Genomic DNA, 57,102 nt, shown 5'->3' on the forward strand with positions numbered 1-57,102 from the left:
CGCTCCCCGCCGTATTTCGCCCAGGAAGAATGTGCGTTTTCGTCAGGATGCACCTGCTCGCGGAAATATGCTTCGGGGACAGCGACTCCGCCTGCGGCCGCTCACTGGCCCAGAGGCGGTTTGCCCAGATGTTTCCGCAGGCGGGACGGCGTGGACTTCTTCTTGTCCTTGTAGGGATTGCGCTCGGAGCGTGACCGGAACGTCAGGCGGATCGGCGTGCCGGGCATGTCAAAGTCGTCCCGCAACGCATTGATCAGGTAACGTTTATAGCTCTCCGGCAGCTTGTCCGGGAAGGACGCCATGATCACGAACCCCGGCGGCCGGGTCTTGGCCTGCGTCGCGTAGCGCAGCTTGATGCGGCGCCCGCCGGGAGCGGGCGGCGGGTGCGCGGACACGACCTCGGCCAGCCATCGGTTCAGTGCGGCAGTCGGCACGCGGCGGTTCCAGACATCGTTGGCACGGATCACAGCCTCGCGCAGCCGGTCGAGGCCGCGGCCGGTCTTGGCCGAAACCGTCACCAGGGGGGCACCGCGGAGCTGTGGCAGGAGGCGTTCGAAGGACTGGCGCAGTTCCTTCAGTTTCTCCTGCTTGTGCTCCTCGACATCCCACTTGTTCACCGCGACCACCACCGCGCGGCCCTCGCGTTCGGCCAGGTCGGCGATCCGCAGATCCTGCTGCTCGAAGGGGATCGCGGCGTCGAGTAGAACGATCACGACCTCGGCGAACTTGACCGCCCGGAGACCGTCCGCAACCGAGAGCTTTTCCAGCTTTTCCTGCACGCGGGCCTTCTTGCGCATGCCCGCCGTGTCGAAGATGCGGACCGGAAGGCCCTCCCAATCCAGCGGGAGAGAGATCGAATCGCGCGTGATGCCCGCCTCCGGGCCGGTCAGCAGGCGCTCTTCACCCAGAAGCCGGTTGATCAGGGTCGACTTGCCTGCGTTGGGGCGGCCAACCACCGCGACCTGCAGGGGTTTTGCCCGCGTGGGCACCCGGGCGGCCGGCCCTTCGCTCTCGTCCTCGGGCAGATCGACATCGACCTCGGGCGCTTCCTCGGCCTCGCGCTCGACGGCTTCGTCGGCGGCGTCGACCAGCGGCGCCAGCACCTCGGCCAGCTCGCCCATGCCTTCACCGTGCTCGGCCGACAGGCGAATGGGCTCGCCCAGGCCCAGGGAATAGGCTTCCAGCAACCCGGCCTCGCCCGCCCTGCCCTCGGCCTTGTTGGCCGCGAGTATCACGTGGGCGGACTTCTTGCGCAGGATTTCGGCGAAAACCTCGTCAGTCGGAAGAACGCCTGCCCGGGCATCGATGATGAAGAGACAGGCATCCGCCATTTCGACGGCGCGCTCCGTCAGCTTGCGCATCCGGCCCTGCAGACTCTCGTCGGTCGCCTCTTCGAGGCCCGCGGTGTCGATGACGGTGAATTTCAGAGGCCCTAGCCGTGCCTCGCCTTCGCGCAGGTCGCGCGTCACGCCCGGCTGGTCATCGACCAGCGCAAGGCGCTTGCCGACCAGTCGGTTGAACAGCGTGGACTTCCCCACGTTGGGGCGGCCCACAAGGGCGAGTGTGAAGCTCATGTCGGGCCTCGGTTTGAGATCAGGCGGTGTCCATACACCAGCCTTCCGTCAGCGGAAAGCGTGAAGCGTACCGTCCTCGGTGACAATGTACAGCGTCCCGCCCGCCACCACCGGGTTGCGCGCGGCGCCGCGCGGCAGGGCGACCGACGTGATCAGGCTGCCGGTAACGGGATCGAATTCTCGCAACTGGCCGTCATCCGAAGGGACAAGCAACCGTCCGCCCGCAAGGACCGGGCCGTAATGCGCATAGACGGACTTCCGGCGGGTGAGCCTGTCGCGGGTGAAGAACGGCAGGTCCTCGGCCCAGATCGTTTCGCCCGTCGCCGAATCGAGCCGGATCAGCCGGTTCTCGTCGGAAATCAGGAAAACGCTGCCTCCGGCGACCCAAACCGGGCTCATCGCGCCTTCATTAGCGCGCCAGACCGGCTGGCCTGTGGCCGCATCGAAGGCAGCGGCGCGGCCGGAATGATTGCCCGCATAGATAATGTTGCCGACCGCGACCGGATCGCCGGACAGGTCCGAAATCCGCGAAAAGGCTCTTTCGCGGCGCTCGCCGGCGACGGACGCGGCCCAGGCCTGGGTTCCGGGACCGGAAACGGCGGCGATCATCTGTCCGCTCGAAAGCGGGAAAACGACCAGTTGTCCCGCGATGGCCGGGGATGGGCCGCCTGCAAGCCCGCTTTCGCTGGGCGCGCCGACCACCTGCCAGAGGATACGGCCGGTGCCCGCGTCGATGGCCCAGCCAAGCGCGTTCCGCGTCACGACGTGGACGACGCCGTTCGAGACCGTGGGCGCGCCCGTGGCGGCGGATTGAAGATCCTGAACCCATCGCACATCGCCGGTGGCGGCATCGAGCGCGGTGAGTTCTCCGAAGCCCGTCGTCACGTAGAGCGTATCGCCAGCGGCTGCGATGCCCCCCCCGGACGCGTCGTCGGGGCGATCCGCGGCGGGTGTGAGGTCGCGGGTCCAGAGCGTCGCGCCGGCGGTTGTCACCGCCGTGACGCGCGCGCGGCTGTCGAGCGTGAAGACGCGGCCGTTCGAAACCACTGGGTCGGCTGTCAGCCGATGTTTGCGGCCGTTGCCCTCACCGATGCGCACCGACCAGACCGGCTGGAGAACGCGGTCCAGCGCCGGATGGGTCAGCGCGTGCGACGGGTTTCCGTTGCGGTGGGTCCAGTCGGCGTTTACCGCGGCGGCTGGAAGGGAGAGCGGCGCGGCGCGATTGACCGCATCCTCTAACGTGGCCGGGGCCTCGCCGGAGAGTTCAAGCCGTTCACCGGGAAGAAGAAGCTCCTGCTCGCCGCAAGCGGCCAGCAGAACAGCCGCCACCGCAGCTGCGACTACAGGTTTCACCATGGGTATCAACCGCTTCGCCCCCTCGTCTCAGAACCGCCGCGACACCGTCAGGTAGCCGCGAGCTCGCCTCCAAGTGCCACAATCAACTGAGAGACGCGACGGCGCAAGTCCTGTGTGACCTCTGCATCTTCAGCGATGCGTTTGAGTGTCTCCAGCGCCTTGGCGGTGTCTCCGGCCTCGATTTCGGCCAGAGCGATCTGCTCAAGCGCCATCAAGCGATACGGGCTGCCGGGAACGGCGATCGGCGACAGGCGCGACATGCGGTCTTCCGGCGCGACCTCGCCGGCGGACAGGATAACGGACTTCAGAGCCGCAAGATCGCGAATCCGGGCCGGAAGGGTGGCGTCGCCAGCCACCGCATCGAGAATGTCGCGGGCCTTGACGATGTTGCCCGCCTCGACCTCGGTGCTGGCCTGCAACAGTTGCGTGACGGCGCGGCGTCCGGGATCTTCGGGCAAGTCCAGCGCGGCCAGCGCCGCAGCCCTGCCCTCCGGCGTTTCGTCGGCCAGCGCGGCCAGAAGCGCGTCGCCGGCGGCTTCCGCCTCGGCCTGAGCGGTGGCCTTGCGCCACTCGTTGAAGCCGGCCCCACCCACGAGCACGACCACAGCCAACGCCGCCATCCAGCCATACTTCTTGTAAAGCGCGTAGAGCTTGTCCCTGCGGACCTCTTCGGTGACTTCGTCGATGAACGAATCCTGATTGGACACGGGCTTGCCTTTGCCTTGATTTCCTACTTTGCCGACCTCTTATCGCGTGCATCGCAGGAATGCAAAGAGCGCAACTCTGCCGTGACTCTTGTAATCTTGCGGTCTGCTGCCGAAATGATTAATCTGAACTGAACGGTTCAGCGTAGAAAAGAAGTAATTTTGGTGTCAGACAGTCAATTCGAGCAAAATGCCCGGGGGCGATCTGGCCAGGAGCCGCATATAAGATGAGACCCGAATGAGACCGCTTTCCGTAATCAGCGCCCTGCTTGTCGTCGCCGTTCTGTTCGTTCTGGTGTTCCAGAGGGACGCGCTTCTGAGTTTCGCCGGCGCCGAGCCGCAGGGCGAGACCGCGACCGCAGCCGCTGGAACCGATGCGGCGGCCAGCCAGGGCGACGGGCTGCGCCACGTGTCTGTGGTTGCGATCAAGTCGCGCGCCTCGACCGTCGACGGGGCAGTCATCCTGCGGGGCCGGACCGAAGCGGACCGCCAGGTGGATGTGCGGGCCGAAACATCGGGCCAGGTGGTCAATCACCCGCTCCGCAAAGGCGCTTTCGTCGAGGAAGGCGACCTTTTGTGCGAGCTCGACCCGGGAACGCGCGAGATCGCGCTTTCCGAAGCGCAGGCACGGTTGAGCGAAGCCAAGGCGGGTCTGCCGACGGCAGAGGCGCGGCTGGCGGAATCCAAGGCCCGTCTTGCCGAAGCCGAGATCAACGACAATGCGGCGTCCCGCCTGTCGCAGGAGGGTTTCGCCTCGGAAACGCGCGTCGCTGCTGCGACCGCTGCGGTCGAAGCGGGGCGCGCGCTGGTGCAAAGCTCGGTCTCGGGCGTCGAAAGCGCCAAGGCAGCGATCCAGTCCGCCGAAGCGGCCGTGGCGCGCGCCGAGGAAGAACTGACCAATCTCAGCATCCGCGCCCCGTTCGCGGGCCTCCTCGAAACGGACGCCGCCGAACTCGGCTCGCTGCTGCAGCCGGGCTCGCTTTGCGCCACCATCATCCAGCTTGACCCTATTCGCCTGGTCGGTTTCGTGCCCGAAACCATGGTCGACCGTGTTGAGGTCGGCGCGATTGCCGGTGCCCGGCTGGCTTCGGGCCGGCAGGTTGTCGGGGAGGTCACCTTCCTCAGCAGGTCGGCGGATCCCAATACCCGCACGTTCCGCGTCGACATCACCGTACCGAATGCGGATCTGTCGATCCGCGATGGCCAGACCGCGGAAATCGCCATCCAGTCGGACGGAGAAACGGCGCATCTGCTGCCTCAATCCGCGCTGACGCTGGACGACTCGGGCCGGCTTGGCGTGCGCCTTGTCGCCGACAAGGTCGCCAGTTTTGCCCCTGTCGACGTGGTTCGCGACGCGACCAACGGCATCTGGGTCACCGGCCTCGATCTGGTCGCCGATGTGATTGTGGTCGGACAGGAATTCGTGACCGACGGCGTGCCGGTTGACGTCACCTACCGGGAGTCCAGCAAATGACCGGTATCGTCGACTGGGCCGCAAGCCGTGCCCGGATGGTCATCGCTTTCATCATCCTGTCGATCATGGCGGGTGCCTTTGCCTATGGCGGCCTGCCGAAAGAGGGCGAGCCGGATATCGAGATCCCGGCGCTTTTCGTCAGCGTGCCCTTCCCCGGTATTTCGGCGGAAGACAGCGAAAAGCTGCTGGTGCGCCCGATGGAGACCGAGCTTTCCGATCTGGACGGGCTGAAGACGATGACCGGCACGGCCGCCGAAGGCTATGCGATCGTCATCCTCGAATTCGAGTTCGGCTGGGACAAGACCAAGATCATCGCCGACGTGCGCGCCGCCATGACCAAGGCCGAGGCCCAGTTCCCCGATGGCGCGGACCAGTACACGATTGACGAGTTCAATTTCAGCGAATTTCCGATCATCATCGTGAACCTCACCGGCGCGCTCCCGGAGCGGACACTGCTGCGCGTCGCAAAGGACCTGCAGGACCGGCTGGAAGGGCTGGAGCCTGTTCTGGAGGCCGCGCTGACCGGGCACCGTGACGAGATGGTCGAGGTGGTGATCGATCCTCTGCGCCTTGAAGCCTATAACGTCACGGCGGGCGAACTGATCGGTGTCGTGGTCAACAACAACCAGCTGATCGCGGCCGGTGAGATCGAATCCGATACCGGCGCCTTCGCCGTGAAGATCCCGTCCTCGTTCAACGATCAGCAAGACATCTACAACCTGCCCGTCAAGACCGACGGCGACAGGATCGTGACCCTTGGGGATATCGCCGATATCCGTCTGACCTTCGAGGACCGCACCGGAACCGCCCGGTTCAACGGCGAGACCACGGTTGCGCTGCAGGTGGTCAAGCGCAAGGGCTACAACATCATCGACACCGCCAAGCTGGTGACCGCCGAGGTCGAGGCCGAACGCGCCACATGGCCTCCCGAGCTTCGGGAAGCGATCCGCGTCGGCACCTCGAACGACCAGTCGCGGAACGTGGAAAGCATGGTCAGCCAGCTTGAGGGCTCGGTGCTGACCGCCGTGGCGCTGGTGATGATCGTGGTTCTGGCGTCTCTGGGCACGCGCTCGGCGCTGCTGGTGGGCTTTGCGATCCCGACCTCGTTCCTTTTGTGCTTCGCGCTTCTGGCCGTCATGGGCGTGACGATCTCGAACATCGTCATGTTCGGCCTGATCCTCGCCGTCGGCATGCTCGTCGACGGGGCGATCGTGGTCGTCGAATACGCGGACAAGCGCATCCGGGAAGGCATGGGTCCCATGCACTCCTACGTCGAAGCCGCAAAGCGGATGTTCTGGCCGGTGGTTTCGTCCACCGCCACGACGCTCTGCGCCTTCCTGCCCATGCTGTTCTGGCCGGGCGTGCCGGGCCAGTTCATGGGAATGCTGCCGGTCACGCTGATCTTCGTGCTGTCGGCCTCGCTGGTCGTGGCGCTGATCTACCTGCCGGTCATGGGTGGGGTCGCGGGACGCATGACACGTCTCTTCGAGCGCGCCTCGGCCGGGTTGAAGCGTTCCACCCCCTGGTGGCTGCGCGCTCTTCTGGTGCCGGTGACGATGTACTCCATGTTCCTTGGCGCGTTGCAGGTGCTGAACCCGGCGTACCTCTTGCCCGAAGGCACCGGATTCGGGGGCTCCGTCTTTGGCGCCATCCTCTTCGCCGCGGCCGCTATGGCCTCTTCGGTCACGCTGGGCGCCGCCAAGATCGAACGCCGCCGCGACCGGCTTGAAACCGGCTATCGCCGCACGCCGTTCGGCTATTTCATCGCCTTTATCGCCGGAAACCCCGTGATGCCCGTGGTCACCATCGGCGCCGTGGTCTTCTTCGTCATCTCGGTCTTCGGTTACTTCGGCCAGAACAACAACGGTGTCGAATTCTTCGTCGAGAGCGAGCCGGAACAAGCCATCGTCTATGTCCGCGCACGCGGCAACCTTTCGCTGGCCGAGAAGGACCGCCTGGTGGCCGAGGTCGAAAAGGTCACCCTGAACACCAATGGCGTGGACAGTGCTTTTGCCTTCGCCGGCGCTGGCGGGCTGAATGCCAACACCGGCGGCGCCGCCGGTCCGAACGATACGATCGGCCAGGTCCAGATCGAGTTGATCCCGTGGGAAGATCGCGCAGCCTTCGCAGAGGCGAACGACTATCCGGTCGAACAGCTGGATGGCGATGTCGTACTGGAAAAACTCCAGGCGCGGCTGGAGCAGATCCCCGGCATCAGGATCGAGATCTTGAACCTGTCGCGTGGCCCGGCAAGTGCCAAGCCTGTCCACCTGCGGCTCAAATCCGACAACTGGGAAGAGCTGCTGGCCTCGACGGCTACAGCACGTGCGAAGTTTGAGGAGACCGCGGGCCTGATCGATATCGAAGATACACTGCCCCTGCCCGGCATCGACTGGCAGATCAATGTCGATGTCGAGAAAGCCGGCCGCTACGGCGCGGACGTGGCGACCGTCGGCGGCATGGTTCAGCTTGTGACCCGCGGCCTGCTGCTGGACACGATGCGCGTGGAAAGTTCCGACGAGGAAATCGAGATCCGCGTGCGCCTGCCGGAGGATGACCGCGTACTCTCGACACTGGACACACTGAAGGTGCGCACGGCGGACGGGCTTGTGCCGCTCTCGAACTTCATCACGCGCGAGCCGGTAGCGCAGCTGGCGCAGATCAACCGCGTCGATCAGAAGCGGTTCTTCGATGTGAAGGCAAACGTCGCGCCGGAACTCGTCAAGCTCCGGACCGACAGCCTTGTTCCGGTTGGCGTTGCCCGGCAAATCACGGCCGACGATGGATCGACCAGCTACGAGCTGATCGAGACGCTGAACGACGCATCGCGGGACGAGGTGGAGGCGATGCTGGCCGACGGGCGCCTGACGCCGCTTCCGATCACCCCGAACGAACGGATCGAAGCGCTGACCGAGTGGCTGCAAAGCGAAGGCGCGCTGCCCGCCGGAACAGATTGGGAATGGACCGGTGACCAGGAGGATCAGGCGGAAAGCCAGGCCTTCCTGCAGGTCGGCTTCTCTGCCGCGCTGGGGCTGATGTTCATCATCCTGCTCGCGCAGTTTAACTCGTTCTACAACGCGATCCTGGTGCTTCTGGCGGTCGTTCTCTCGACGACAGGCGTTCTGATCGGCATGCTGGTCATGGATCAGCCCTTCTCGATCATCATGACCGGAACGGGGATCGTCGCGCTGGCGGGGATCGTGGTGAACAACAACATCGTGCTGATCGATACCTACCAGGAGTATTCCCAGTACATGACCCGGATCGAGGCGATCGTGCGCACCGCCGAGGCGCGGATTCGCCCCGTTCTGCTGACCACGATCACCACGATGGCGGGACTTGCACCCATGATGTTCGGCCTTTCGCTGGATTTCATCGGCGGCGGATACTCGATCGACAGCCCGACGGCGCTCTGGTGGAAGCAATTGGCGACCGCCGTGGTCTTCGGTCTTGGCATCGCGACCGTCCTGACGCTGGTCATGACACCTTCGATGCTGGCGTTGCGCATCTGGTTCTGGACCATCGCCGGCGCCATCCTGACCCGGATCAGCGCCTGGACCCGCGGCTCGGGCTCGCGCACCGCGCGCGACTATGCCCTGCGCCGCGCGACAAAGAAGATCACCAATACCGATCTGGTCTGGGACGTGGCCGAGAACCCCAGCGCACCGCGGCGGCCGGACGCTCCGGAGTTGCGCGCGGCCGAATAGGTCGCGCCTTCCACGGGAGACTTGGCACGTCTTTCTTGGCGCCGTCAGAAGGACATTGAAGAACCGTTCAGTTGCGAAGTTCTCCGCGAGGGCTCGTCGGCTGCCCTAAGACTTGCCACCTGTCGCAGCTTCGGGCGCGCCGCCACCCTCCAGCACGTCAAGAGCCCGCACCCGAGGTCCGTTATCTTCTTCGCCGGATGCCTGGCGCTGCCAGAGGCTTGCATAGCGCCCCCCTTTCGCAAGCAGGGAATCGTGATTGCCTTCTTCGACGATTTCGCCCTTCTCCAGCACCACGATCCGGTCCGCATCCGCGATGGTCGAGAGGCGATGCGCGATGGTGATCACCGTTCGGCCCTCGCCCATGGCCTTCAGTTCGCCCTGGATCTCGACCTCGGTCTCGGTATCCAGCGCGCTGGTCGCTTCATCGAGCAGCAGGATGGGCGGGTTCTTCAACAGGGTTCGGGCGATGCCCACACGTTGCTTTTCGCCACCCGAGAGCTTCAGCCCGCGTTCGCCGACGGCGGTATCATAGCCCTCGGGCAGGCTCTCGATGAAGTCATTGATCTTGGCAGCCCTGGCGGCTTCCACGATCTCCTCACGGCTGGCTTCGGGGCGACCATAGGCGATGTTGTAGTAGATCGTGTCGTTGAACAGCACCGTGTCCTGCGGCACGACGCCGATCGCCTCGTGCAGGCTTTCCTGGGTCACGTCGCGCACATCCTGCCCGTCGATTCTGAGCGCCCCTCCGGTCACGTCGTAGAAGCGGAACAGAAGCCGCCCGATGGTCGACTTCCCCGATCCCGAAGGCCCCACGATCGCCACGGTCTGTCCCGCCGGCACATGCAGCGAGACACCCTTCAGAACCGGCCGCGCGGCATCATATCCGAAGTGGATGTCGTCAAAGACCACTTCGCCGCCGTTCACCTTCAAAGCCGGCGCGCCGGGCTTGTCCTTCACTTCGGCCGGCTGCTCCAGAAGATCGAACATCTCGCCCATATCGACCAGCGACTGCCGGATCTCGCGATAGACCGTGCCCAGGAAGTTGAGCGGCATGGTGATCTGGATCATATAGGCGTTCACCATGACGAAGTCGCCCACCGTCAGTGTCCCGTTCGCCACGCCGACCGCGGCCATGACCATCACGATCACCAGCCCGGCGGTGATCAGGAGCGATTGGCCGAAGTTCAGGAAGGCCAGCGAATAGGAGGTCTTCAGCGCGGCGGCCACATAGCGTTCCATCGCGCGGTCATAGCGCGCCGCCTCGCGCCGCTCGGCGCCGAAATACTTGACGGTCTCGAAGTTCAGCAGGCTGTCGATGGCCTTCTGGTTGGCGTCCGTGTCCTGCTCGTTCATCTCGCGGCGAATCTTCACCCGCCACTCGGTCACCTTGAATGTGAACCAGGTGTAGAGCCAGATCGTCACCACGACCACGACCAGGTACCAGATGTCGAAAACGACGGCGAGAACGACGCCGATCATCAGAAGCTCCAGTACCAGCGGGCCGATCGAGAACAGCAGGAACCGCAGCAGGAACTCCACGCCCTTCACGCCGCGCTCTATGATGCGGGAAAGCCCGCCCGTCTTGCGGGTGATGTGATAGCGCATGGAGAGCGCATGGATATGCTCGAAGGTCTCCAGAGCCAGCATCCGAAGCGCGCGCTGGCCAACGGCCGCGAAGAACACGTCGCGCAGCTGCTGAAGACCCACGTTCATCAGCCGTGCCACGCCATAGGCCACTGTCAGCCCGATCGCCCCCAGTCCCAGCGCCCAGGCCGCATCGACGTTCTCGCCGCCCAGCGCGTCGACGGCGGCCTTGTAGAAGAACGGGTTCGCTACGGCGACGATCTTGGACACCAGAAGCGCGATCATGGCCAGCACAACCTGGCGTTTCACCCAGGGAAGTTCGTCGGGCCAGAGATAGGGCGCGACCTTGCGGATGGTGCGCCAGCCGCTTCCGCGCTCGGTTCGGGGGGTATGGGTATCGGTCATCGGAGGCTAGTTAAGACCAACATGCGGAAATGACCAGAAGCCACGTCTTCTTCCTGGCGCAAATACGGCGGGGAGGTCCGGAGGGGCAGCGCCCCTCCGGCGCGTCGGCGCGGGCGCAGCCCGCGGCGAAACTCAATCCGGAACGCTGAAAATCTGGCCCGGATAGATCAGGTCGGGGTTCCGTATACGGTCGGTATTGGCCTCGAAAACCCGCACATAAAGGACCCCTTCACCGTATTTCTCGCGTGCGATCCCCCAAAGCGTATTGCCCGGCTGAACAGTGATCAGCGAGACCGGGGCAAGCGATGTCGCCGGCGCGGCGTCCAGCGCCTTGATCGCCTCGACGGATTCGCGCCGGAACGGCGTCTCTGCGCGACTGACGACGCGGCCTTCGTCGTTCAGTTCGTCCACGCGCAGCGTGTAGGTTCCTGTATCGACGTCCGGCAGGTCGGTGCGCCACTGGCCATCTGCGCCGATCTCGACATCGACCAGCGGCTGATTGTCGAGATAAACGCGCACGCTCGACGTTCCGGTGGCGCGGCCGGCCAGAGCCACCTCCCCCGCCGCATCGTAACTGATCGAGTCGATCGAGACGTTGCTCATCGCCCGGGGCTGGTCGCCCGCGTTCTGCAGGACCCGCACGCCGGTCTCGTCGGCCAGAAGCACCGTCGGGGCCGCCGGCGGCACTGGCGCGGACTGCGGGGCAGTCGCCGGGTCGGAGGCGGCGGGTGTCATCACCACTTCGGGTTGGGCCGCATCGCCGGAGACGCCTTCCGCAGGGGGCTCGTCGCCGGTCCCCGCCACGTCTTCCGCGGCCTGCCCTTCGGGTTCCGGCCCGGCTCCTTCCGCCGCTGGCGTGGCCGCCTCTTCAGTGGCCGAGCTTTCCGTGCTCTGCCCTTCGGGCTCCGCCTCCGCCACCACCAGTGGAGCAAGCGGGGGAACCGGCGCCAGGATCACATTGGCGTCGGCCTCCAAGATCGACCCGTCCGACCGTTCCTCGGTCATGGTGAGAACCCGCGGGGTATCGGACGCCCCGACGTCGGCGAACATCACGAAATTCCCGCTGGCATCGGCATCGGCGCTTGCCACAAGCGCACCGTCGAGGAACAGGCGCACCACGGCACCCGGCGCGGCGCGTCCGGCGATCAGTGTCGAGCCGCCCGGCTCCACCCTTACGATATCGAACTCGGCACGGGAAACGGGCGCTGCGCCTTCCGGAGCCGCTTCGGCCCCGGCGGCGGCGTCATCCGCCGGCACTGCGTCTGTCCCGTCCGACGGAACGGTTTCCGGCGCGATCGCGGTGACGTCTTCTGTGGGGGCTTCGCCGGCTTCGGGAGCGGTCTCGACCGCCGCTTCGGCCGTTTCCGATGCGCTCTCGGCCTGCGCGGGCGCCTCTGCGGGCGCAACGGTTTGGCCGGGCACTTCCGCCGGCGCCGCGGGAACGGCAACCTCCCCGGTTTCGGGAGCACCGAAAGGGCGAAGGAAAACCAATACGGCCCCTATGACCAACACGATGGCCAAGGCAGCCCAAAGTCTAGCACGCGACGTCACGATCCGGTCTTCTCCAAAAGGCAGCTTCCCCGAAAAACCCCAGGCCAAGACCCGGCCAGAGCTTGGCGGACCTTATCAACACCCAGAAGCAGGGTCAAAACGCTTTCATGCAAGGCAATTCTGCCTTTTCCTCATGCAAAGTCGCACGCTTCACCCGGCTGGCACGATCCTTCCGGCGCCGAAAACGACGATTGCTTGAGCCTCCCGCCCGCGCGATCTACACCCGTGGGCAAGGCATCACGAGCAAAGGTTCCTCCCATGTCCCAAGCCAGTTTCTCGCTTTGCGTCTATTGCGGCTCGCGGCCGGGAGCAGACCCGGCCTACATGGAGGCGGCCTCCGAACTTGGCCGTATCATTGCCACCGAGGGCTGGCGGCTGGTCTATGGCGCGGGCGATGTCGGAATGATGGGAGCGGTGGCCGAGGCCGCCGTGAATGCGGGTGCCGCAACGCTGGGCGTCATACCGACCCATCTTCTCGATGCCGAAGCTCCGCGCGGGATTTTCGGCGACCGGATCATCACCGAGACAATGCACGAGCGGAAGAAGGTGATGTTCATGAATGCCGACGCCGTCGCGGTTCTGCCCGGCGGTGCAGGCTCGCTGGACGAGTTCTTCGAGGTGCTGACCTGGGCGCAGATCGGACTTCACGGCAAGCCGCTCTACCTTGTCGACGTGAACGGCTACTGGCAGCCCCTGATCGCCCTCGTGGACCATGTGATCGCAGAGGGCTTTGCCGGCCCTGGTCTGAGGTCTCTGTTTCAGCCGGTTCCCGGCGTGGCGGCGCTGGCCGCCGCGCTTCGCGCCGCACGGTCCTGAGACAAGGCGCTCCAGGAGTAGATCGCAAGCCCTGCCCAGATCAGGGGAAACGCGACGGCGTGAGAAAGCCCCATGGGTTCGGAAAGGACAACCGCTGCGAGCAGGAACTGGATGGACGGGTTCATGTACTGCAGCAGACCGACCGTGGCGAGCCGCACGCGCTTTGCCGCAAAGGAAAAGAGGATGAGCGGCACAGCGGTCATCGGCCCGCTCAGCACGAGAAGGACCCAGGTTTTCGCGTCCGTCGGCAGCGCTTCCGCGAAGAACATCAGCCAGATGAACGCCAAGGGCGACAGCACGAGCACCTCGGCCGTCACCGAGACGACCGGGCCCGTCGAGACACGCTTCTTGAGAACGCCGTAAACCCCGAAAGTCGAGGCAAGCACGAGACTGATCCACGGCGCTGTCCCGAGCCCGCCGGTCAGCACCAGCACCGCCACGAGGGCCATCCCCACCGCCAGCCATTGCACGCCCGACAACCGCTCGCCGAAGACGATCATGCCCAGAAGCACCGAGACCAGCGGATAGATGTAGTACCCAAGGCTCGTCTCGGTCACGCGGTCGATCTGGATCGCGTAGATGAACAGGAACCAGTTAACCGAGATCAGAAGCGCGGCCAGAACGATCCAGAGGGTCTGGCGCCTGTCGGCCAGGGCGGCGCCCAGCGCCGGAAGGCGCCTCTGCAGACCAAGGACGACCACGAAGAACACCACCGACCAGATTGTACGCTGTGCAAGGATGTCGGCGGGCGAGACATGGCCGAGCAGCCGGTAGAACAGCGGCGAAAGCCCCCAGATCAGACAGGCGCCGATCATGGCCAGTACGCCCGCCCGGGCGTTCTTTCGGGCTTTATCGCTCATGGAGCCTCTTCAGGAGTGCAAAAGCGGTGCCGACATGCACAGGCGCTTTCCTGTGTTTCTCTGCCTCTGGCGGTGTGAGGTCAAGTGAATGGCCTCGGATTCAGCCTTTCAATCCGGCCAGAATCTCGTCGAGGATGTCCATGCCCATGCCCCAGCCCTGTCCCAGCCCCTCGAGCGCTCCGGCAAAGAACGCCCGTTCCTCTTCGCTGGCCTCGTGAGGTGTCCAGACGAGGCGCATGTCGGTTCCGCCGTCCGGCGCCGGGGTGAAGGTGATCTCGGTATGCATGACGCGGGGCCAGTCCGGCATCTTCGGATTGACGATGGTTTTCCAGTCCGCATCGGTCATCGATTGCAGGAAGACGAGTCGCGAGGGCGCAACGGTTTCGATGTAATCAGCCCTCTGGAAAGCCGACCAGCCGTCGCCCTTCATCTCGACCAGCCAGCTGCCGCCGGGCGCAAGCTCGTTGGCATGAACGACAGTTTCGACCCCCGGTCCGTACCAGCGGGACTGGTGTTTCTCGTCGGTCCAGGCTTCCCAGACCAGGTCCGGCGAGGCATCGAAGCGGCGCTCCAGAATGAATTGGGTCTTGTCGCTCATGAATGACCTCCACTCGGGCACGCGTTGACTGGGCGACCGGCGATCGCTCCGGCCTGCGCCAGTTGAGGCCCTCTGGCACGGATGGTCAAGGTCGCGCTACTCGGCGACATGCATCTTCGGAAGAGCGCTGCCGTGGGCAAGGCTTTCGCCGTGAATCCAGTCGGCGAAGCTGCGGATCATGGGATCGTCGGCCCGGTGGAGCGGATAGGCCACCGAATAGATCACGATCGGCATCGTCACATGGTCGAAGAGCCGAACCAGCCGTCCCGACGCCACAGTGTCGCGAACGACCGCGTCGTAGGCCAAAGACACACCCTGCCCCTGCTCCGCCGCCGTTGTCGCGAACTCGCAATTCGGGAATGTCGGTCCAAGCGGCATCCGGGGCGGCACGACGCCCGCGATACGGAACCATTCCGCCCAGGCGTCCATCACCTCGTCATGCATCAGCGTGGCCCGCAACAGATCGCTCGGGCGCTCGATGGCTTCGCGAGCGGCATAATCGGGGTGAGCGACCGGGTAGCGGGCGGATTGCATCAGAGGGTCGACCCGGACGCCGTCCACGGGTTCGTCACCCCAGTGGATGACCACGTCCGCATCGTTCGTGGCGAAATCGGTGGACGGAGCGCCTTCGGACACGCGCAGCCGGATTTGCCTGCCGAACGGCAGGCGGTCGAGACGGGGCACCATCCAGCGCGCCGCGAAACCGGGCGTGGTGAGAACGCGGAGCTGCCGGTCATCGGATGGCGAGACGCGGGCCGTGCTGGCCTCGAATGCATCGAGCAGATGTGTAAGCCGGGGCGCATAGGTCTGTCCCGTCAGCGTCAGCCGCAACCTGTTTCCGTCGCGCTCGAACAGCTTTGTGTCGAGGTACTCTTCCAGCGACCGGACCTGATGGCTGACCGCCGAGGGGCTGAGGCACAGCTCGTCAGCAGCGATCTTGAAACTTCCGTGCCGGGCCGCGGCCTCGAAGGCGCGGACGGCAGCAAAGGGTGGCAGCTTCCGGGCCATTGCGGATGAATTCCTTTCATCTGCAGTTGAAAACAAGCCTTTTGCGGCAACGCTGACCCCATCCTAGCATCACTCCAGACAATCTCAAAACCGAAGGGTCTTCCTCATGCGCCGCATGTTCCGCGTCAGCCTCGCGCTGGCCGTCCTCTCCCTTGTTGCCTTCTCCCAGCCCGGACAGGCCGGTTCTGCCTCCCTGCCCGAACTGATCGAGGAACTGGAAAGCTGGCTGGACACGAACAGCCCGTGGCCACGCCGCGAGACACCGCCCGCCATTCGCATGCTACCGCCGTCACTTGCCGCGGGTCAGTACGGCTCGGCAGGTTACGCAGGCGGCAGACTGCGCGCCTTCTACGACGGTGGAACGGACACGATCACGCTGGTCAGCCCCTGGGACATTCGCGATCCCGCTGACCAGAGCGTCCTCCTGCACGAACTGGCCCACCACCGCCAGGCGCCACACCACTGGTATTGCGCCGGGGCGCAGGAGCTTCCAGCCTACCGCCTGCAGGCCGCATGGGCCGAGGAAAACGGGGCCATGGTCTCGATCAACTGGATGGCCGCCGTCATGGAGTCCGGTTGCACCCGCCGGGACATTCACCCTGACTGAACCGGCATCGCCGGCGGACATGGAAAAGGCCTGCCGGCTACACCGCCGGCAGGCCTTTCATTCTCAATCCGACTGTGGCCGCTTACATCCGCGAGGCCACGTTCTCCCAGTTGACGAGGTTGTCGAGGAAGTTCGTCAGGTAGGCGGGACGCTTGTTGCGGAAGTCGATGTAGTAGGAGTGCTCCCATACGTCACAACCCAGAAGCGCAGTCTGGCCGAAGCAGAGCGGGTTCACGCCGTTCTCGGTCTTGGTGACCGCCAGCGAACCGTCGGCGTTCTTGACCAGCCAGGCCCAGCCCGAACCGAACTGGCCGGCGCCAGCCGCGGAAAACTGCGACTTGAACTCGTCGACCGAACCGAAGCTTTCGGTCAGCGCCTTCTCCAGGTCGCCCGGCATCTTGCTGTCGCCCGGCCCCATCATCTCCCAGAACTGGTTGTGGTTCCAAAGCTGGCTGATGTTGTTGAAGATGCCGTTCTGCGCGACGGCGGTCTTGTTGTAAGTGCCGACAATGATCTCTTCGAGAGACTTGTTCGCCCACTCGGTGCCTTCGATCAGCTTGTTGCCGTTGTCGACGTAAGCCTTGTGATGCAGGTCGTGGTGATATTCCAGCGTCTCTTTCGACATGCCTTTGGAGGCCAGCGCGTCGTGAGCGTAGGGAAGATCGGGAAGTTCGAATGCCATGGGTGGGGTCCCCCTCTGTCTGGTGATCGTTGGTGCATTACCTGAGGCGGGATGGCCTCCGGGTCAAGGCCGTTCCCGCCAATCAGGCGGTTTGCAGGCCCCGAATCCGCGCCGTTTCTCCACGGAAATCTCTTTCTGACGCGTTTTTTACGCACTTCTTGCGCTTGGATGATCCGGGTTTGGCGTTCGCCTGACGCCGCCGGGCGAAGCTGGCTTCATCGAAAACGCAGACACCGGACCAGGAGACATGCAATGACCACCATCGCCACACGCGCTTTCCGCACCTTCCGCTTCCGCTTCAACCCTTTTGCCTACATCCTGCGCCTCGACGCCGCCTATCGCGAGATGCGCAAGTTCAAGGAACTGGACGAGGAGAGGCTGGCCGACATGGGCCTCACAAAGAAGGACAAGGACCGCGCCTTTCTGCAGCAGTTCGCCGCGCGCGACCGCTGAAATCAGCCCCCGGACCAGCCACCCCGCCTGAGAGCCTGGAGAAACGTCTCCAGGCTTTCATCCGTCGAGAAGGGGTAGGTTTCGCGGACATAATTCTCGGAAAAATCAGGCTGCGCCTTCAGGAGCAACTCAAGCACCGGTTCCGCCAGATCGCTGCGGCCGGCCGCGCCGAAAGTTGCGAGACAGCGCTGCAACCCGCGGGAATACCCAGGCGCAATCGCCACGATCTGCCTGGCCTCTTCGACGGCGCGGTCCAGTTCTCCGAGGTACATGTGGCACGTCGTCAGATCGCCCAGCACCGCCGCCCGTGCTCCGTGGCGCGGGTTCAGGCGAAAGATCGCCTCGAAATGCTCGACCGCCTCTTCATAGCGACATACCCATTCCAGCGCACAGCCATAGGCGTGCCGGGCCAGCGTAGCTGATGGGTTCAGACGGACCGATTCTTCCGCGTGGAATAATCCGGCGCCATAGTCCCTCGCTCCGAAAATCAGCGCCAGGCCGTGATAGGCATGTGCCTCCCAGTCCTGACCGTCCACGGCGATCGCCCTGCCCGACGCCTCCAGCGAGGCTTTCATCGCACCGAGGTGATCATCCGACCAGGCCATGATGAAAAGCCGCCAGTTGAGCTTCGCAATGCGAGACCAGGCGCGCGCATAATCCGGCTCCAGCCGCGTTGCCTCTTCAAGCAGTGGCTTCTGTTCGAGGTTCGATTCCAGCGTACCGTAGCCTTCGCCGCCCCGTCGCTCGATCTCGTCAGCGCGTGCGACAAGCTGCCAGGCCCGAAGATCGCCCGGGCGGCCACGCGAAATGCGCTCGGCCTCGGCCTGCCCCAGCCGGGGTTCCAGGCGCGCGACGATGGCGCGGCTGACCTCGTCCTGAAACGCAAAGATGTCGTCCATCGTGCCGTCGAAGGCCTCCGACCAGAGCGCTCGGCCGCTCGCGGCTTCGGTCAGCGAGGCCGTGATCCGGATCCGGTCTCCCATCCGCCGGACGCTGCCCGACACGACATATCCCGCGCCCACTTCGGCCGCCGAAACACGCAGGTCGATCTCGCGCGCCGTCTTCCAGCCTATGGCCTCTGGTCCGATCACCGGGAACCAGCGCCAGTAACTGAGCGTCACGCGCAAATCGTCCGCGATGCCTTCGGCGATCATCTGGCCGTCGTCGTCGTTGCCCAGGTGTTCGAAGCAAAGAAGAAGAACCGCAGGACGTGCGAAAATGGTTCGCCCGACGCCGGATCGCTCGATGGCACCGGCATCCGCAGGCCGTCCTTCGGCCTCCTGGACGATCCGGGCAAGGGCTGCGCCAGGCGACGCGTCCAGTTCACGCGCCAGCCGTGCTTCGTGTTCACGGTAAAGGGCAAGCGCCTCGGGCCTGCGTCCCCGCGCAAGGGCCACGCGCATTTTCCCCGCAACCGCCGCCTCGTTCAGCGGATCATGCTGCAACAGCCGATCGGCCAGCCGCACCGCATCTTCCCAGTCCTGCCTCGCCTCGGCACCGGCAAGCGCGGCTTCGGTGCGCGCTGCCTGCCGTGCAAGAATCGCCGCGTTCTGGTGACGCCGCCAATCCTCGAAACTGTCGGACCTGAGGTCAACGTCTTCCATGAGCGCGCCACGGAGCGCGCCCTCGGCCAGATCTTCGGCCCAGACATCGAAGGTCACAGGCGCATCGTCGACCAGCTCGATCCGGTCGGCGTCGGCCTCGAAAACATCAACGCCCAGCGGTTCCAGCGCCTTTTTCAGGACCGAGAGTTCCTGCCGCAGCGATGCCCGCGCCTGGGCCTCCCCCCGGTCGGGCCAGAGCATCTCCGCCGCGCCATCCCGCGTGACGCAGCGGCTGGGCGAGAGAGCGAGGAGACCAAGAAGCGCCCGGGCCCTCCGGGACCGCAACGGCAATGCCTCGCCGTCAAGGCGGGCATCGAACGGTCCCATAAGCCTGATTTCAAGTGCCATGCGCTCCGTCCCTTCTGCCGGGAAGGGAAGCCGAACTGGAGCCCCCGGTCAAGCGGAGCCGCTCAAGGGCGTCTTGGAGGGCCGGCGCTCATGCTATACCAAATCCGAAACGCGGGAATGAGGGCGCGCATGCCGACAGCAGTCATCACGGGTGGTACCGGCGGGATCGGTGCCGGTGTGGCCGAAACCCTGGCTTCGAGGGGCTGGCGGGTCGTCGCGACCGGCGCGACCGAGGCCGAGGTCGCCAGGTACGACGCGCCGGAAGGCGTGAGCGCCCGCGTTCTCGACGTCACCAGCGACGCGGACGTGGCCGCATTCTTCGCGGACCTCGACGCGCTGGAGGGGCTGGTGAACTGCGCCGGCATCCTGAGAAAGGCCGAGGAATACGACATCGCCACCTTCCAGAAGGTGATCGATGTCAACCTGACCGGCACCATGCGCTGCTGCCTCGCAGCCCACCCGCTTCTGGCACGGGGCGGAGGCGCGATCGTCAACACCGGTTCGATGTACTCGATTTTCGGCGGCCCTCACGCGCCCGCCTATACCGCGTCCAAGGGCGCGGTCGCGCAACTGTCGAAGGCACTGGCGGGCAAATGGGCGCCGGATGGTATCCGCGTGAACGCCATTGCACCCGGCTGGATCGAGACACCCATGACCGAGGCAATCCGGGGCGACGCGACGCGCGAGCCGGCGATCCTGAATCGAACGCCCCTTGGCCGCTGGGGACAACCGGCAGAGGTCGGATCACTCGTCGCGTGGCTTTTGTCGGACGAGGCCTCCTTTGTGACGGGTGCCGTCTATCCGGTGGATGGTGGCTACTCAGCAATGTGACGCGTTGCGCTTTGGGCGCCTCGCGCGAATTCAGGCTCAATTTTTTACCCGGAACCGAAGCCGAATTTGATCCGGTGACAGATGAGTTCAGATGTACCGGAACTAGAGATTTGCCTTAGATTTCTTGCAGGTCCCTCGGCCATTGTATTGATTTGCATAACCCATTGCCTGCACCGACACCAAGACTTGCGAATTCCCCTTGAAGTACGCCAGCCGATAACTCAGCCGAGCTGTCTTGCCTGAACTGTCAGGCAACAGAACGGACCACATCAGAACGAGTTTCTTCGTGGAATCGGATTTCACCTCCGCAGATATCGGACCTCCCTCCACGAAGTGAATGACACCATCTTCGACAAGATATTCGTTGAGCTGCGCGTCGTGAATGAAGATCATCTCTTCGGAAATGAGATTTTCGGTTTTCGTAAGTTTGCAGCGATAAACATCCACTTGCTTTGCGTACGATTGCGAACCGCAAAAAAGCAGCATGATGGCGAGAATTGAAATGGACTTCATCTGGTGCCTCCTAAGTTCCTGCATCATGGCGGGTAGTGCATCTGGATAGCCTTTGCGTCCTGACCTTTAAGCTTTCTCACGTTCGAGCCTGTTTCGGAGAAGATCGATCGGTTGTGGTAGTATCTGTTGTGAATATCCGTAAGCAGTCCGAGAGACTGGACGATTTCCTCAAGAAACACAGATGTCAGTGCCTTGTCGTCGACATCGGTCGCAACCGTCACGCGCGCCATCTGGATTATCGACCCGCCCCGCGGCGCAAAGACTTCCGCCAATCCGGTGGCGCCGCCCAACAAGAAGATCTCGTCAACGGAACGTGGCGCACCATCGAATGCCGCGACGCGGTCGTGTGCCAGAACTATCGAGATTTTCGGCGTTCCACTTGTTATCTGCCTGAGCCTCACCCCGGAATTCACACCAGTAATTTGCGCAATCGCATTCTGGATAGCCCGCTGCGCGGCTTCAGACCGCTTCCTCGTGACCCCATCTTCGACCCTGACAACGCGCACCGTGAGGTCCATCGCGTCAGTCTTTCCCCAGCGGACAAGCGGCTTTTGACACTTGCCACCAGGCGGGGCGGCACAGGCAACTGCACGATAGAAGTCGGGATCGCTTAGTCGCCCTTTGGATTTCACGCTCTCCTGGGCAATTGCTCCCGAAATCACGATGGGGAAGACAAACAGAACTCCAAAGAAAAAACGCTTCATAAGCCCGCAGCAATTTGAGCCAAGGTCGCTGTCAGAAATTGCTTTGGTCCGGCTGGCCATAGACCTCCCAGCGGCCGAGAAATTGACGCCCTACCCAAGGCAATCACCCCTCAACCTCGATCTCATATTTTTCAATCACATAACACAGTCAGATGTCGGCCGCCCTTGATACATATCAATAGCGAAAATCATGTATCGGTCAGTCGAGGCTTTCTGAGTCAACTGTATGGGCAGAGCGAAAATCTCCTAGATTGGTGAACACTGAATTGGAATCGCGCGCGAACGCCGGCCAAGGAAGATCGTGGGGCGTTTTTCGGACGTGGCGCGCCCTTCCACGGGCGCTGTCTATCTGGTGGACGGCGGGTATTCTCAGCTCAAGAGGTGTCGCGAGACGTGATAGAAGACCGGAGCGGCGAAGATGACGCTGTCGAGTTGGTCGAGGAACCCGCCGTGTCCCGGTATGAGATGCGACCAGTCCTTGATACCCTTGTCGCGTTTTATCGCGGCGAAAACGAGGCTCCCAAGTTTCCCGCTGACGGACGCCAGGGTCGCCATCGCAATCGCCCCGGGAAATCCGAAGGGCGTGATCCAGCTCAGCAGCGCACCGATCATGGCGGCGCACAGGATTCCCGTGACCATTCCCTCGATTGTCTTCGAGGAAAAGTTCGGAGCAACGCGATGCCGGCCGAAACTGCGATCCGCGAGATGCTCGAACAAATCCCCGAGCTGGACAACCATCACGAAGAAGACAATCAGCAGAATGGCTCTGTCTGATCCGTCGGGCATGTCGAGAGCCAGCAAAGCCGGAATATGGCTGATGCAGTAGACGCAAATCATCTGCCCCCACTGGGTCTCTGCCACCCGGATGAGGAAGATCTTCGGATCTCCCCTGAGGGCGCTGACAACCGGAAGAAGCAGGAAGACATAGACCGGTATGAACACGGTGAAGAGGTCGCTCCAATCAAAGGCGACGAAGAGATACTGCAGCGGGAGAATGACGAAGAACGCCAGGACCAGCGAGAGGTGGTCCGCGCGTCGCTTCTCGGCCAGCGTCAGGAATTCGCGCAGGGCGGCGAAGCTGACAAAGCCAAAAAGCAGGATCATGCCCGTTCGCCCCCCGAGCAGGGCGAGAGACAGCGCGATCACCATCGCCCACCAGGAATGCACCTTCGTCATGAAGGATTCGACGATGGGATTTGTCTGTCCGGCGGGGAATCTTGCCCGGAGGAGTTCGCCAAGGATGGTCAGAACGCTGAGAATGCAGAATACGGCGACGCCCAGCAGCAGAATGTCGAGCGTGGTTCCACTGGTCATGGCGCGGCATCCTCGGAGGAACGGGACAGCTCGAGGAGAGCGCCTGCCGCCCGCTTGAGGAAATCATCCTTGCTTTCGCCCTCCGCGATGTGAACCGGAGCGCCGAAGGTGACCGTGCAGATGAGCGGCAGCGGGATCACCTCGCCCTTCGGCATGATTTCGTTCAGATTGGCAATCCAAGTCGGGACCAGATCGACATGCGGTCTCGCGCGCCCGATGTTGTAAAGGCCGGCCCGGAAAGGCAGCAGAGGCTCCTCGGTCATGTTGCGCCGTCCCTCGGGGAAGATGATCAGGGACGACCCCTCATCGATCGCCTTGAGGATTTTCTCCAGGGGGTCTTCCTGTCTGGCTTCCGGGCGGCGATCGATCAGGACACAGTTGAAAACTTCCGGTCCGACAAAGGCGCGGAGGCGATTTTTCAGCCAATAGTCCGCCGCCGCCACCGGGCGTGTCTGGCGCCGCATGTGATTGGGAAGAACAGTCCAGATCATTGGCATGTCCGCGTTGCTGACATGATTGGCATAGTAGACACGTTGCCGGGCGACAGGTTCGATGCCGCGCCAGTCCGCCCGCACGGCAGTAATGAACCGTGCGGCGAAGGCCAGCATGTGGCCAACCACCCGCGCGGCGAGTTTTCGAAGATGCGGCAGAACGGAAGCCATGCGCGGACTTTGCGCGAGCCGCGAAAAAAACGGAAGCCGCTTCGCGGCGACGCAAAGGGGAAGACCAACCTCCCAAAAGCCTGTCGGAAACGCATGGATTGCCGCCTTGCCGGCACCGCAGGCGCCCAGTGGCCCGGGACTGCGCGGCAACCAACGATTGCGGCCGGACGTGAAGACCCCCCTCTATCGCTCGATGGGAACGCCCACCATGCTGCCCCACTCCGTCCACGACCCGTCATAAACCCGGACACTTCTGAAACCCAGGAATTCGGTCATCGCGAAACTTGCGAGTGTCGCCCGATGCGAAAGGCGGCAGTACGAAATGATCGGCGTGTCGATGTCATGCACATGAGCACCGATGATCTGCCGGATTTCATCAGCGGACCTGAAGGTCGTGTCCGGATTGAGCAACGCGTCGAAAGGCACGTGTATGGCCCCGGGAATCCGGCCATACCGCTCGGCCCCCACGTCGGGCTTTCCCGGCAATCCCACACGCTGTCCGGAGTATTCCTCGTACGAGCGATGATCGAAGATGAGACTGTCGGGATTGCCGATATTCTCATGCACGTCCCTTCGGGTCGCACGAATGGCCGGATTTCGCTGTCCCATGGTGTAGGTCGCGGGGGCGACGTTCGGTTCCTCCAGCACGATCGGACGGCCTTCACGCCGCCATTTGTCCTTGCCGCCATTGAGAATGCGGACATCGGCATGGCCAAACAACTTGAAGACCCACCAAGCGTAGGTTCCGAATTGAACGGGAGCTCCGTAGAACACGACGGTTGTGTTGTGCCGGATTCCGGCTTCTCCAAGACGAACGCAGAATTCCTCGTCCGCAGGAAACTGACGTTCGAACGGGTCCCATAGCTTCGCCTTCCAGTTCCAGCCCAGGGCACCGGGGATGTGACCTTCCAAGTAATCCTCGCGACCGTCCCAATCAATTTCGATCAGGCGGACGTCGGGGTCATCGATATGGTCCGCCAACCAATCCGTTTCCACCAATGAAGCCATGGTGATCCTCTCCCTTGCGCGGCAACGAAACCATTGCAAACCAAGTCGACATTGTCACGGCGTCCTGCAATGCCTGTGCATTCGACATCCGCGTTGTCCGGGTACGGGGGCCTTCCGTTCCACGCCTTTCTTCAGGGCCATCCCTAACCGGGTGCCTTGATGTGAAAACTGACGACGGCAGCCTTCAAATAAGTCTATCTTCCAGGAAACCACCGTAAGTGGAGCGTGGAATGCCCCTTGAAGCCGACGACGCAAATGCCGTGACACCCTACCAGTTGCCTTTCCCGAAGGACGCGCAGGACGAGATCGTCATCCCGGACGCCATCTCAGGCGACGAGCGGCTCTGGGTGCCGCAGGCCGAGAACGTCTCGTTCCGTCCCCTCTGCCTCAATCGCAGCCAGGGCTACTGGATGAACCTTCTCCGCGTACGCAAATCCGGCGTCCTCTCGCGCCACCGCCACCCCCAGCCCGTGCACGGTTTCGTGCTGAAGGGCCGCTGGCATTACCTCGAACACGACTGGGAGGCGCGCGAAGGCTCCTACGTCTTCGAACCGCCCGGCGAGACGCATACGCTGGTCGTGCCCGACGACGTTGACGAGATGATCACCTATTTCCAGGTGAACGGCGTGATGATCTATGTCGATCCATGGGGCAAGGTCATGGGCTACGAGGACGTATTCACCAAGATCGACATGTGCCGAAACCACTATACCGAAGTCGGTCTGGGCGAGGATTACGTCGACCGGTTCATCCGATAGAGCGTGCGGACAGCTTCAACTGGCCAGCACGTTCTTGAACTGCCAGGGATCTGCCTCGTCGATATCTTCCTCGAACTGGGTCCATCGCTCCGAGATCGGCGTCCAGTCGGTGTAATGCGCCTCGACCGGGCCAAGATAGGGGCGCTGGATTTCAAGGCAGCGCACGTGGTCCATCTCGTCGGTTTCGACGATCCCGGCATTCGGGTTTTCCAGCGCCCAGACCATGCCGGCCAGAACCGCAGATGACACCTGGAGTCCGGTCGCGTTCTGGAACGGAGCCAGATCGCGCGTCTCTTCGATCGACAGGCGCGAGCCGAACCAGAGCGCGTTCTTCTCGTGCCCGTAAAGCAGCACGCCCAGCTCGTCGATTCCCCCGGTGATTTCGTTCTCGTCGAGAATGTGCTGCACTTGCTGGATCTTGCCCGATCCGAAAGTCTCGTGCAGTGACAGTACGGCGTCGTCGCAAGGATGATAGGCATAATGGCAGGTGGGCCGATACTCGGGATTGGCCCCCTCGCCCACGGTGAAATAATCCGAGATCGAGATCGCCTCGTTATGCGTCACGAGGAACCCGAACTGCGGACCGGGTGTCGGACACCACGTGTGAACCCGCGTCATCGCACCGGGGCGCGAAATCCAGATTGCGGCCTGGCAACCGGCTTCATGACCCTGCGCATCTTCGGGCATCCAGGTCTCGTGCGTGCCCCAACCCAGTTCGGCGGGCTGAAAGCCCTCGGAGATGAAGCCCTCGACCGACCACGTATTCACGAAGGTTCCGATCTTCTTCTGGCGCGTCGACTTCTGCGTGTCCCGTTCGGCGATATGGATTCCCTTGACGCCCAGCGATTGCATCATCCGCGCCCAACCATGCCGATCCTTCGGCATCGGATCGGTCCGTCCGGTATCGGCGGCCAGCGTCATCAGCGCTTCCTTGACGAACCAGCTTACCATCCCCGGGTTCGCGCCACAGCAGGAGACCGCGGTGGGGCCGCCCGGATTGCGCGCCTTCTCGTCCCGGACCGCCTGCCGCAGCGCGTAGTTCGTGCGTTTGGAATTGTCCTCCGTGTCGAAATAGAACCCGGCCCACGGCTCGACCACGGTGTCGATGTAGAGCACGCCCAGTTCCCGGCAGCACTTCATGATATCGAGCGACGAGGTGTCCACGCTCAGGTTGACGCAGAATCCCTTGCCTTCGGCGAAGAGCCGCCCCAGCACATCGCGGTAATTCTCTCGCGTCAGCGCCATCTCGACATGATGGATGCCGCGCTGCGACAGGAAGGTATGGTCGTCGAGATTGGGCTCGATCACGAAGACCTTTTTCGCGTCATACTCAAAATGACGTTCGATCAGGGGCAGCGTGCCGCGCCCGATGGATCCGAAACCGATCATGACGATCGGGCCGTCGATCCGGCCGTGGCAGGGGAAACTGGTCATGTCATCACTCCGTGGTCGATCGCAGCGGGCCTAACATGCCCATCCCGGATGTCGAGCCCGCAATTGCAGCCTCAGCGGAAATACCCGACCTCGCTGCCGGGCTCGGCCGCATTGACCAGAAGACCCCAGACGTATTCCGCCACCGAGCGGAAGCAGATCACTTCGGCCCGGCCCTCCTCGTGGAACCACAGCGCCGCCGGCACCTGCGCAAGGCGCGTCCGTCTCATCTCTCCCACGGGCAGCGCGCCGGGCCGCAGATCGGCGGGCGTCAGCTTGGCCAGCACGTTCCGGATCGCCGCGCCCTCGCCTTCCAGAGTGAATGACGCCCGGGCATCGGACACGTCCACCGCAAGGTGATGCTCATTCTTCAGCGCCTTTCCGATCGCGCCCAGCGCCTTGGCAACGCCGTCATGGGGCAAGAGGATCAGAAGCTCGTCCGGCGACATCCAGCAAAGCCCGCTCTCACCAGAGGAACTTGCACCGCGCTGTCCGGGAAACTCCACGCCTGCGGCTTTGGACGCAGCCGCTCTCACCGCCTCGGAGGAAAAATCGCCCCGAAGCGTGATCATGCCGCGAAGCCCGTTCTCACGGATCGCCACCTGCCCCTTGAAGGATGCGCCCTGAAGGGCGCTGACTGCATCAGACATTCTGCTTCTCCCCGTCCGGGTCATAGAAGACCGGGCTGACGATCTTCGCTCTCACCACCGTGCCGTCGAGTTTCGGGAACTCCAGCGTTTCACCCATTCGGTCCGGCCCGCGTTCGACCAGCCCCATGGCGATGCCACGCCCCAGGGTCGGCGAGTGATAGGTCGAGGTCACACGACCTTCTGTCTTCCTCTGTCCGTTGTCGTTCACGCCCGGCTCGGCGGCATAGGCGCCGTCAGGCAGAACGGAGCCATCCTCGGTCTCCAGCCCGACGAGCTTCCAGCGCAAGGGGTCGGTCATGTGCTCGCGCTCCTGCGCGCGCTTGCCCAGATAGTCTTCCTTTTTCTTCGAGATCGCCCAGTTCAGCCCGAGATCCTGCGGGATCACCGTACCGTCCGTCTCGTCTCCGATCATGATGAAGCCCTTCTCGGCCCGCATGATGTGCAGGCACTCGGTGCCGTAGGGCGTGATGCCAAAGGGTTTGCCGGCGGCCAGCAACGCGTCCCAGAATGCGCGGCCCTGCGAGGCGGGCACGGCGATTTCATAGGAGAGCTCGCCCGAGAACGAGATCCGGAAGACCCGTGCGTCGAACCCGCCGATCTTGCCTTCGGCCCATTGCATGAAAGGCAGCGCCTCTTTCGAGAGATCCATATCGCTGCCCAGCGCCTGCAAAACGTCGCGGGCTTTTGGGCCGACAACGGCCACCTGCGCGTATTGCTCGGTCACGTTGGCGACATAGACCTTCCAGTCCCACCACTCGGTCTGGAGCCATTCCTCCATATGGGCATGGATTCGGTCCGCTCCGCCCGTGGTCGTGTGGCAGAGCCAGGTATCCTCGTTGATCCGGGCAACCACACCGTCATCGGTCAGGAACCCGTTCTCGGTGCACATCAGCCCATAGCGGCATTTGCCCACCGGAAGCGTGCTCATCATGTTGGTGTAAAGCATGTCGAGGAAGCGCCCCGCGTCCGGCCCCTTGACGATCAGCTTGCCAAGGGTGGACGCATCCAGAAGACCTACGCCGTTCCGCGTGGCCGTGACCTCGCGCATCACCGCGTCATGCACGCTCTCGCCGTCCCTAGGGAAGGCATAGGGGCGCCGCCAGTGGCCGACCGGCTCCCAGTGCGCGGCGTTCTCCTCGTGCCAGCCGTGGATCGGCGTGCGCCGCAAGGGCTGGAACAACGCGCGCCGCGCCTCGCCCGCGATCGCGCCCATCGAGATCGGCGTATAGGGCGGGCGGAACGTCGTGGTGCCGACCTTGGGAATGTCCTCGCCCAGCTGCCCGGCCAGGATCGCCAGACCGTTGATGTTGGAAAGCTTTCCCTGATCGGTCGCCATGCCGAGCGTGGTGTAGCGCTTGGCGTGCTCGACGCTCTCAAAGCCTTCACGCGCGGCCAGTTCCACGTCCGTCACCTTCACGTCGTTCTGATAATCCAGCCAGGATTTGGCCTTCAGTTCGTAAGGCGCGTTTTCGGGCATGTTCCAGACCGGCGCCAGCGACTGACGCTCCTCGGCCTTGGCATCAGGTGCGTGCCCGGCCTTTGCCGTCCAACCCGCGCGTTCCGCCGCCACACGGCCCGCCTCGAAGGCATCGCCAAGGGCTTCGGCCGTCGTGACCGCACCGCTGGCGATCCCCGCCGTCCCGACGAAGGGCAGCCCGTCCGCGCCCGTCGGCGCCCGGTCGGGGTCGGGGCGGAAGAAGGCCTCGGTCTCATCCCAGACCAGCTTTCCACCGCAATGGGACCAAAGGTGCACGACCGGCGACCAGCCGCCCGACATCGCGACGCAATCGGCCTCGACCTGTTCGATCACCTCGCCGGTGCCCGACTGTTCGCAGATATAGACGTTTTCAACGCGCCCCTTGCCGGTCACTTTCGCGATTCCGCGCCCGGGCGTCACGCGGATGCCCGCATCGCGCGCGGCCTGAACAAGCGGTCCCGTGACCTCCGGCCGCGCATCGACGATCACCGGGGCCGTCAGCCCGGCCGCCTTCAGCGCCAGCGCGGTGCGGTAGGCGTCGTCGTTGTTGGTCACCAATACAAACCGGCGGCCCGGAGCGGCGGCATAATCCACGACATAGTCGCGAACGGCGGATGCCAGCATCACGCCGGGCAGGTCGTTGCCCGCAAATGCCAGCGGCCGTTCGATCGCGCCGGTGGCCGTGACGATCTGGCGGGTCCGCACCTTCCAGAGACGGTGACGCGGAAGGGTGTGGTCGGGCGCGTGATCGGTCAGCCGTTCGTAGACCAGCGCATAACCGTGATCGTAGACACCCGCGCCCATCGCTCGCGTCCGCACCCGCACGTTCGGCATGGCCTCCAGCGCGGCGACAGTCCCGGCGATCCAGTCGACGGCAGGCTTGCCGTCGATCTCGGCGCCATCCACCGGCGCGCGGCCTCCCCAATGCGCCGTCTGCTCGACCAGCAGAACCTCGGCCCCGGCTTCGGCGGCTGCTTTCGCGGCCGTCAGTCCGGCGATTCCACCACCGATAACAAGAACATCCACGGTAATGTGAAAGTACTCGTAGTGATCCGCATCGCGGTGCCGGGGTGCCTTGCCCAAACCAGCCGACTGGCGGATGAAGGGTTCGTAGACATGCTTCCAGAAGGCGCGTGGCCAGAGGAACATCTTGTAATAGAAGCCTGCAGGCAGGAACCGCGAGAGCTTCGCATTGATCTCTCCCACGTCGAACTCAAGGCTTGGCCAATGGTTCTGGCTTTCCGCCACCAGACCATCGAACAACTCGGTGGTCGTGGCGCGCGCGTTCGGCTCGAACGTCTTGGCCGTTCCCAGGTTCATCAGCGCGTTCGGCTCTTCCGGCCCGCTGGTGACGATGCCGCGCGGGCGATGGTACTTGAACGACCGTCCGACCAGCATCTGGTCCTGCCCGATCAGAGCGGATGCCAGCGTATCCCCCTTGAAGCCGCGCAACTGACGGCCGTTGAAGGTGAAGTTCTGCGGCTGGCCACGGTCGATCAGGCGGCCGCCTTTCGGGAGACGATGGCTCATGCGAAATCCCTCCAGCTCCAGCCGGGCCGCTTGGCGGTGATGGCGTCACGGACCTCCTTCGGCGGTTCGGTGACCTGCGCCTTGTAAGTTCCGAAGACCTCCAGCGTCATTGTATCCCGTGCCGCGTGAAACCACTTGCCGCAGCCATGGGAATGGCGCCAGCGCTCGAAGTGAACGCCACGAGGATTCTCGCGCATGAAGAGGTAGCCCTCGAATTCGTCATCCGACGAACCGGGACCGAACCGCTTGAGATGCGCCTCGCCGCCGGGCGAAAGCTCGGTCTCGTCGCAGTCGATGCCGCAATAGGGACAGGTCAGGATCAGCATGGGCTGATTTCCTTTGTCATCAGAGTGTTACAGGTGGAAGCGGAGACGAAAAAGGCGGCAGCCGAAAGGCCGCCGCCAAAAACGCGTCCGGAAACCGGCTCAGTCGGCCGGTGGAACCGGCGTCGCAGAGGTGTCGGGCAAGGCAGGCGCGGCTTCGATACCCGCGCTCTCCTGGGACGTATCGCCGCCGCCACCGGCAAGACCGACGCCGATAAGCGCGACGATGGCAACGAGAACGATGACCACCCAAAGCCACGCGCCGCCCGTGCCCGTGCCGGCGTAGTCCGGGTAGCCCGCGCGATGCCCCGGACGGGCCTGGTCTCGGTGGGAATAGTAGTCAGACATGTCGTGTCCTCCTTCCTGTGGGCAGAAGGAGACCACGAGACGGCGAGTCGCGCAGTAGCTTTGAGCGGCCAGACCGGACATGCGCTAAAAGCTGCGAACCGGGCCTGAGTCGATGCGCTGCAAATGGCCAATTCAAGAGCCGTGATGGTTTTTGGCCGATCAGAAGTTCGTGTAGACCTGCGGTCCCTGGGGTGGCTCGTCCATGATCCCGTAGCCTCGGAAGGAAACAATGACGAGCCCCGCGAGCATGAGAGGGACCGCGACGCCTGCAACGAAACCCAGAACGGCACCTGGCCGGTTGCGCAACCTCTCGGCGATGCTGCGAATGCGGTGGAACAGGCGCATGGGACGGTCTCCTTTCGGTTCGCCCCGGAACCTATGCCGCATCCCCCACGCTTCAAGGCGATCCGAAGATTTCTAAAAGCTTTCGCGGTCGGGCCGTCGGAACAGAATGTTTCCGCACCCGGGCTTCTTTCCTTCCGGCCAGTCCCCATATCAAAGCGGTGAAGGGGAATGCCCAACGGAGGGGAAGGATGAAGGGTATCGTGTTTCTGAGTGCGCTGGCGGGCATTCTCTTTCCGCTGAAGGCACTCTATGCTCGACGCGCGGCGAGGCGGGACCCGGTGGATCCCGAGTCGCTGAAAGCGGTCAACTTTTCCCATTCCAGTGGACACTAGATGAAACCCGTATTCCAGATCATGCCCCTTGCGATTCTTCTTGGTGGCGCATTCGTCGCCGTCTGGCGAGGAATGGACGACCCGTCCAGCCGCAAGGCAAAGCGCAACCGTCGCAAGTAAAGCGCCCGGCGCGACCTGACAGAACGAGACGGGCCCGCCGCCCCCCGCTGTGCACGCTGGCTCCGCACCGAGTTCAGGATCGGCGGACAGGATCAATGCGCCACCCCCGCCGCGACGCTTTCGTCGATGAACCGTCCATCGCGGAACCGGTCCAGCCCGAACTCGGCCGCCAGCGGCCCCGGCTCACCCCGCGCGATCATCTCCGCCGTGGCCCAGCCTGAGCCCGGAATGGCCTTGAAGCCCCCGGTTCCCCAACCGCAGTTGATGAAGACGTTCTCGACCGGCGTCTTCGAGATGATCGGCGAGCGGTCGCCGGTCATGTCCACGATCCCACCCCACATCCGCAGCATCTTCAGCCGCGAAATGATCGGGAAGGTCTCGACCAGCGCGCGCACCGTCTCCTCGATGTGGTGGAAGCTGCCGCGCTGCGTGTAGTTGTTGTAGCCGTCCGCGCCGCCGCCGATCACCATCTCGCCCTTGTCGGACTGGCTCATATAGCCGTGGACCGTGTTCGCCATCACGACGACGTCCATGCAGGGCTTGATCGGCTCCGAAACCAGCGCCTGAAGCGCCACCGATTCAATCGGCAGGCGGAACCCGGCCATGTCGGCGACATGGCCCGAATGACCCGCCACCACGATGCCCAGCTTTTCGCAGTCGATGTCGCCGCGGCTGGTCGTCACGCCCACGACCTTGCCACCCTCGCGCCGGATGCCGGTAACCTCGCATTTCTGGATGACGTCCATGCCCATTTCCGAGCATTTCCGCGCATAACCCCAGGCGACCGCATCATGGCGCGCCGTTCCGCCCCTCGGCTGCCAGAGCGCGCCCAGAACAGGGTAGCGTGGCCCGCGGATCTCGATGATCGGGCAGAGCTTCTTGACCTCTTCCGGCCCGATGAAACGGGTCGCCACACCCTGTAGCGCGTTGGCGTGCGCGGTGCGCTTGTAACCCCGGATCTCGTGCTCGGTCTGGGCCAGCATCATCACGCCGCGGGGGCTGAACATCACGTTGTAGTTCAGGTCCTGGCTCAGGTCCTCATACAGCGACCGCGCCTTCTCGTAGATCGCGGCAGAGGGATCCTGCAGATAGTTCGAGCGGATGATCGTCGTGTTCCGGCCCGTATTACCGCCACCCAGCCACCCTTTTTCGAGGATCGCGACATTCCGGATCCCGTGGTTCTTGCCGAGGTAATAGGCCGTGGCCAACCCGTGGCCGCCCGCGCCGATGATGATCACGTCGTATTTCCGCTTTGGCTCGGGCGAACCCCAGGCCCGTGTCCAGCCCTGGTGGTTGCGCATGGCCTCGCGGGCGACGGCGAAGACGGAATAGCGGCTCATGATACCTCACGCTCCAGAACCGGGCGTCCCCGGCGTTGCTGACGTTCTTCTGCAAGGATTCCCGAAGCATTGGTCTTCAGCAAGCGGCAGGACAAATGTCTTTCGCGACACGAGGACGCGGGAGTTTGTCGCGCTTGCCCCTTCCCGTCCGCGCCTGGGGCGATTAAGTCGGGGGCATGCTGTTCTGGCTTGCTCCGATCCTGATCGCGACCATTGTCGCCCTGCTGCTCCTCCGGGCGCTGCGCACAAGCCGTGAAGACGGGCTGAGCGCGGTTGAATCCGACATCGCGGTCTACCGCGACCAGCTGAAAGAGGTCGATCGCGACCTTGCCCGCGGCGTCCTGACCGAGGCTGAGGCCGAGGCTGTGCGCACCGAAGTGTCGCGCCGCCTGCTGGAAGCCGATCGCCGCGGCGCGAAACGCAGCGCCGCATCCGATGGCCGCGTCCTGCCTGCCGCCGCAATCGTGGTTGCGGCGCTTCTCGCGGGAAGCTTCCTGCTCTACGCACGCGTTGGCGCTCCCGGCCTTGCCGACCTTCCGATGACCGAGCGGCTCGAGAACCTCGACGCCGCCGCACGCGCGCGCCCCTCCCAAGCCGAGGCCGAGGAACAGGCGCGCGAATTTCTCCCCGAGGCGCCCCCGGCCGACCAGAATTTCCTGATCCTGATGGACCAGCTTCGCGCCGCGCTTGCGGACCGGCCCGACGACGTACAGGGCCTGACGCTACTGGCCGAGAACGAGGCGCGGCTGGGCAATTTCACCGCCGCACGCGAGGCGCAGGAGCGCCTTATCGCCGCCTATGGCGAGGATGTTCCGATCGAGGAACGGGTAGCGCTACTGGAACTGATGGTGTTCACCGCCGGCGGTTTCGTGTCACCCGAAGCCGAGGCGGTTCTGTCAGCCATTCTCGAAGCGGAGCCCGGGCACGAGGTCGGTCTCTACTATGCGGGCCTGCTCTTCTCGCAGAACGGCCGCCCGGATCGCGCCTTCCCGATCTGGCGCCGGCTTCTGGAAACCTCGGCGCCCGACGCACCCTGGATGCCCGTGCTTCGCGCCGAGATCGAGAACGTCGCCGCTGCGGCCGGTGTGAATTACAGCCTCCCCGACCAGCGCGGCCCGACAGCCGCCGACATGGCCGCCGCAGGGGACATGACAGCCGAGGAACGGCAGGACATGATCCGCGGCATGGTCGAGGGCCTGGCCGAGCGGCTGGCCACAGATGGCGGCCCGCCCGAGGATTGGGCGCGGTTGATCGGTGCGCTCGGCGTGTTGGGCGAAACCGCCCGCGCCCGTGCCGTCGCCGACGAGGCACTGGCGGTATTCGCGGGCAATTCCGACGCGCTCGCCACCATCAACGCCGCGCGCGCCCGGATCGGCGAATGATCTGCGAGAAGATCGAAGAGTTCACCCGGGCGCTCAGACCCATCCGCCCCGTCGCGGGCCTGGACCTCGGGACCGAGACCATCGGCGTCGCGGTCTCTGACGGTTTCCGACGTGTCGCGACACCACTGGAAACCGTCCGCCGCAAGAAGTTCACCTTGGATGCCGAAAAACTGTTGGCGATCTTTGCCCACCGCGAGATCGCGGGCGTGATCCTCGGACTGCCGCTGAACATGGACGGCAGCGAAGGCCCGCGCGCGCAATCCACCCGTGCGTTCGCGCGCAACCTGTCGCGACTGACCGAGATACCGATCGCCTTCTGGGACGAGCGCCTGTCGACGGTTGCCGCCGAAAAAGCACTGCTTGAGGCGGATACGACACGAAAACGTCGCGCCGAGGTCATCGACCATGTCGCGGCGAGCTATATATTGCAGGGAGCGCTCGACAGGATGGCGCATCTGGAGGCAGGCAGTTGAACGACAGACCCAGCGACATCGTCTGGCGGCGGGACGAAATCGAAAGTCCCTGCGTGAAGATTTGCGTCCTTCAACCGGAAACACGTATCTGCCTTGGATGCTACCGCACCGGCGACGAGATCGCGGCTTGGTCGCGACTGTCGCCCGAAGCACGCAGCGCCATAATGGCCGAACTTCCAGAGCGCGCAAAAACCCTTCCCGGCCGCAGGGGTGGACGCGCGGGCCGGATCGCACGCGGAACCTGAAACGTCCGCTTCCCGGACAACACCCGAAGAAGAAAACGGGCCCGGCGCCAAAGGCGACGGACCCGCAGGACACCGGCGAAGCCGGCGCAATCGCTCAGGCCGGAACGGCCTCGGCTGGAGGCTCCTTGGCCCCCGTCATGAAGGCCACCGCGTCGGACATCGTATAGTCCTTAGGGTCAACGACGCACAGCCGCTTGCCCAGCCGGTGGATGTGGATGCGGTCCGCCAGTTCGAAGACATGGGGCATGTTGTGGCTGATCAGGATGATCGGGATACCCCGAGACCGAACGTCCTGGATCAGTTCCAGAACCCGCCGGCTTTCCTTAACACCAAGCGCCGCCGTCGGCTCGTCGAGGATGATCACCTTCGAGCCGAACGCCGCCGCGCGCGCCACGGCCACGCCCTGACGCTGCCCACCCGACAGTGTTTCCACGGCCTGGTTGATGTTCTGGATCGTCATGAGACCCAATTCCGTCAGCTTCTCCCGCGCGATCTTTTCCATCGCGGGCCGGTCAAGCTGCCGCAACCACTTGCCCATGAAGCCGGGTTTGCGAATTTCGCGCCCCATGAACATGTTGTCTGCAATCGACAGGGCCGGGCTGACGGCGAGCGTCTGATAAACGGTCTCGATGCCATGCGCCCGGGCCTCGATGGGGTTCTCGAACCTGACCGGCTTGCCGTCCAGGTACACTTCCCCCTCGTCGGGTTGAATGGCGCCCGACAAGGCCTTGATCAGCGTCGATTTTCCGGCTCCGTTATCGCCAATGACCGCAAGGATCTCGTCGCTCCTTAACTCGAAGTCGCAGTGGTCCAGAGCTGTCACTCGGCCATAACGCTTGACCAGGTTCTTTCCTGTGAGAATGGGCTCGCTCATCCGGATACCTTTCTAATCCATTGGTCAACGGTTACAGCGGCGATGATCAGCACACCGATCAGAAGGAAGGTCCATTGCGCATCCGCGCCCGCCAGACGCAGCCCCATCTCGAAGACGCCGACGATCAGCGCGCCAAGGAACATGCCGATGATCGACCCCCGGCCGCCGAACAGCGATATGCCTCCGATCACCACGGCGGTGATCGACTGGATATTGCCCTGCATCCCTGTCGAGGCCCCCGGAGAGATCGCGCCGAACCGACCGATCGCCACCCATGCAGCGATACCGCAAAGAAGCCCCGCGACGGTATAGACCTGAATCAGAACCTTGTCGGTGTTCACCCCCGCCAGTTCGGCGGCCTCCTTGTCATCGCCGACGGCATAGACGTGCCTCCCCCACGCCGTACTCGACAGAATATAGGCAAAGATCCCGACAAGGATCAGGAAAGCCACCACGCCATAGGTCACGCGCGCGCCGCCGATCGTGAACAGCTCGCCCCAGAACTGCAGCGACGGGGCCTCGGCCTCGATATCCTGGCTCCGGATCGTTTCGTTCCGCGAATAGATATAGTTCGCCGCCAGAATGATCTGCCACGTGCCCAGCGTCACGATGAAGGGCGGCAGGCGCAGCCGTGCGACCATCCAGCCGTTGGCAAATCCCATCATCGCGCCCGCGGCCAGCCCGATCAGGATCGACAGCTCGGCCGGAATGCCATAGCGGAACGAGAAATTTCCCATGATCACCGTGATGAACACCAGCATCGCGCCCACCGACAGGTCGATACCGGCGGTGATGATCACCAGCGCCTGTGCGATGCCCAGAATGCCGACGATGCCCACCTGCTGAAGGATCAGCGACAGGGTGCCGACACGCCAGAAATTCGGATTGATCAGACCGAACGCGATGATCGCGGCGATGATTACGATCAGCGGAACAAGGAACGGATACTTGTGCAAAAGACTGTGGACCGTACCGAAAAACCCGGTGTCGTGACCATCGAACTCGGCCACGGCCTCCTCCCGGCGCGTCTTTACGGACTCCTCGTAACTGTCGGAATCGGCTGCCATGCTCCCCTCCCCAGAGATAATTCAGGCAATAGAAAAGGGGCGGGCCGAAACCCGCCCCCTGATATCAAGACTGCACTCAAGTGATCCCTTGGATCAACCCCAGCAGAGCTCGAGACCTTCGGCAACGCTGATCGACGGCACGCCGTCGACCGGCTTGTCGGTGATCAGCGCGACACCGGTGTCGAAGAAGTTCTTGCCTTCGGTCGGCGCCGGCTTCTCGCCGGTGTCGGCGAAGGTGCGGATCGCCTCGACGCCAAGTTTCGCCATCAGAAGCGGGTACTGCTGCGAGGTGGCGTCGATGATGCCGGCTTCGACATCCTTCACGCCCGGGCAGCCGCCGTCGACGCCGGTGATGATGACGTCATCGGCCTGAATGCCCATCGCCTTCATGGCTTCCCACGCGCCCGAAGCGGCGGGCTCGTTGATCGAGTAGACGACGTTGATGTCGGGATCGATGGCCAGAAGGTTCTCCATCGCCTTGCGGCCGCCTTCCGGGTTGCCCTCGGTGACGTCGTTGCCGACGATGCGCGGATCGTCCTCGTCGCCCCAGCGGTTCGGGTCGTTCAGCTCGATGCCGAAGCCATGCATGAAGCCCTGGTTCCGCAGCACGCCAACCGTCGGCTGAGCCGGGTTGATGTTCAGACCAGCGATCTTCGCATTCGCCGCCCCCTCTTCGCCCAGCGTCGCACGCGCCCAGGCACCGGCAAGACGGCCGGCTTCGAAGTTGTCGGTGGCGAAGGTCATGTCGGCGGTTTCGATCGGCGCAAACGGCGTGTCGAGCGCGATCACCAGAACCCCGGCGTCACGTGCAGCGGTCACGGCCGCGACAAGCGAGTCCGGAATGGACGGGGTGATCAGGATACCGCTCGCACCGTTGGCGACGCAGGTTTCGATCGCGGTGATCTGCGACTCAAAGTCGGTGTCGAACTTGCCCGAGAACGTCGAGAGTTCCACGCTCTGCTCTTCCGCAGCCTGCTGCGCACCTTCGCGCATCTTGACGAAGAACGGGTTGGTTTCGGTTTTTGTGATCAGGCAAGCGCTGACCGAATGGCTTCCGGCATAGGCACTGCTCGCAGCGATCGCGAGCGCAGCAGCGGATGCACCAAGTGTAAGAATTTTCTTCAAGGCTAGTCCTCCCAAGACTTGTTTGTGGTCGTTCGACCTTAGAGCACGCGCTCCAAGGCACGTGTCGTGGCAACAGGAAAAACAAATTCCCAACATCTGTCAATAAATAAATCAACTTTATTTATTATTGACAAAAGCCCCCGCCACTCGCAGTCTCCTGCGACAAGGGAGGACGCTCGTGCATCGGGTCGAAACAGCCGAATCTTATCAGCTTTCTGGCGTAAAAGGCTCGAATCAAAGCGGAATTCGCGCACACAACGAACGACTTCTGTTAACGATCCTTCGGCAGGGCGGCCCCATGGCGAAGGCAGACATCGCACGATCCACCGGACTTTCCGCGCAGACCGTCTCGAACATCATGCGTAGCCTTGAGGATGACGGGCTGATCGTCAAGGGCGAGCCGCAGCGTGGCCGTGTCGGCCAGCCCTCGATCCCGATCTCACTGGCGGAAGACGGGGCGTTTTTCTGGGGCATGAAGATCGGCCGGCGCAGTACAGAGCTGGTTCTGATCAACTTTCTCGGAAAGGTTATCGCGTCGGCCCATCGCACCTATCGCTACCCGACGCCCGAAGACACGGTGCAATTCGCCCGCAAGTCGGTCACTCGAATCGTCAACACCCTCACAAGTGTGCAACGAGAAAAGATCGCCGGCTTCGGCATCGCAATGCCTTTCCAGATCTGGCGCTGGGCGCGGGAAATCAACGTCGCGCCGGAGACCATGTCCGCCTGGAGGACTTTCGACGTCGCCGAGGCTTTGGAAGACATTTGCGGCTGTCCGGTCTTCCTTGAAAACGACGCATCCGCAGCATGCGGTGCCGAACTTGTTTTCGGCGATGCCACCCTGCCGCGGGATTTCCTGTATTTCTATGTCGGCTACTTCATCGGTGGCGGCGTCTCCCTTGGCGGACGCCTCTTTACCGGTCCGACCGGCAATGCCGGCGCGATCGGCCCTATGCCGGTTATGGATCAAGCTGGGCAGCCAACCCAGCTTCTCGAGGCGGCCTCGCTGTCGTGTCTCGAACGTGAAGTGCAAGCGGCGCACGGCGACAGTGAAAGCCTTTGGGCATCAACGGAAAGCTGGAACGTCCCCGAAGACGTCTTGCGCGACTGGGTGAACACCACGGCAAACGGTCTGTCGCAGGCCATCGTGTCGGCCCTTTCGATCATAGACTTTGAAGCCATCCTGATCGACGGCTGGATGCCCGTCAGCCTCCGGGCCAGCCTCGTCGCAGCCACTCGCGACAAGCTCGAAACGGCGAACATGACTGGCCTCAACAAGCCGCAGATCCGCGAAGGCAGCATCGGGCCGGACGCCCGCGCGCTCGGAGCCGCAAGCCTGCCTCTGTCGCACCGGTTCCTGCTGGACAGCCGGGCTTCGGTCTAGGCTTGCCCAGACCGGCGCAGACGGCGTAGCGTCTGGGCGACATGAGCATCCGTTTTTTCTCCGACAAGACCCGACCGGTCCATCTTGGCCCCTACCCGCTGGAAAGACTTGCCCGGCAGGACAGCGCCGTGCTCGCAGGGGTTCCCGCACCCGCGCCGCTGGAATTCCGGCGCCCCAAGACGCCCGCCAGCCTTGTGAACGCCATGGCCGAATACCAGGCGATGATGGACGCGATCCGGGACGGACTGGTGAACAAGGCGCGTGCCGAGTGTCCGGGCGATCCGACCGAACGGGCCAATCACCTGAAAGCCTTCGGGTATTTTTCCGACGCCGCGATGATCGGCATCTGCCGGCTTCCGGCGGAGGCGCATCTGAGCGAGCCATGGCGCAATCCGGATATCGACCGTCTGGCCAATGACCTAAAGACCCGTCAGACCAAGACGCTGGCCTCGGGCATCGACATGATCATGGCCGATCTGAAGGAGTCGATGGAGGCCCCGCCCTCGACGATTGACGGCCACACCCATGCGATTGTCTTCCTCTACGACTTCCCCCGCGACCCACGTGGCGGCGAAGCCGGCACCGAATGGCTGGACGACGCACAGGCGCACCGGGCCTGCCTCCGGGCCTCGGAAACCGCCGTGGTGCTGGCCAACTACATCCGCCTTCTGGGCTGGGACGCCAAGGCCCACACCGGAACCTCCTCCGACGTCGACCTGAACCGCCTGACGGTCGAGGCCGGCCTCGCAGTCCCTCAGGACGGCCGGCTCGTGAACCCGTTTGCCGGCGACCGCTTCGGTGTCGCCGCGCTGACCACGAGTTTCGAGATGGCCCCAGACCGCCCCCTCTCCCGTCGCCAACCGATCCTGGGTCCCCGATGGTGGCTGGGCTATCGCACCCGGAAGAACGCCTTGAACCGCGACCCGTTCGAGAAACGCCGCTTCCACGAAGGCCCACACCCGTTCGAAACGCTGAAGCGCGTGGATGACCCCACCACCTTCATCGACGAACCCCGCGTCGCCCGCGTGCCCAAGCGCACCGACATGTTCGCGCGCGCCCAGTTCGGCGACCTTGGCAAGACGGTCCAGGACGGCGCCAGAAACGGCCACTACGCCCGCAAGGCCGCGCCCTCCGCCGCCGAGCGCCGGATGCTCGGCGCTTTTGTCCTGTTGCAGGACGGCGAACCCTCAGCGGGTGCAAGGCCGGATGACGCCTGGCGCAATGCCTTGGCGATCAAGGTCGCCAGCTACTTCCTTGGCGTCGATGCCGTCGGCATCTCGCGCTGCCCGGACTGGGCGTGGTACTCCCACGACGCCACCGGCGCGCCCATCGACCCGCCTCACGATCAGGCGATCTCGATGATCATCGACCAGGGCTACGAGACGATGGAGGGCGCTTCCGGCGACGACTGGATCAGCGTCGCGCAATCCATGCGCGCCTACCTGCGCTTCTCGCTTCTGGGCGGCGTTATCGCCAAACAAATCAGAAACCTCGGCTACAAGGCAAAGGCACACACCGTGCTTGATGGCGAGGTCCTGCAGCCGCCGCTCCTTCTCCTCTCCGGTCTGGGCGAGGTCTCCCGCATTGGCGAGGTAATCCTGAACCCCTTCCTCGGCCCGCGCCTGAAGTCCGGCGTCGTCACCACCGACATGCCGCTGGCCCACGACAAGCCCATCGATTTCGGCCTGCAAAAGTTCTGCAAGGCCTGCAACAAATGCGCCCGCGAATGCCCGTCCGGGGCGATCACCGCCGGGCCGAAGCTGATGTTTAACGGCTACGAGATCTGGAAATCCGACAGCCAGCGCTGCGCCACCTACCGGATCACGACGCCGGGCGGCGCGATGTGCGGACGCTGCATGAAGACCTGCCCGTGGAACCTCGAAGGCATCTTCGCCGAGAAACCGTTCCGCTGGGCCGCGATGAACATCCCGCAACTCGCTCCGTCATTGGCGAAACTCGACGACAAGCTGGGGCGCGGCGGGCTGAACCCGGTCAAGAAATGGTGGTGGGATCTCGAAATCGAGGACGACGGCGGCTATCGCCCGACGAAGAAAGAGATCAACGCCCGCGACCTGCAACGCGATCTCGACCTGAAATACGAGGACCAGACGCTCGCCGTCTACCCCGCGCCGCTGACCCCGCCGCCCTGGCCCTACCCCTATCCCATGGACCGCGAAAAGGGAATCGAAGCCTATCAGGCCATGATCACTGCCGAGGAATACAAGGATCGGCTGGCCAAGGGACAGGCCGACAGCATCGTCCACAAGGTACCCGACTGGTCCGATCCTCCCGTTGTTCGCGTCACCGTCTCGAAGGTCGAGAAGATGTCGGACGACATCACCAAGTACGAATTCCGCGATACCGACGGGCGCGACCTGCCCGAATGGACCGCGGGCGCGCACCTGGATATCGTCGTGGCGCCCGAGTATCTCCGGCAGTACTCCATGTCAGGCGATCCTGCGGACCGCTCAAAATACCAGATCGGCGTCCTGCGCGAGGATGCGGGGCGCGGCGGCTCGAAGCTGATGCATCGTATCTTCGCCGAAGGCCGCCGGGTCTTCATCTCGAAGCCCATCAACCATTTCCCGCTGGACGAGACCGCCACCCGCACCTTCCTGATGGGCGGAGGCATCGGCGTGACGCCGATGATCGCCATGGGCCACCGCCTGCATGCCCTGGGCGCCGATTTCGTGCTGCACTATTCGGTCAAGACCCGTGCAACGGCGGGCTATCTGAACGACCTCGCTCAGGTCCCATGGGCCGACCGCGTCTCGCTCCATGTCTCGGACGAAGGCACACGTGCGGATCTCGATCACTTGTTGTCAGGGCATCAGGAAGGCTGGCATGTCTACACCTGCGGGCCTGACCGCTACATGCAGAGCGTCATAGAAGCCGCTGAAAGACAAGGATTTCCCGAAGAGTCACGGCATCTCGAATACTTCTCGGTCCCCGAGGTTCCCGACTACGAGAACCATCCTTTCACATTGCGCCTCACCCGCTCGAACCGCGACGTTCAGGTCGCGGCCGACGAATCCGCGACAGACGCGCTGGCGCGCATCGGCATCCATGTAGATGTGAAATGCTCCGACGGCATTTGCGGTGTCTGCAAATGCGGCCTTGTCTCGGGCGACGTGGAACACCGCGACTTCGTGCTGTCGAAAGCCCAACGCAAGGACGCGATCATCCTCTGCCAGTCCCGCGCAGCGGAACCGGACGGTGTCATCGAGATTGATCTCTGATCAGAGACGGCCCCTCGCCCGACCGGATTCTTCCGGAGCCGCAGACAGGATCCGATACATCAGTTCCTGCATCCCCGACACTTCGGTCTTCGAATAGATCGAACGCAGATGCGAGCGAATAGTCGACTCCGAAAGGCCAAGTTCGTCGGTCAATGCCTTCACCGAAAGCCCGCGCGACAGCATCACGCAGACGCGGAATTCGGCCCGCGTCAGTTTCGCCGGATTGGACATTCCAAGGATCGGCGCATCCGGCTTCAGCTTGCTGGCCGCTGCGGCCTGACGGGCACGGATCATCCGGTCGTCCATCTGGGCCTGCGTCACCAGCCCGGCTTTACGCCCGGCCCACGCGCGAACGAGGGTCGGCATCAGCGACTCGAGCTCCAGCTTTTCGCTGTAGGCCAGATCCCGCGTGAAGTGGAATTCGAGATAATCCTGCTGTTGCAGGTTGCCTTCAAGAGCAACCACCACGATCTCGCGCATGTTGCGCGCGGCACGCCAGTTCTCAAGCGTCTGAGTGGTTACCCAGCTTGAATCCTCGACGTGGTCCGACAGGAACCAGATCGTCGATGTACGGGCCTTCGTGAACAGGTACCCCATGACGTCCTGACACAAGGGACGGCTCAGCTTGACGGAGTCCGCGTTCGAGTTCTGTGCGTCATGGATACAAACGGCCCGCGGCCTCTCCTGACCGCGATGAAGCCGCGACAAGACCGCAGCCTCTGCCCGGAAACCCGTGGCCAATGATGTCAGTGCATCCTGCAGCGGCATGGAGCCATGAAGCCCACCACACCAGCTCGCGATACCGTCAAGGACCCTCAGGTCCGGGCCGTACTTGTCGGCCCTAAATTCGCCGCCATCCCTCTCAAACAAAACTTTGCTCCCACTCTACGCGTGAACAGGCGTCCACCTGCGGAAAACTCTGAAACTCAGGCCTTGGTGAAAATAATTCCAGACCCATCCCCAAGCTTTGACCCAACTCAACTTCCCGCCTTTAGTCAAGCATTCCACGGAAGATGCCAAATTTTCCCCTAGAGGTTGAGAAATTCATCACAGTTCTTCGTCAACAGTCAGATCAAATCCACTCGGATTGTTGCCGCACACGCAACCAAGTGCGTCCATCCGAAAGATCACTGCCCGTTAAATCAGCACCTTGCGACTCGCGACTTTCAGCTACTCACGCCTCGGCATTGCTGAGGTCGAATACAAGAAAGTGCCGGCTTGCCTCCTTGAATGCGCCATATTCGACCGCTTTTGTCCCGACCCGACAGACAATGAATTTCAAGACGCCCGGACTGTTACCGTTGATGACGATATTCGAGAAAAAAGATACTCACTTCGCAAGAGCGGCCCGCCCGAATGACGTGGAACTACACGCTCTGGCAAGTGAGCGGGAGGCTTGGACATGACAATGGCCTCGGAAACCATCTTCGAAGCTCCGGCAACGCGCCAGCGCCTGGCCATCGTCTTTCTCTCCACATACGTCGTTATGCTGATGGCCGCAGGTGGCGGCCAGATTGTCGATCCTTTCGTTCACTACGACGATTACCCTGCGCTCGTCCTGTACCCCGAGGGCTACTACATGAAGACCCTCGCCGAGGGGCGTTGGCTGAACTACTGGTGGCATCTGCGAGGTGTCTTCACCCCGCCATGGTTCAATTTCCAACTCTACGTCATCGGCTGGGCCCTTTTCTCTGCGGCCGCGTCGCTCAGCATTTTCCGAACCTCCGATATCCGCTATCCCGGATTGCTGGCGGCGCTTCTCGTTCTTGCGCCTCAGACAACCCTCATTTCCGGATGGTTCAATACGCTGATCCCCGGCGTCTGGCTGATGGCAGCCTATGCCGCCACCACACTGTTCGTGTCCGCCCGTACAGGAAGCCTGCTTCTGCTCGTCTTCGTACCCCTGGCGCTGCAGACCTACTCGTCCTACCCCTTTATGCTGCTGGCGATCTGCATGATGCGCGAGGATCAGGAGAAATCGCTGACAACGCTTGTCGGGCTCATGGCGCTGTTCACTCTGTCCTTTGGTCTCGGGATTCTTGTCATCTATTCCCTGAACTTTGCAGTCCATGAGATCTTTGGCGTCGCTCTTGCCGGTTGGCGCGATCCGGAACCTGCAAGCGATCTTACCGGGCTGATCCACAACCTTTCCAAGACGGTCGCAAGCCTGACCCAGCTCTACTCCATGACAGGCTTCGGGAAGCCTGCGCTTTCGGCCATGATCGCGACCGCATTCCTTGCAAGCCTCGTGGCGATCTGCAGGAAGAGACCGATCGAAGTCCTGTTCATCCTGGTGCCGGCGATCGCGGGCCTGGGCCTTCTGTGCCTTCACTCGGCGGCGGAAGGGATCATCTTTCCGTTCCGCTCAACGTATTTCGTATGGCTCACCGTCGCGATCAGCGTCGTGCGAGCGGTGCAACTTCGCGAGCCGGGCAACGGCTCGGCTCCGTTCGCCCTGACATTGATGTTCACCCTCACTGTCGGTGCCATGGTACGTGTGCACAATCAGGGCCTTTCGATCTGGCAACATGAAACACGGCTTATCGCAGCTCAGATACCTGCAACCGCGCGCGAGATCTTCATCCATGGCACCCATCTTGCGATCAACGGACCCAGCGGACCGCTGACCCAGAGTCCCGGCGATTTCCAATACCGTGTGACCTACCTGACCAGCATCTGGGCGGAGATGTGTACCGAAGACCCGGAGAGCTGCGAAGGCGTCACCCCTCCGTTCGAGCCCCCGGTCAGCGGTGACCCGTTGCTAATTCTACAGAACGACGAGTCAGTCTTCATTCGGCTGCCCATCACCGAAATCGAAAGTTGAAGGCGGCCACTGAAGGGAACAGCGTAGTGGGCCGTATCATCTCGATATTGGAAAATGGTTGCCGAAAACCGGTGCTATTCGAGCGACGTCACCCAATGATAAGAAGCCAATCCGCGAAAACAATCTTGAGCCCGGGCGAACCACTCGGGACATCGACTGAAAGGCAAACCGCCAGCGCGCTGCGGCGGCGGCTCGCTATCGTATTCTTTGCAACCTATGCAGTGCTGCTGCTGGTGGCGGGTAACGACCATCTGCGCAACCCAACCTTTCATTTCGATGATGTTCCAGCATTGTTTCTTTTGCCCGAGGAGTACTTCAGCAAGGCAGTGTCTGAAGGCCGTTGGCTCAACTATGTCTGGCATTTGCGCGGTGTCTACACACCTCCGTGGCTCAACTTTCAGTTTTATCTGGCGGGATGGTCGCTGTTTCTCGCTTCCGCGGCCACGAATGTCTTCCGAACCGGACCATTGCACTATCCGCTCCTGATGGCGGTTCTCGCTGCGCTTGGACCTCAGGCAACGTTGATGTCTGGGTGGTACAATACACTGATCCCCGGCGTCTGGCTTTTGGCAGCCTTCTCCGTTGCGGCACTCTTCATGTCCGAGCGCGCAGGTCGCTGGCTTCTAGCCGTTTTTGTGCCAATCTCGCTTCAAGTTTACACCTCGTACCAGTTCCTAATTCTGGGCATCTGCCTTCTGCGTGAAGACAGGCCCAAAACACTGCAGGCACTTTGGCACATCGTGATCCTGTTCGGAGCATCTCTCGTTGTCGGGATCTTGCTGATCTTTGCCACAAACTATGCGATTGTCGGCGTCTTCGGCGTGGAGCCGGCCACTTGGCGCGAGGCTGTTCCGCCGAAGGACTTTCAAGACCTGGTCGCGAACTTTGCCATTGTCAGGTCAAGCCTCATTGAAGCATTTGTCGCGACGGGTTCAGGCTCCGCGCCTCATGCAACCCTGATATTTCTTCTGTTTCTTGCCTCGCTTGGCGTGCTTGCCATGACACAACCAGATGACGCCGTCGCCATCTGCATGGTTATGCTCGCCGGTCTGGGATTTCTGGCGCTGCTCGGCGTTGCCAAGGGTATGGAATTTCCCGCGCGCGCCACGGGCTTTACGTGGTTCATGTTCGCAGTGGCCTCGGTCGCTGCCGCACGCGCCATCGGGAGCTTCGCCGCAAGGATGAGTCAAGCCGCAATCGTCGCCATTACCGTTCTTGGCCTGGTTCAGGCAGGCACCGCGCTCGACCACTTTGGTCGCGCCTCAGCCTGGCAGGCTCAGGTCACCGATCTGGCGCGGCGCATTCCTGACGGTACGGAACTGGTGTATATCTATGGACCCGGTGAACTGATGCCCCGCTCTCACCAACCAGACTCACAGCTGGACCTCATTTTTCATCTTGCAATAGCAGCGGGCATCCCAACGACGGATTGCGAGATCACTCCAGGCAATTGCAGACACCTCAGCCCCCCGTCCGGGGCAGACGGAGTTGACAATGCTCTGCAGGTGGACACGCAAGGGCGTGTGACTTTTCTGAAATTACCCTAGCCGACCCGGAGCCGTGCGACCGTCGCACAGCCATAAGGGTTTTGGAACGTTAGGGACGGATCGGGCCAAGAAATCCTACGCGCCCGCAGACCTGGCTCGCCGTGCAAGAACACTCGCTCTCTGCCGCGCAATGGCCGTTACAACACTGGTGGGAAGAACCCGAACCACCGTCCGCCTCATACGCCAAAGGGCATCACCGGCATTCTCAACTCGACCTTGAACGCGCGTCGACAGAACATCGCTGGGCAGCCTCTTCTCTCCTGCGGCGTTTGCGTAAAGGACTGAATTGTAGCGGTACCAGGGTTCAACCGAGCGATCGCCCATCAGCTTCGGGCGGAGACAGTCGAACGCCGCGTAACCGCGATCCTCGAACTTGCCCTGCCAATAGCTCAACGGCTGTTCGTTGATGTGAAACTCACCGCCCTGCCCCTTCACGGCGGCGGAAAAAATTATCAGATCGGCATGCTTCACCAGCCCATCCACAAGAGTGTCTGCTGCAGTTTCGGGAAGATGCTCTCCGACCTCCAGGGATTGTGCGAGATCGAAGCGCCGTCCAAGATCCTGCGGCACTGTCAGATCGACCGCGCGGAAACACTCTTTGGGAATGGCAAGATGCGCGCGGTCCACATAATCCCCATCGAGGCCGCAAACGTCGGATACGCCGGCTTTGCGCCACTCATCCAACCACACGCCTCTTCCGGACCCGAAATCGACTACGCTTTCGGGGCGCAACCAAGGCTGCGCGACCGAGATCAGGCGCTTGGCCGACGCGCGTGCTCCCTGATCAATGTAGTCGAAGAACTCTTGGGAATATACGTGACTCATCTATAGTCCTCTCTTGCGCTCGGAATTCGGTAAACCCAGAAGCGGAATATTATGTAGTTCAGAACAGGAAGAACCACGACTACGACCAAGGCGCTCAACCAGGATGGCCAGGAAAAATAGGGTCCTGCCAGCGATGTGATAATCGAGGAAAAGAGCAATCCCAGACCTATCGTCAAGGCGAAGCGAAATACCTGTGGAGCACTCCAGATCGATGCCTTGAACGTCCACAAGGTCTGCACGATGTATTGGAAAATCACCGCCAAAGAAAAAGCGATCAGGTTTGCCTGGAATTGGCCAAGGCCGGCTTCCGAGGCGAGCATAAGGTAGATAACGACATAGATAAGGGCGACAAGGCCGCCTGTCGTAGAAAACCGAAGGAGGCGAAGGAACTCCACCTGAGTCATTGATTTTTCTGCTTCGTTTCGGAAACCGTATCGAAACCGACTTCTTCAGATGTAAAGTACAACGGGCGACCTTTTGCTTCGATGTACAGCCTCCCGAGGTATTCTCCCATGATGCCAAGGGTAAGAAGTTGAATCCCCGAAAAGAAGCTGATCGCAATCAGCATCGAAGACCAACCGGGAACGGTCTGATAGAAAATCATGGAACCGATCGCATACAGCACCATGATGAAGGTTATCGCCAGCGAGTAGAACGCCAGTCTTGTCGCCAGCCTCAAGGGCCGGGTGGAGAAACCGGTCACTGCATCCAAGGCAAATCTGATCATGGCACGCAGCGGGTATTTCGTTTCTCCGGCAACACGTTTCTCTCGGACGTACTCGACACCGATCTGCCGGAACCCTACCCAGCTGAACATGCCACGGATGAAGCGGGACTTTTCAGGCATCAACAATACGGCATCAAGTGCCCTGCGGTTCACAAGCCTGAAATCGCCCGTATCATTGGGGATTTTCGCATCGGATAGGGTATTGAGAAGCCGATAGAAAACATAGGCCGTCGCGCGCTTGAACAGTGTTTCGCCTTTGCGCGAAAGACGACGGCCATACACCACGTCGTATCCGCGATCCATCATCGCCATCATGTCACCGATCAGCTCCGGCGGATCCTGCAAGTCGGCGTCGAGCATGAAAATGCGTTCGCCGCGCGCCGCTTCAAGCCCGGCAGTCAGCGCCACCTGATGACCGCGATTGGCAGAAAGACGCAGACCCCGCAAAGTTGGTACGGACTCGCACGCCTGGCTGATCACGTCCCATGTACGATCGGTAGACCCGTCATCCACCAGAATGATCTCTCTGGAGTCGGCCCAAGGCTCAGTCGCAGCGACAATGCGCTGAACCAGCAGAGGAACGGTCTCCTCCTCGTTCATGCAAGGGATCACGATGGAAAGTATCAATTTCACTGCTCTTTTTTTCGCAGCAAATAGACAGCTTTCATCGTTTCGGATCAAGCAGGGCAGAGTCGCGGCGATGTCGTCGATTCAGCCAGTGCTTCTCACGCAACACATACCCTGGCCGTCCTTTCCGCCGCCGTAAGGGCATCTCTGGTGATGTACCGGCCGCCCATGCGCGGCGGAACCAACTCGCAAAAAACCGAAAGGCCATCCTTTCGGATGGCCCAACGGATACAGCGAGAAACGACGCGGAGTCACAAATCGCCGAACGTATTCATCCAGCGGATAACGACAGGGCCAACGATCAGCAGGATCATGGCCGGCAGCATCAGGGCAGACATAACGGCCGACATTTTCACCGGCAGCTTGTTCGCCTTTTCCTGGGCCTTCAACTCGCGATTGACACGCATCTCGTGCGCGTAGATCTGAAGCGCGTCGGAAATCGAGGTACCGAAGCGGATCGACTGAAGGATCACGTTCGAGAACGAGGCGACCTCATCCACACCGGTTCTCTGCGCCATGGCCATGAGAGCGCTTTCCCGTTCGCCGCCTGCTGAAATCTCCAGCTGCACCATGCGGAACTCCTGGCTGATTGCCGGAGAAGAATGCACCATCTCGTTACCAACGCGCGTCATCGCGGCATCAAGCCCCATGCCCGCCTCGACCGAAATCTGGATCAGGTCGAGAGCGTTCGGGAAGCTTTCCTCGATCTCCCGCCGCCTCTCCTTGACCTTTCTGGAAAGCCAGATCGAAGGAAGAAAGAAGCCGATACCGGCCAGAAGCGTCAGCAGCTGGAACATGACCAGTCGCGGCGTGCTGTCGACAAACCAGAGTACCGGCCCCGGAAGCCAGACACCCGACTGTCGAAGGAACAGCAGGAGCACGACCACCATCGGCAGGCCGATCGCCAGACCGATCCGCCAGAGGAAGAACTTCAGAATGGCGCCTTCGCCGACGAATCCGGCGTTGGTGAGGTTGCGCCGAAGGCTGCTCCGCTCGCGCTTGTCGGACGGCATGAGGGCCTTCCACATGCCCTTCGGATCGATCTCGGGGTTGTGGAGAAGCCCGGCGTCGAACGCCGTCATGCGATGACCAAGGCCGTGCTTGTTGTATCGGCGGGCCGCCGGGTTCGCGGGACGCACCGCATCGAACGCACCGAAGACGAAAAGCATCGTTCCGATACCGACCCCGATCATCAGCAGGATGTTTCCACCGCTGTTCAGGGCAGGAAAAAGACTCTGAAACCATTCCCACATATCGAAACTCCCGTCCTAGAACCTGAAGGTGACCAGCTTGCGAAGAATGACGGCGTTCACGAGAACAAGCGTCACCACGATGAACACCAGCGGCTTCGCGCCAGGTTCATCCGCGATATCCCCGTAATAGGCCGGTGACATCACGTTCAGACCGACAAAGATGATCACGGGCACGACACTCAGGATCGCCGCAGACAGACGTCCTTCTGCCGAGATTGCCTTGATCTTGCGGCGCATCGTCAGCCGGTCGCGGATCACCTTGGACAGCACGCTGAGAATCCGGGCCAGGTCGCCGCCGGTGCCGTGCTGGATGGCGATCGCCGTCGCAAGATACTGAAGGTCTTCTTCGTTGATACGGTCCGCGAATTCGTTGAACGCATCCGTCAGGTCGTCACCATAGGAAACCTGATCGACCACGATACCGAATTCCGTTCCGATCGGATCTGGCATCTCGTTGGCGACCGCCGCCAGAGATGCGTTCAAGGGATGACCAACCTTAAGACCGCGCGCCATCATGTCCAGTGCATCCGGAAGCTGGCGGATCAGATCGTTGACCCGCTGCGTCCGCTGCAACCGGACGGCCATGATCGGCACGAAGAAGCAGAGGATAAAGGCCACCAGCACTGCCGTCGGCAGAACCATCAACTGCGAAAAGATGACGACAACCGCAACGAAGCCGGCGAAGCAGGTGGTCAGGAAGGCACCCGAGGACATCGTGATCCCGGCCTGGCGCAGAACCCTTGGCAAGTCGCCCACCAGCGGAAGGCGGTTCATGAATGTCCGCTTCTCCTCCGGCTTGAGGATCGCGAGGATTTCCTCGGTCGTTGCCCCCTTCGAGATCATCTTCATCCGGCGGCTGCGGATGTCCTCGGTCCGTCCACGGCGAGAAACCAGCTGCCGTAGACCTTCCAGGATCAGAAGACCACCAACCACCGCACCCACATAGACGGCGAACTGAAGATCGATTTGCTGCAGTATCTCCTGGAACATGGCTTACATCCTGATGATATTCGTGCCGCTCAGATCGACACCGGAGGTGATCAGCTGCTCGGCGCATTTCGGACGCATGCCGGTCGGCATGAACTGACCCAGCACCTTGCCGTTCTCGTCCTTGCCGGTCCGCTTGAAGACAAAGATGTCCTGCATGGTGATCGTGTCGCCTTCCATGCCGGTGATCTCGCTGATGCTCATGACCTTGCGGTTACCGTCCGACAGACGGTTGAGCTGGACCACGAAGTTGATGCCCGACGCAATCTGGTTCCGGATGGCCGAGAGCGGCAGATCGATGCCGATCATGGTCACCATCTGCTCGATCCGGGTCAGCGCATCGCGCGCGGTGTTGGCGTGAACCGTCGTCATCGAACCGTCGTGGCCCGTGTTCATGGCCTGAAGCATGTCGAAGGTTTCTGCACCACGCACCTCGCCCACGATGATGCGGTCAGGGCGCATACGCAGCGCGTTCTTGACCAGGTCACGCTGGAAGATGGCGCCCGCGCCCGACGGGTTTGGAGGACGCGTTTCCAGGCGAACGACGTGATCCTGCTGCAACTGAAGTTCAGCCGCGTCCTCGATCGTCACGATCCGCTCGTGACTGTCGATGGCGCGCGACATTGCGTTCAGAAGCGTCGTCTTGCCGGAACCCGTACCGCCCGAGATCAGGATGTTCATCCGCGCCGCCACCAGCGCGCGCAGCAGCGCAGCAGCCTCGGTCGAAAGGGATTCCAGCTCGATCATCTTCTCCATCAGGATCGGCTTGCGCGAGAACTTACGAATCGAGAGCGACGGGCCGTCGATGGCGCAGGGCCGGATGATGGCGTTCACACGCGAGCCGTCTTCAAGACGGGCGTCCACCCAGGGCTGGCTCTCGTCGATACGCCGGCCGATGGTCGACACGATCTTGTCGATGATCCGCAGAAGGTGCCGCTCGTCCCGGAACCGAACATTCGTCTTTTCCAGAACACCGAACCGTTCGACATAGACGTTCCTGTGCGAGTTCACGAGGATATCGTTGATGGTCGGGTCCGCCAGAAGCGGCTCAAGCGGACCGAAACCCAGAACCTCGTCCATCAACTCGTCGACGATCTGCTTGAAATCCTCGGTCTTCATCGGCCGCTTTTCATCGGCCAGAACCTGCTGGGCCAGGTTCGCGACCTCGCGGCGCAGTTCGTCGGGCTGAACCTTGTCGATGACACTCAGATTCAGACGCTCGAGAAGTGCGGTGTGAAGACGGTTCTTCAGTTCAAGCCGGTCGGCCAGCTTGTCATCAGCTTCATTGAGAGACCGAAGCGCATTGGAAGTCACCGCGTTGGCGGCCTCCAGGGCTACGACTTTCTTTTCAGTCTCGGCCGGCTTGGTGGATTTGTTGAAACCCTTGAACATGACCTAGTCTCCTCGTTAATGCGTTGCGTGCTCGGCGGCAGGCATTGCCTTCGCCGTTGATTTCGCCAATGCCGCGATGGCCTTGTTCAGGTCCGAGCGCGGCGCGACCGCCGAAAGCGGTTTGCCATAGTCCACCGACATTCTGGCCGCCTTCGGATCATGCGGCAGCCAGTTCTCGAACTTGAGATCCAGCGCCCGTGCGGCTTCCTTGTGGTGATGCGCCTGAACCAGCGGTTTTTTCTCGTGGTTGATGACGACATTCACTTTCAGACCGGGGTTTTCGCCCTTGTAGAAGTCGATCAGGCGCTTGGCCGAGCGGATCGACGGCACGGTCGTGTCGCTGACGATGATCAGTTCGTCGGCAAACTCCATGACCGGCTGTATCCATGATACGATGGCGCGCGGAAGGTCGAGAACGACGTAGTCGTGGGTACGTCTCAACGCGTCAATCAGAACCTCGACCTGCTTGTCGTTGATTGCGTCCAGAGGCATGAAATCCTGCGGCGCCGTCAGCACATGCAGGCCGCCTTCGGTTTCGGTCATCGACTGCTCGACCCACTGGGCATCGGGGATCACGCCGCCGACGGCCATCTGGTAGAGGGCCTGTTGCGGATCGATTTCGAGAAAGTCGCCGACGCTGCCGAACTGCACATCCAGATCGACCAGGGCAACGCTGTTCGACACTTCCTTGCTGAAGCGACCCTTGCGCGTGATCAGGTGGTCGGCAAGGTTCACGGCCACGGTCGTGCTTCCGATCCCGCCCCGCGCCTGAACAACCGGGATGATGACCCCTTCGTGGTCGCCGAGGGACATCGTGCTGGCGGCCAGCTTCTTGATCCACTTGTCCACCTGGCGCGACAGCTCATCCTGAGAGATCGGATACGGCAGAACGTCGTCCACGCCGGCGTCGCTTAGCGCGCGCACCCGAGCCAACGGAATGTCACTGTCGGTCAGCGCAAGGAACACCGTTCCCTGGCTGCGGCGTGCATTCAGCTGCTTGATCGCCGAAAGATCGGCCGTATTCTCGGGATCGGTAGCGAAAATGACGATGTCATTCTCCGAGGCCATGTCGAACGCCTTGCCGTTCAGATTGGCGACCGATACCTCCTCGGACTTCACCTTCAACCCCTGAAGATTGGCCAAAGCGCCCTGTACTGACGACGAAATTTCCTTATCGTCGGAAAACAGCAGGATCGAAGTTCTTTTACGCGACATATGTCATCCCCTCGGGTTACTCAGCCCAATTATCCGTCGTTGCCAGTATTCAGGTCCTCGCCCGGCAGCGAAACGTTGATGCTGGGGAAAGGAATCGAAGGAAGGCTCGTTGATTGATCGATATTCGTGGTCGATACACCACCGGCAATAGCCGCCAGACCCGGAATCGGCGTCAGAAACTCGAAACGCAGCGGCGTGCCGACGTTCGAGCCTGCGTTCACAACGCCCACGGTGACCATCGGCGTGTAGGGCCCTCCGGCGAAGCCGAGGTTCGAATTGTATCGATACTCGACGAAGATGTTGTTCGGCGTCGCGTTCGACGGAAGAATCGGCTCCAGCGTGCACCAGATCTCTTGCGCGGACTGGCGGCGAAGAGCTAGGTTGCGCGCGTCGATATCGGCCTGTGAAGGGTTACTGCCCAGCGTAGGCGCGACAATGGGAGACGTGCACGGGAAGGTCGCCGAAAAATCAGTTGCAGCGCCAAGGGCGCAAATGCGCGTCGCTTCAGCGGCGCAGGTACCGGAAACCCGGCAAAGCGTGCCGAAGTTCGAGGTCGATCCCGTTGCCAGGGTATGGCTCTCAGGCACGTTCGCACAAACCGGCGGGCGCACCGTTGCGATCCGCGCTGCGCGCTGCATTGCCTTCTCGGTCATCACCCAGTTGAAGCCAAGCCGCCCGAAATCCAGTACCGCGAAATAGACCAGCAGGAACAGCGAGATCACCACGGTGTACTCGATCAGCGACGCACCTGTCTCGTCGCGAGCTTGCCGGCGAATGGCGGATATCAGCTTGTCCCAGGTCATAGGCCATATATCCGCGACTGATCGGTGATCGTCGATGTGACGGTTCCGTTTTCGGCGCCAGTCAGGAAGAATCCCCAAAGAGGCGCCAGCGGCAGTTGAATGACGACCGTCGCGTCGACCCGAACCACAGGCGCTGTGTCCAGAACGGCGCCACCTGTAACAGCCCTGATCGGGACGCAGCTGCGCGACGTGGTGACGGGGTTGGTCGCGGCAAGCGACACACCTGACGGAAAATCGAACGCCGTAGTGCTTCTGTCGGTATCGAGGCTTGAGCGGATGATGGCAGCGGCAGTATTGGCAGCAGCGGTCGCGTCGAAAGTCGTCCCGCCCGTGTCGCAGACATCGTTGTTCGTCGTGCGCGCCACAAACCGGGCCGCATCCCGCACGCCAGTGACCGCCGCCTGGTAGTTCCAGTAGATCCGGGAGCCTTCCACGATGACCGCGAAAGTCACCAACAGGATCGGCATGACGATGACGAATTCGACCGCCGTCGCCCCCACCTCGTCCCGACGCCATCTGGACAGTTTACCGATATATGTCAACACCTTGATCATCACTTGTACAACTGGACCACTTCGCGGAAGACCCCCGCATCGACCGTGCTGCCACCGGCTTCTCCCCCGATGGGTTCGATGATCTCAACCCAAAGGTCGAACATCTGACCGTTGCTTGGATCGTTCGAAATCTCGGTCGCGGGGCTGAGCATGAAAGTCCGGTAATACTGAATCACCTCCACGTTTTCCTCTCTCCCGGTCAACGTCTGGTTTGAACAGTCGATACCTGCGATCACGACCACGCGGCGATCTGGATCACCGCCACCCGTAACCTGGCTGCACTGCGGCAGGCCATTCTCGGAGCGGTTATGGGCGTCAGGGATAATCGGATTGCCGCTTCCCGCCGTTCCCCAATAGTCGTCCCAGGTGTCGAACGCTACTGTACCGGTATCCGTCCCGTATTTCGCGTCACTCCAGTCAGCGGTAAATCCGTCAAACGCCGGGTGCGCCGGATACCCAGTCATGACGCCGCCGTTCGCCGCTCGTTCGATCTCCATGAGGTAGTACTGGTAGCGCGTGTAACCGCCAGTCCATCCAGTAGGAACCGTCGTGGGTGGAGGGAAGTCGAACCAGTCCCCATCTACGATGTTCCGCGGATTGGACACCGGGTCCTCGTCCAGAGATGGATCGAAAGCGGGATTCCGCACGGAATAGTTCGTGTCAAGATAGCGGTCCTTGCCAGTCGTCCAGGTTCCGTCACCAAATCGTCCATCGGTACAGCCGCCAGTGTAATGGCAATTGTCCAGCGTGAAGCCCATCGTATCGGTCAGCGGGCCCGTGTCATTGCAGGAACCGTTGTTGACCTCACGTCCGCCGACGATATGCGGCCCTACCTCGTATCCCTCATCGCCTCTCAAGTTATTCATGACCTGCTCAAAGATACCGAACGGCAGATTGAAGCCGGCGGTTTCCTGACCGCTCCGCTGACCGGGCTGGATGTCAACGCCGCGACTGTTGAAACATGTGTCGATGCCCTTGGCCAGCAGACAGGCTTGGCGGCGCGATTCCGGCGATTCCGATGCGCATTCACCGGCGGCGGCATTGCTGTCTTCGGCAATCAACCGGTCGATGTCCAGGAACCCGAACTCGCCCGGGTTCCAAGCCGCGTCCCTGCCTACACTGCGCAGCTGAACCGCCCGGCCAGCGCTCAACGTCTGCAATTGGATGGGGTCAGCCGTTCCTGACACCGGTGGCAGACAAAACATCAGCGGCGAAACCTCGCAAGTCCAGGCCGAGTTGCCGGCGATGGCTACAGCGCCGACGCTGCGGCGATTGTCTGTCGCATTGGCATCACCCGGCGTCGCACCAGGATCGAGGTTGTCGATATCGTTGCCACCCTCGAACACCTTGCCGAAAATCCATTGCGGATCGACCCGGTTCAGGCGCACGCCCACGAAAGTGGCAAGCGAGTCGTCGGTCGTCGTGTTGGTTGTCGGCAGGCTATACTTGTAGCTTGCATTCGTCGGGTCGGATAGATCAGCGACCGCGAATGACGCCGGACGATCCCTGTCAGGCAGCGCCGAATAGAAAACCAGAGACTGG

General features: G+C 62.4%; 51 protein-coding genes (1 of these 51 only partly in view). 15 read left to right on the forward strand and 36 right to left on the reverse strand.

What is annotated here, in order from left to right; genetic code table 11:
* Positions 1-101 precede the first annotated feature (101 nt).
* The 3 genes from der to ACKLNI_RS14095 are packed head-to-tail and all read right to left on the reverse strand — an operon-like array spanning position 102 to position 3,637.
* Positions 102-1,574 carry a ribosome biogenesis GTPase Der gene (gene der / locus ACKLNI_RS14085; protein ID WP_413719715.1) on the reverse strand — a complete coding sequence of 491 codons (1,473 nt, stop codon included), beginning with the start codon at positions 1,572-1,574 and terminating at the stop codon, positions 102-104.
* A gap of 48 nt (positions 1,575-1,622) precedes the next feature.
* Positions 1,623-2,930, reverse strand: a complete 1,308-nt coding sequence (locus tag ACKLNI_RS14090) for an outer membrane protein assembly factor BamB family protein (protein WP_413719716.1) — start codon at positions 2,928-2,930, stop codon at positions 1,623-1,625.
* A 47-nt stretch (positions 2,931-2,977) separates the two neighbouring features.
* Positions 2,978-3,637, reverse strand: coding sequence for a tetratricopeptide repeat protein (locus tag ACKLNI_RS14095; protein ID WP_413719717.1), 660 nt, complete (start codon positions 3,635-3,637; stop codon positions 2,978-2,980).
* A 235-nt stretch (positions 3,638-3,872) separates the two neighbouring features.
* Between ACKLNI_RS14095 and ACKLNI_RS14100 the strand changes: the two genes are divergently transcribed.
* Positions 3,873-5,108, forward strand: a complete 1,236-nt coding sequence (locus ACKLNI_RS14100) for an efflux RND transporter periplasmic adaptor subunit (RefSeq protein WP_413719718.1) — start codon at positions 3,873-3,875, stop codon at positions 5,106-5,108.
* Complete coding sequence (locus ACKLNI_RS14105; protein WP_413719719.1) at positions 5,105-8,815, forward strand: efflux RND transporter permease subunit; 3,711 nt, start codon at positions 5,105-5,107, stop codon at positions 8,813-8,815. Before ACKLNI_RS14100 ends, ACKLNI_RS14105 begins: the two co-directional genes overlap by 4 nt.
* 105 nt (positions 8,816-8,920) lie before the next feature.
* On the opposite strand, the gene ACKLNI_RS14110 is transcribed toward ACKLNI_RS14105, so the two are convergent.
* Both ACKLNI_RS14110 and ACKLNI_RS14115 read right to left on the reverse strand, forming a co-directional pair.
* Positions 8,921-10,804: an ABCB family ABC transporter ATP-binding protein/permease gene (locus ACKLNI_RS14110; protein ID WP_413719720.1), complete on the reverse strand. Its 1,884-nt coding sequence runs from the start codon at positions 10,802-10,804 to the stop codon at positions 8,921-8,923.
* Positions 10,805-10,936: 132 nt separating this feature from the next.
* Positions 10,937-12,355, reverse strand: coding sequence for a LysM peptidoglycan-binding domain-containing protein (locus ACKLNI_RS14115; RefSeq protein ID WP_413719721.1), 1,419 nt, complete (start codon positions 12,353-12,355; stop codon positions 10,937-10,939).
* Positions 12,356-12,613: 258 nt separating this feature from the next.
* Here ACKLNI_RS14115 and ACKLNI_RS14120 point away from each other — a divergent pair, with 258 nt between their 5' ends.
* On the forward strand, positions 12,614-13,171 hold the full coding sequence (locus ACKLNI_RS14120; protein ID WP_413719722.1) for an LOG family protein: 558 nt from the start codon (positions 12,614-12,616) through the stop codon (positions 13,169-13,171).
* On the opposite strand, the gene rarD is transcribed toward ACKLNI_RS14120, so the two are convergent.
* The 3 genes from rarD to ACKLNI_RS14135 all read right to left on the reverse strand — a co-directional run bounded on the left by rarD (position 13,114) and on the right by ACKLNI_RS14135 (position 15,637).
* Positions 13,114-14,031 carry an EamA family transporter RarD gene (gene rarD, locus ACKLNI_RS14125; RefSeq protein ID WP_413719723.1) on the reverse strand — a complete coding sequence of 306 codons (918 nt, stop codon included), beginning with the start codon at positions 14,029-14,031 and terminating at the stop codon, positions 13,114-13,116. The genes ACKLNI_RS14120 and rarD overlap by 58 nt on opposite strands.
* A 100-nt stretch (positions 14,032-14,131) precedes the next feature.
* Complete coding sequence (locus ACKLNI_RS14130; RefSeq protein WP_413719724.1) at positions 14,132-14,629, reverse strand: SRPBCC family protein; 498 nt, start codon at positions 14,627-14,629, stop codon at positions 14,132-14,134.
* A gap of 96 nt (positions 14,630-14,725) precedes the next feature.
* Positions 14,726-15,637: a LysR substrate-binding domain-containing protein gene (locus ACKLNI_RS14135; protein ID WP_413719725.1), complete on the reverse strand. Its 912-nt coding sequence runs from the start codon at positions 15,635-15,637 to the stop codon at positions 14,726-14,728.
* A gap of 106 nt (positions 15,638-15,743) precedes the next feature.
* On the opposite strand from ACKLNI_RS14135, the gene ACKLNI_RS14140 reads away from it, so the two are divergent.
* A complete protein-coding gene (locus tag ACKLNI_RS14140) occupies positions 15,744-16,244 on the forward strand; it encodes a DUF6647 family protein (RefSeq protein ID WP_413719726.1) in 501 nt (166 codons plus the stop codon).
* Between the two features lie 82 nt (positions 16,245-16,326).
* On the opposite strand, the gene ACKLNI_RS14145 is transcribed toward ACKLNI_RS14140, so the two are convergent.
* The gene (locus ACKLNI_RS14145; RefSeq protein ID WP_413719727.1) at positions 16,327-16,926 is read right to left on the reverse strand and encodes a superoxide dismutase; all 600 of its coding nucleotides are present in this window, start codon (positions 16,924-16,926) and stop codon (positions 16,327-16,329) included.
* Positions 16,927-17,178: 252 nt separating this feature from the next.
* Between ACKLNI_RS14145 and ACKLNI_RS14150 the strand changes: the two genes are divergently transcribed.
* Positions 17,179-17,379 (forward strand): hypothetical protein, encoded by a 201-nt coding sequence (locus ACKLNI_RS14150; RefSeq protein ID WP_413719728.1) that lies wholly within the window; start codon positions 17,179-17,181, stop codon positions 17,377-17,379.
* A 2-nt stretch (positions 17,380-17,381) separates the two neighbouring features.
* On the opposite strand, the gene ACKLNI_RS14155 is transcribed toward ACKLNI_RS14150, so the two are convergent.
* On the reverse strand, positions 17,382-19,331 hold the full coding sequence (locus ACKLNI_RS14155) for a BTAD domain-containing putative transcriptional regulator (RefSeq protein ID WP_413719729.1): 1,950 nt from the start codon (positions 19,329-19,331) through the stop codon (positions 17,382-17,384).
* 129 nt (positions 19,332-19,460) lie between these two features.
* Between ACKLNI_RS14155 and ACKLNI_RS14160 the strand changes: the two genes are divergently transcribed.
* A complete protein-coding gene (locus ACKLNI_RS14160) occupies positions 19,461-20,162 on the forward strand; it encodes an SDR family NAD(P)-dependent oxidoreductase (RefSeq protein WP_413719730.1) in 702 nt (233 codons plus the stop codon).
* A gap of 102 nt (positions 20,163-20,264) precedes the next feature.
* Here the strand turns inward: ACKLNI_RS14160 and ACKLNI_RS14165 are convergent, their stop codons facing one another.
* The 5 genes from ACKLNI_RS14165 to ACKLNI_RS14185 all read right to left on the reverse strand — a co-directional run bounded on the left by ACKLNI_RS14165 (position 20,265) and on the right by ACKLNI_RS14185 (position 24,363).
* Positions 20,265-20,675, reverse strand: a complete 411-nt coding sequence (locus ACKLNI_RS14165; RefSeq protein WP_413719731.1) for a hypothetical protein — start codon at positions 20,673-20,675, stop codon at positions 20,265-20,267.
* Between the two features lie 23 nt (positions 20,676-20,698).
* On the reverse strand, positions 20,699-21,379 hold the full coding sequence (locus ACKLNI_RS14170) for a DUF2927 domain-containing protein (protein WP_413719732.1): 681 nt from the start codon (positions 21,377-21,379) through the stop codon (positions 20,699-20,701).
* A 369-nt stretch (positions 21,380-21,748) separates the two neighbouring features.
* Positions 21,749-22,693, reverse strand: coding sequence for a phosphatidate cytidylyltransferase (locus ACKLNI_RS14175; RefSeq protein ID WP_413719733.1), 945 nt, complete (start codon positions 22,691-22,693; stop codon positions 21,749-21,751).
* Positions 22,690-23,355 carry a lysophospholipid acyltransferase family protein gene (locus tag ACKLNI_RS14180; protein ID WP_413719734.1) on the reverse strand — a complete coding sequence of 222 codons (666 nt, stop codon included), beginning with the start codon at positions 23,353-23,355 and terminating at the stop codon, positions 22,690-22,692. Before ACKLNI_RS14180 ends, ACKLNI_RS14175 begins: the two co-directional genes overlap by 4 nt.
* A 183-nt stretch (positions 23,356-23,538) precedes the next feature.
* Positions 23,539-24,363, reverse strand: a complete 825-nt coding sequence (locus tag ACKLNI_RS14185; protein WP_413719735.1) for a sulfurtransferase — start codon at positions 24,361-24,363, stop codon at positions 23,539-23,541.
* A gap of 230 nt (positions 24,364-24,593) precedes the next feature.
* Here ACKLNI_RS14185 and ACKLNI_RS14190 point away from each other — a divergent pair, with 230 nt between their 5' ends.
* The gene (locus ACKLNI_RS14190; protein ID WP_413719736.1) at positions 24,594-25,121 is read left to right on the forward strand and encodes a 2,4'-dihydroxyacetophenone dioxygenase family protein; all 528 of its coding nucleotides are present in this window, start codon (positions 24,594-24,596) and stop codon (positions 25,119-25,121) included.
* Positions 25,122-25,136: 15 nt separating this feature from the next.
* Here ACKLNI_RS14190 and ACKLNI_RS14195 read toward each other — a convergent pair whose 3' ends face one another.
* From ACKLNI_RS14195 to ACKLNI_RS14220, 6 genes are all read right to left on the reverse strand, one after another.
* The gene (locus ACKLNI_RS14195) at positions 25,137-26,555 is read right to left on the reverse strand and encodes a homospermidine synthase (protein WP_413719737.1); all 1,419 of its coding nucleotides are present in this window, start codon (positions 26,553-26,555) and stop codon (positions 25,137-25,139) included.
* A 71-nt stretch (positions 26,556-26,626) separates the two neighbouring features.
* Positions 26,627-27,202, reverse strand: coding sequence for a sarcosine oxidase subunit gamma (locus ACKLNI_RS14200; protein WP_413719738.1), 576 nt, complete (start codon positions 27,200-27,202; stop codon positions 26,627-26,629).
* A complete protein-coding gene (locus ACKLNI_RS14205) occupies positions 27,195-30,209 on the reverse strand; it encodes a sarcosine oxidase subunit alpha family protein (RefSeq protein ID WP_413719739.1) in 3,015 nt (1,004 codons plus the stop codon). The genes ACKLNI_RS14200 and ACKLNI_RS14205 overlap by 8 nt, the downstream gene beginning before the upstream one ends.
* Complete coding sequence (locus ACKLNI_RS14210) at positions 30,206-30,535, reverse strand: sarcosine oxidase subunit delta (RefSeq protein WP_413719740.1); 330 nt, start codon at positions 30,533-30,535, stop codon at positions 30,206-30,208. Before ACKLNI_RS14210 ends, ACKLNI_RS14205 begins: the two co-directional genes overlap by 4 nt.
* Before the next feature lie 99 nt (positions 30,536-30,634).
* A complete protein-coding gene (locus ACKLNI_RS14215; RefSeq protein WP_413719741.1) occupies positions 30,635-30,880 on the reverse strand; it encodes a hypothetical protein in 246 nt (81 codons plus the stop codon).
* A 159-nt stretch (positions 30,881-31,039) separates the two neighbouring features.
* Positions 31,040-31,225: a hypothetical protein gene (locus ACKLNI_RS14220; RefSeq protein ID WP_413719742.1), complete on the reverse strand. Its 186-nt coding sequence runs from the start codon at positions 31,223-31,225 to the stop codon at positions 31,040-31,042.
* A gap of 188 nt (positions 31,226-31,413) precedes the next feature.
* On the opposite strand from ACKLNI_RS14220, the gene ACKLNI_RS14225 reads away from it, so the two are divergent.
* Positions 31,414-31,557, forward strand: coding sequence for a hypothetical protein (locus tag ACKLNI_RS14225; protein ID WP_413719743.1), 144 nt, complete (start codon positions 31,414-31,416; stop codon positions 31,555-31,557).
* A gap of 212 nt (positions 31,558-31,769) precedes the next feature.
* On the opposite strand, the gene ACKLNI_RS14230 is transcribed toward ACKLNI_RS14225, so the two are convergent.
* On the reverse strand, positions 31,770-33,017 hold the full coding sequence (locus ACKLNI_RS14230) for a sarcosine oxidase subunit beta family protein (protein ID WP_413719744.1): 1,248 nt from the start codon (positions 33,015-33,017) through the stop codon (positions 31,770-31,772).
* Between the two features lie 176 nt (positions 33,018-33,193).
* On the opposite strand from ACKLNI_RS14230, the gene ccmI reads away from it, so the two are divergent.
* Genes ccmI through ACKLNI_RS14245 form a run of 3 tightly spaced genes read left to right on the forward strand, consistent with a single transcriptional unit; the run spans position 33,194 to position 35,117 of the window.
* A complete protein-coding gene (ccmI, locus tag ACKLNI_RS14235; RefSeq protein WP_413719745.1) occupies positions 33,194-34,399 on the forward strand; it encodes a c-type cytochrome biogenesis protein CcmI in 1,206 nt (401 codons plus the stop codon).
* Positions 34,396-34,872 (forward strand): Holliday junction resolvase RuvX, encoded by a 477-nt coding sequence (ruvX, locus tag ACKLNI_RS14240; RefSeq protein ID WP_413719746.1) that lies wholly within the window; start codon positions 34,396-34,398, stop codon positions 34,870-34,872. Before ccmI ends, ruvX begins: the two co-directional genes overlap by 4 nt.
* Complete coding sequence (locus ACKLNI_RS14245; protein WP_413719747.1) at positions 34,869-35,117, forward strand: DUF1289 domain-containing protein; 249 nt, start codon at positions 34,869-34,871, stop codon at positions 35,115-35,117. The genes ruvX and ACKLNI_RS14245 overlap by 4 nt, the downstream gene beginning before the upstream one ends.
* 94 nt (positions 35,118-35,211) lie before the next feature.
* Here the strand turns inward: ACKLNI_RS14245 and ACKLNI_RS14250 are convergent, their stop codons facing one another.
* The 3 genes from ACKLNI_RS14250 to ACKLNI_RS14260 form a co-directional block, all read right to left on the reverse strand.
* Positions 35,212-35,991, reverse strand: a complete 780-nt coding sequence (locus tag ACKLNI_RS14250) for an ATP-binding cassette domain-containing protein (RefSeq protein ID WP_413719748.1) — start codon at positions 35,989-35,991, stop codon at positions 35,212-35,214.
* Positions 35,988-37,058, reverse strand: a complete 1,071-nt coding sequence (locus ACKLNI_RS14255) for an ABC transporter permease (protein ID WP_413719749.1) — start codon at positions 37,056-37,058, stop codon at positions 35,988-35,990. Before ACKLNI_RS14255 ends, ACKLNI_RS14250 begins: the two co-directional genes overlap by 4 nt.
* Before the next feature lie 93 nt (positions 37,059-37,151).
* Positions 37,152-38,183 carry a substrate-binding domain-containing protein gene (locus ACKLNI_RS14260; protein WP_413719750.1) on the reverse strand — a complete coding sequence of 344 codons (1,032 nt, stop codon included), beginning with the start codon at positions 38,181-38,183 and terminating at the stop codon, positions 37,152-37,154.
* 178 nt (positions 38,184-38,361) lie between these two features.
* On the opposite strand from ACKLNI_RS14260, the gene ACKLNI_RS14265 reads away from it, so the two are divergent.
* Together ACKLNI_RS14265 and ACKLNI_RS14270 are read left to right on the forward strand one after the other, a co-directional pair.
* Positions 38,362-39,567: an ROK family transcriptional regulator gene (locus ACKLNI_RS14265; protein ID WP_413719751.1), complete on the forward strand. Its 1,206-nt coding sequence runs from the start codon at positions 38,362-38,364 to the stop codon at positions 39,565-39,567.
* 41 nt (positions 39,568-39,608) lie between these two features.
* Entirely contained in the window at positions 39,609-42,806 is a 3,198-nt protein-coding gene (locus tag ACKLNI_RS14270) for a reductive dehalogenase (protein WP_413719752.1), read from the forward strand.
* On the opposite strand, the gene ACKLNI_RS14275 is transcribed toward ACKLNI_RS14270, so the two are convergent.
* Positions 42,807-43,676, reverse strand: coding sequence for a helix-turn-helix transcriptional regulator (locus tag ACKLNI_RS14275; protein WP_413719753.1), 870 nt, complete (start codon positions 43,674-43,676; stop codon positions 42,807-42,809).
* A gap of 532 nt (positions 43,677-44,208) precedes the next feature.
* Between ACKLNI_RS14275 and ACKLNI_RS14280 the strand changes: the two genes are divergently transcribed.
* Both ACKLNI_RS14280 and ACKLNI_RS14285 read left to right on the forward strand, forming a co-directional pair.
* Positions 44,209-45,630, forward strand: a complete 1,422-nt coding sequence (locus ACKLNI_RS14280) for a hypothetical protein (protein ID WP_413719754.1) — start codon at positions 44,209-44,211, stop codon at positions 45,628-45,630.
* Positions 45,631-45,656: 26 nt separating this feature from the next.
* Positions 45,657-47,177, forward strand: a complete 1,521-nt coding sequence (locus ACKLNI_RS14285; protein WP_413719755.1) for a hypothetical protein — start codon at positions 45,657-45,659, stop codon at positions 47,175-47,177.
* A 75-nt stretch (positions 47,178-47,252) separates the two neighbouring features.
* Here ACKLNI_RS14285 and ACKLNI_RS14290 read toward each other — a convergent pair whose 3' ends face one another.
* From ACKLNI_RS14290 to ACKLNI_RS14335, 10 genes are all read right to left on the reverse strand, one after another.
* Complete coding sequence (locus ACKLNI_RS14290) at positions 47,253-48,002, reverse strand: methyltransferase domain-containing protein (protein ID WP_413719756.1); 750 nt, start codon at positions 48,000-48,002, stop codon at positions 47,253-47,255.
* Positions 47,999-48,406: a GtrA family protein gene (locus ACKLNI_RS14295; protein ID WP_413719757.1), complete on the reverse strand. Its 408-nt coding sequence runs from the start codon at positions 48,404-48,406 to the stop codon at positions 47,999-48,001. Before ACKLNI_RS14295 ends, ACKLNI_RS14290 begins: the two co-directional genes overlap by 4 nt.
* The gene (locus ACKLNI_RS14300) at positions 48,403-49,356 is read right to left on the reverse strand and encodes a glycosyltransferase family 2 protein (protein WP_413719850.1); all 954 of its coding nucleotides are present in this window, start codon (positions 49,354-49,356) and stop codon (positions 48,403-48,405) included. The genes ACKLNI_RS14295 and ACKLNI_RS14300 overlap by 4 nt, the downstream gene beginning before the upstream one ends.
* 251 nt (positions 49,357-49,607) lie before the next feature.
* A complete protein-coding gene (locus tag ACKLNI_RS14305; RefSeq protein ID WP_413719758.1) occupies positions 49,608-50,609 on the reverse strand; it encodes a type II secretion system F family protein in 1,002 nt (333 codons plus the stop codon).
* A gap of 15 nt (positions 50,610-50,624) precedes the next feature.
* On the reverse strand, positions 50,625-51,599 hold the full coding sequence (locus ACKLNI_RS14310) for a type II secretion system F family protein (protein ID WP_413719759.1): 975 nt from the start codon (positions 51,597-51,599) through the stop codon (positions 50,625-50,627).
* A 3-nt stretch (positions 51,600-51,602) separates the two neighbouring features.
* Positions 51,603-52,988, reverse strand: a complete 1,386-nt coding sequence (locus ACKLNI_RS14315; protein ID WP_413719760.1) for a TadA family conjugal transfer-associated ATPase — start codon at positions 52,986-52,988, stop codon at positions 51,603-51,605.
* A gap of 15 nt (positions 52,989-53,003) precedes the next feature.
* Positions 53,004-54,203: a CpaE/TadZ family protein gene (locus ACKLNI_RS14320; protein WP_413719761.1), complete on the reverse strand. Its 1,200-nt coding sequence runs from the start codon at positions 54,201-54,203 to the stop codon at positions 53,004-53,006.
* Positions 54,204-54,232: 29 nt separating this feature from the next.
* Positions 54,233-55,006: a TadE/TadG family type IV pilus assembly protein gene (locus tag ACKLNI_RS14325; RefSeq protein ID WP_413719762.1), complete on the reverse strand. Its 774-nt coding sequence runs from the start codon at positions 55,004-55,006 to the stop codon at positions 54,233-54,235.
* Positions 55,003-55,560 (reverse strand): TadE/TadG family type IV pilus assembly protein, encoded by a 558-nt coding sequence (locus tag ACKLNI_RS14330; protein WP_413719763.1) that lies wholly within the window; start codon positions 55,558-55,560, stop codon positions 55,003-55,005. Before ACKLNI_RS14330 ends, ACKLNI_RS14325 begins: the two co-directional genes overlap by 4 nt.
* Positions 55,560-57,102: the 3' portion of a pilus assembly protein TadG-related protein gene (locus tag ACKLNI_RS14335; RefSeq protein WP_413719764.1), read on the reverse strand. The gene runs 302 nt beyond the window's last position; only the last 1,543 of its 1,845 coding nucleotides appear in the window; its start codon lies beyond the right edge, outside the window; its stop codon occupies positions 55,560-55,562. Before ACKLNI_RS14335 ends, ACKLNI_RS14330 begins: the two co-directional genes overlap by 1 nt.

The sequence above is a fragment of the Silicimonas lutimaris genome (genome assembly GCF_047314965.1).
Classification (GTDB): Bacteria; Pseudomonadota; Alphaproteobacteria; order Rhodobacterales; family Rhodobacteraceae; genus JAVJUV01.

Excerpts from the sequence above, each read along its gene's own strand:
- der (WP_413719715.1), bottom strand. The coding sequence starts at position 1,574 with ATGAGCTTCACACTCGCCCTTGTGGGCCGCCCCAACGTGGGGAAGTCC.
- ACKLNI_RS14090 (WP_413719716.1), bottom strand. The coding sequence starts at position 2,930 with ATGGTGAAACCTGTAGTCGCAGCTGCGGTGGCGGCTGTTCTGCTGGCC.
- ACKLNI_RS14100 (WP_413719718.1), top strand. The coding sequence starts at position 3,873 with ATGAGACCGCTTTCCGTAATCAGCGCCCTGCTTGTCGTCGCCGTTCTG.
- ACKLNI_RS14105 (WP_413719719.1), top strand. The coding sequence starts at position 5,105 with ATGACCGGTATCGTCGACTGGGCCGCAAGCCGTGCCCGGATGGTCATC.
- ACKLNI_RS14110 (WP_413719720.1), bottom strand. The coding sequence starts at position 10,804 with ATGACCGATACCCATACCCCCCGAACCGAGCGCGGAAGCGGCTGGCGC.
- ACKLNI_RS14120 (WP_413719722.1), top strand. The coding sequence starts at position 12,614 with ATGTCCCAAGCCAGTTTCTCGCTTTGCGTCTATTGCGGCTCGCGGCCG.
- rarD (WP_413719723.1), bottom strand. The coding sequence starts at position 14,031 with ATGAGCGATAAAGCCCGAAAGAACGCCCGGGCGGGCGTACTGGCCATG.
- ACKLNI_RS14130 (WP_413719724.1), bottom strand. The coding sequence starts at position 14,629 with ATGAGCGACAAGACCCAATTCATTCTGGAGCGCCGCTTCGATGCCTCG.
- ACKLNI_RS14135 (WP_413719725.1), bottom strand. The coding sequence starts at position 15,637 with ATGGCCCGGAAGCTGCCACCCTTTGCTGCCGTCCGCGCCTTCGAGGCC.
- ACKLNI_RS14140 (WP_413719726.1), top strand. The coding sequence starts at position 15,744 with ATGCGCCGCATGTTCCGCGTCAGCCTCGCGCTGGCCGTCCTCTCCCTT.
- ACKLNI_RS14145 (WP_413719727.1), bottom strand. The coding sequence starts at position 16,926 with ATGGCATTCGAACTTCCCGATCTTCCCTACGCTCACGACGCGCTGGCC.
- ACKLNI_RS14150 (WP_413719728.1), top strand. The coding sequence starts at position 17,179 with ATGACCACCATCGCCACACGCGCTTTCCGCACCTTCCGCTTCCGCTTC.
- ACKLNI_RS14155 (WP_413719729.1), bottom strand. The coding sequence starts at position 19,331 with ATGGCACTTGAAATCAGGCTTATGGGACCGTTCGATGCCCGCCTTGAC.
- ACKLNI_RS14160 (WP_413719730.1), top strand. The coding sequence starts at position 19,461 with ATGCCGACAGCAGTCATCACGGGTGGTACCGGCGGGATCGGTGCCGGT.
- ACKLNI_RS14165 (WP_413719731.1), bottom strand. The coding sequence starts at position 20,675 with ATGAAGTCCATTTCAATTCTCGCCATCATGCTGCTTTTTTGCGGTTCG.
- ACKLNI_RS14170 (WP_413719732.1), bottom strand. The coding sequence starts at position 21,379 with ATGAAGCGTTTTTTCTTTGGAGTTCTGTTTGTCTTCCCCATCGTGATT.
- ACKLNI_RS14175 (WP_413719733.1), bottom strand. The coding sequence starts at position 22,693 with ATGACCAGTGGAACCACGCTCGACATTCTGCTGCTGGGCGTCGCCGTA.
- ACKLNI_RS14180 (WP_413719734.1), bottom strand. The coding sequence starts at position 23,355 with ATGGCTTCCGTTCTGCCGCATCTTCGAAAACTCGCCGCGCGGGTGGTT.
- ACKLNI_RS14185 (WP_413719735.1), bottom strand. The coding sequence starts at position 24,363 with ATGGCTTCATTGGTGGAAACGGATTGGTTGGCGGACCATATCGATGAC.
- ACKLNI_RS14190 (WP_413719736.1), top strand. The coding sequence starts at position 24,594 with ATGCCCCTTGAAGCCGACGACGCAAATGCCGTGACACCCTACCAGTTG.
- ACKLNI_RS14195 (WP_413719737.1), bottom strand. The coding sequence starts at position 26,555 with ATGACCAGTTTCCCCTGCCACGGCCGGATCGACGGCCCGATCGTCATG.
- ACKLNI_RS14200 (WP_413719738.1), bottom strand. The coding sequence starts at position 27,202 with ATGTCTGATGCAGTCAGCGCCCTTCAGGGCGCATCCTTCAAGGGGCAG.
- ACKLNI_RS14205 (WP_413719739.1), bottom strand. The coding sequence starts at position 30,209 with ATGAGCCATCGTCTCCCGAAAGGCGGCCGCCTGATCGACCGTGGCCAG.
- ACKLNI_RS14210 (WP_413719740.1), bottom strand. The coding sequence starts at position 30,535 with ATGCTGATCCTGACCTGTCCCTATTGCGGCATCGACTGCGACGAGACC.
- ACKLNI_RS14215 (WP_413719741.1), bottom strand. The coding sequence starts at position 30,880 with ATGTCTGACTACTATTCCCACCGAGACCAGGCCCGTCCGGGGCATCGC.
- ACKLNI_RS14220 (WP_413719742.1), bottom strand. The coding sequence starts at position 31,225 with ATGCGCCTGTTCCACCGCATTCGCAGCATCGCCGAGAGGTTGCGCAAC.
- ACKLNI_RS14225 (WP_413719743.1), top strand. The coding sequence starts at position 31,414 with ATGAAGGGTATCGTGTTTCTGAGTGCGCTGGCGGGCATTCTCTTTCCG.
- ACKLNI_RS14230 (WP_413719744.1), bottom strand. The coding sequence starts at position 33,017 with ATGAGCCGCTATTCCGTCTTCGCCGTCGCCCGCGAGGCCATGCGCAAC.
- ccmI (WP_413719745.1), top strand. The coding sequence starts at position 33,194 with ATGCTGTTCTGGCTTGCTCCGATCCTGATCGCGACCATTGTCGCCCTG.
- ruvX (WP_413719746.1), top strand. The coding sequence starts at position 34,396 with ATGATCTGCGAGAAGATCGAAGAGTTCACCCGGGCGCTCAGACCCATC.
- ACKLNI_RS14250 (WP_413719748.1), bottom strand. The coding sequence starts at position 35,991 with ATGAGCGAGCCCATTCTCACAGGAAAGAACCTGGTCAAGCGTTATGGC.
- ACKLNI_RS14255 (WP_413719749.1), bottom strand. The coding sequence starts at position 37,058 with ATGGCAGCCGATTCCGACAGTTACGAGGAGTCCGTAAAGACGCGCCGG.
- ACKLNI_RS14270 (WP_413719752.1), top strand. The coding sequence starts at position 39,609 with ATGAGCATCCGTTTTTTCTCCGACAAGACCCGACCGGTCCATCTTGGC.
- ACKLNI_RS14280 (WP_413719754.1), top strand. The coding sequence starts at position 44,209 with ATGACAATGGCCTCGGAAACCATCTTCGAAGCTCCGGCAACGCGCCAG.
- ACKLNI_RS14290 (WP_413719756.1), bottom strand. The coding sequence starts at position 48,002 with ATGAGTCACGTATATTCCCAAGAGTTCTTCGACTACATTGATCAGGGA.
- ACKLNI_RS14295 (WP_413719757.1), bottom strand. The coding sequence starts at position 48,406 with ATGACTCAGGTGGAGTTCCTTCGCCTCCTTCGGTTTTCTACGACAGGC.
- ACKLNI_RS14305 (WP_413719758.1), bottom strand. The coding sequence starts at position 50,609 with ATGTGGGAATGGTTTCAGAGTCTTTTTCCTGCCCTGAACAGCGGTGGA.
- ACKLNI_RS14310 (WP_413719759.1), bottom strand. The coding sequence starts at position 51,599 with ATGTTCCAGGAGATACTGCAGCAAATCGATCTTCAGTTCGCCGTCTAT.
- ACKLNI_RS14315 (WP_413719760.1), bottom strand. The coding sequence starts at position 52,988 with ATGTTCAAGGGTTTCAACAAATCCACCAAGCCGGCCGAGACTGAAAAG.
- ACKLNI_RS14320 (WP_413719761.1), bottom strand. The coding sequence starts at position 54,203 with ATGTCGCGTAAAAGAACTTCGATCCTGCTGTTTTCCGACGATAAGGAA.
- ACKLNI_RS14325 (WP_413719762.1), bottom strand. The coding sequence starts at position 55,006 with ATGACCTGGGACAAGCTGATATCCGCCATTCGCCGGCAAGCTCGCGAC.
- ACKLNI_RS14330 (WP_413719763.1), bottom strand. The coding sequence starts at position 55,560 with ATGATCAAGGTGTTGACATATATCGGTAAACTGTCCAGATGGCGTCGG.